The 49626-nt window shown below is 72.3% G+C and carries 48 protein-coding genes and 6 tRNA genes (1 of these 54 only partly in view); 20 read left to right on the top strand and 34 right to left on the bottom strand.

Annotated elements, in window-relative coordinates; translation table 11 throughout:
• Positions 1-76: 76 nt before the first annotated feature.
• Positions 77-148: transfer RNA gene (locus ACWEK3_RS13395), tRNA-Val, on the bottom strand.
• 81 nt (positions 149-229) lie between these two features.
• The gene (locus tag ACWEK3_RS13390; RefSeq protein ID WP_453249706.1) at positions 230-691 is read right to left on the bottom strand and encodes a TIGR02611 family protein; all 462 of its coding nucleotides are present in this window, start codon (positions 689-691) and stop codon (positions 230-232) included.
• Positions 692-883: 192 nt separating this feature from the next.
• On the opposite strand from ACWEK3_RS13390, the gene ACWEK3_RS13385 reads away from it, so the two are divergent.
• The gene (locus ACWEK3_RS13385; RefSeq protein ID WP_004002642.1) at positions 884-1297 is read left to right on the top strand and encodes an SsgA family sporulation/cell division regulator; all 414 of its coding nucleotides are present in this window, start codon (positions 884-886) and stop codon (positions 1295-1297) included.
• Positions 1298-1532: 235 nt separating this feature from the next.
• Positions 1533-2093 carry a CGNR zinc finger domain-containing protein gene (locus ACWEK3_RS13380; protein ID WP_450547696.1) on the top strand — a complete coding sequence of 187 codons (561 nt, stop codon included), beginning with the start codon at positions 1533-1535 and terminating at the stop codon, positions 2091-2093.
• A gap of 103 nt (positions 2094-2196) precedes the next feature.
• Here ACWEK3_RS13380 and ACWEK3_RS13375 read toward each other — a convergent pair whose 3' ends face one another.
• Complete coding sequence (locus ACWEK3_RS13375; RefSeq protein WP_361412767.1) at positions 2197-2349, bottom strand: hypothetical protein; 153 nt, start codon at positions 2347-2349, stop codon at positions 2197-2199.
• Positions 2350-2487: 138 nt separating this feature from the next.
• Positions 2488-2982 (bottom strand): hypothetical protein, encoded by a 495-nt coding sequence (locus ACWEK3_RS13370; protein WP_453249705.1) that lies wholly within the window; start codon positions 2980-2982, stop codon positions 2488-2490.
• A gap of 142 nt (positions 2983-3124) precedes the next feature.
• On the opposite strand from ACWEK3_RS13370, the gene ACWEK3_RS13365 reads away from it, so the two are divergent.
• Positions 3125-3655 carry a DsbA family protein gene (locus ACWEK3_RS13365; protein ID WP_450547694.1) on the top strand — a complete coding sequence of 177 codons (531 nt, stop codon included), beginning with the start codon at positions 3125-3127 and terminating at the stop codon, positions 3653-3655.
• Between the two features lie 52 nt (positions 3656-3707).
• On the opposite strand, the gene ACWEK3_RS13360 is transcribed toward ACWEK3_RS13365, so the two are convergent.
• From ACWEK3_RS13360 to ACWEK3_RS13350, 3 genes are all read right to left on the bottom strand, one after another.
• Entirely contained in the window at positions 3708-4532 is an 825-nt protein-coding gene (locus tag ACWEK3_RS13360) for a GNAT family N-acetyltransferase (protein WP_453249704.1), read from the bottom strand.
• A gap of 287 nt (positions 4533-4819) precedes the next feature.
• Complete coding sequence (locus ACWEK3_RS13355) at positions 4820-5641, bottom strand: aminotransferase class IV (protein ID WP_450547663.1); 822 nt, start codon at positions 5639-5641, stop codon at positions 4820-4822.
• Complete coding sequence (locus tag ACWEK3_RS13350; protein WP_450547664.1) at positions 5638-6690, bottom strand: chorismate-binding protein; 1053 nt, start codon at positions 6688-6690, stop codon at positions 5638-5640. Before ACWEK3_RS13350 ends, ACWEK3_RS13355 begins: the two co-directional genes overlap by 4 nt.
• A 178-nt stretch (positions 6691-6868) precedes the next feature.
• Between ACWEK3_RS13350 and ACWEK3_RS13345 the strand changes: the two genes are divergently transcribed.
• The 5 genes from ACWEK3_RS13345 (at position 6869) to ACWEK3_RS13325 (ending at position 7332) form a co-directional block, all read left to right on the top strand.
• Positions 6869-6941, top strand: a tRNA-Gly gene (locus ACWEK3_RS13345).
• A 38-nt stretch (positions 6942-6979) separates the two neighbouring features.
• Positions 6980-7053 (top strand) — tRNA-Cys (locus ACWEK3_RS13340).
• A 1-nt stretch (position 7054) separates the two neighbouring features.
• A tRNA-Val gene (locus tag ACWEK3_RS13335) sits at positions 7055-7126 on the top strand.
• Between the two features lie 25 nt (positions 7127-7151).
• Positions 7152-7223: transfer RNA gene (locus tag ACWEK3_RS13330), tRNA-Val, on the top strand.
• A 37-nt stretch (positions 7224-7260) separates the two neighbouring features.
• Positions 7261-7332, top strand: a tRNA-Val gene (locus tag ACWEK3_RS13325).
• A gap of 207 nt (positions 7333-7539) precedes the next feature.
• On the opposite strand, the gene ACWEK3_RS13320 is transcribed toward ACWEK3_RS13325, so the two are convergent.
• Complete coding sequence (locus ACWEK3_RS13320) at positions 7540-7734, bottom strand: hypothetical protein (RefSeq protein ID WP_376398979.1); 195 nt, start codon at positions 7732-7734, stop codon at positions 7540-7542.
• A 570-nt stretch (positions 7735-8304) separates the two neighbouring features.
• On the opposite strand from ACWEK3_RS13320, the gene ACWEK3_RS13315 reads away from it, so the two are divergent.
• Positions 8305-9678 (top strand): serine/threonine-protein kinase, encoded by a 1374-nt coding sequence (locus ACWEK3_RS13315; RefSeq protein ID WP_450547662.1) that lies wholly within the window; start codon positions 8305-8307, stop codon positions 9676-9678.
• Between the two features lie 804 nt (positions 9679-10482).
• Here ACWEK3_RS13315 and ACWEK3_RS13310 read toward each other — a convergent pair.
• The 8 genes from ACWEK3_RS13310 to ACWEK3_RS13275 form a co-directional block, all read right to left on the bottom strand.
• A complete protein-coding gene (locus tag ACWEK3_RS13310) occupies positions 10483-11301 on the bottom strand; it encodes a TrmH family RNA methyltransferase (RefSeq protein ID WP_384424679.1) in 819 nt (272 codons plus the stop codon).
• A gap of 53 nt (positions 11302-11354) precedes the next feature.
• Positions 11355-12587, bottom strand: coding sequence for a uroporphyrinogen-III C-methyltransferase (cobA, locus tag ACWEK3_RS13305; protein ID WP_450546524.1), 1233 nt, complete (start codon positions 12585-12587; stop codon positions 11355-11357).
• 209 nt (positions 12588-12796) lie between these two features.
• Entirely contained in the window at positions 12797-16723 is a 3927-nt protein-coding gene (cobT, locus tag ACWEK3_RS13300; protein WP_453249703.1) for a nicotinate-nucleotide--dimethylbenzimidazole phosphoribosyltransferase, read from the bottom strand.
• A 346-nt stretch (positions 16724-17069) separates the two neighbouring features.
• Positions 17070-18278, bottom strand: coding sequence for a precorrin-6y C5,15-methyltransferase (decarboxylating) subunit CbiE (gene cbiE, locus ACWEK3_RS13295; RefSeq protein WP_376544208.1), 1209 nt, complete (start codon positions 18276-18278; stop codon positions 17070-17072).
• 130 nt (positions 18279-18408) lie between these two features.
• On the bottom strand, positions 18409-19047 hold the full coding sequence (locus ACWEK3_RS13290; RefSeq protein WP_450546526.1) for a GNAT family N-acetyltransferase: 639 nt from the start codon (positions 19045-19047) through the stop codon (positions 18409-18411).
• Between the two features lie 176 nt (positions 19048-19223).
• On the bottom strand, positions 19224-20060 hold the full coding sequence (locus ACWEK3_RS13285; protein WP_453249702.1) for a MetQ/NlpA family ABC transporter substrate-binding protein: 837 nt from the start codon (positions 20058-20060) through the stop codon (positions 19224-19226).
• Positions 20061-20120: 60 nt separating this feature from the next.
• Positions 20121-20858: a methionine ABC transporter permease gene (locus ACWEK3_RS13280; protein WP_450546528.1), complete on the bottom strand. Its 738-nt coding sequence runs from the start codon at positions 20856-20858 to the stop codon at positions 20121-20123.
• Entirely contained in the window at positions 20855-21901 is a 1047-nt protein-coding gene (locus ACWEK3_RS13275) for a methionine ABC transporter ATP-binding protein (RefSeq protein WP_390724361.1), read from the bottom strand. Before ACWEK3_RS13275 ends, ACWEK3_RS13280 begins: the two co-directional genes overlap by 4 nt.
• A 615-nt stretch (positions 21902-22516) precedes the next feature.
• On the opposite strand from ACWEK3_RS13275, the gene ACWEK3_RS13270 reads away from it, so the two are divergent.
• Positions 22517-22876: a hypothetical protein gene (locus tag ACWEK3_RS13270; RefSeq protein ID WP_365774332.1), complete on the top strand. Its 360-nt coding sequence runs from the start codon at positions 22517-22519 to the stop codon at positions 22874-22876.
• 1 nt (position 22877) lies between these two features.
• Positions 22878-23309 (top strand): hypothetical protein, encoded by a 432-nt coding sequence (locus ACWEK3_RS13265; protein WP_365425180.1) that lies wholly within the window; start codon positions 22878-22880, stop codon positions 23307-23309.
• Between the two features lie 17 nt (positions 23310-23326).
• Here ACWEK3_RS13265 and ACWEK3_RS13260 read toward each other — a convergent pair whose 3' ends face one another.
• The 3 genes from ACWEK3_RS13260 to ACWEK3_RS13250 form a co-directional block, all read right to left on the bottom strand.
• The gene (locus tag ACWEK3_RS13260; RefSeq protein ID WP_453249701.1) at positions 23327-23824 is read right to left on the bottom strand and encodes a GNAT family N-acetyltransferase; all 498 of its coding nucleotides are present in this window, start codon (positions 23822-23824) and stop codon (positions 23327-23329) included.
• 273 nt (positions 23825-24097) lie between these two features.
• Positions 24098-25288: a glycerophosphodiester phosphodiesterase gene (locus ACWEK3_RS13255; protein ID WP_453249700.1), complete on the bottom strand. Its 1191-nt coding sequence runs from the start codon at positions 25286-25288 to the stop codon at positions 24098-24100.
• A gap of 191 nt (positions 25289-25479) precedes the next feature.
• Complete coding sequence (locus ACWEK3_RS13250) at positions 25480-25701, bottom strand: hypothetical protein (RefSeq protein WP_450546530.1); 222 nt, start codon at positions 25699-25701, stop codon at positions 25480-25482.
• A gap of 214 nt (positions 25702-25915) precedes the next feature.
• Here ACWEK3_RS13250 and ACWEK3_RS13245 point away from each other — a divergent pair, with 214 nt between their 5' ends.
• Positions 25916-26587 (top strand): lysophospholipid acyltransferase family protein, encoded by a 672-nt coding sequence (locus ACWEK3_RS13245; protein ID WP_361412787.1) that lies wholly within the window; start codon positions 25916-25918, stop codon positions 26585-26587.
• A gap of 115 nt (positions 26588-26702) precedes the next feature.
• Here the strand turns inward: ACWEK3_RS13245 and ACWEK3_RS13240 are convergent, their stop codons facing one another.
• The 5 genes from ACWEK3_RS13240 to ACWEK3_RS13220 form a co-directional block, all read right to left on the bottom strand.
• On the bottom strand, positions 26703-28214 hold the full coding sequence (locus ACWEK3_RS13240; protein WP_453249699.1) for an MFS transporter: 1512 nt from the start codon (positions 28212-28214) through the stop codon (positions 26703-26705).
• Positions 28211-28777, bottom strand: a complete 567-nt coding sequence (locus ACWEK3_RS13235; RefSeq protein ID WP_365425190.1) for a TetR/AcrR family transcriptional regulator — start codon at positions 28775-28777, stop codon at positions 28211-28213. Before ACWEK3_RS13235 ends, ACWEK3_RS13240 begins: the two co-directional genes overlap by 4 nt.
• 86 nt (positions 28778-28863) lie before the next feature.
• Complete coding sequence (locus ACWEK3_RS13230; RefSeq protein WP_450546532.1) at positions 28864-29835, bottom strand: aldo/keto reductase; 972 nt, start codon at positions 29833-29835, stop codon at positions 28864-28866.
• Positions 29836-29907: 72 nt separating this feature from the next.
• The gene (argH, locus tag ACWEK3_RS13225; protein WP_450546533.1) at positions 29908-31335 is read right to left on the bottom strand and encodes an argininosuccinate lyase; all 1428 of its coding nucleotides are present in this window, start codon (positions 31333-31335) and stop codon (positions 29908-29910) included.
• Positions 31336-31482: 147 nt separating this feature from the next.
• Positions 31483-32676 carry an argininosuccinate synthase gene (locus tag ACWEK3_RS13220; RefSeq protein ID WP_361412792.1) on the bottom strand — a complete coding sequence of 398 codons (1194 nt, stop codon included), beginning with the start codon at positions 32674-32676 and terminating at the stop codon, positions 31483-31485.
• Positions 32677-33025: 349 nt separating this feature from the next.
• Here ACWEK3_RS13220 and ACWEK3_RS13215 point away from each other — a divergent pair, with 349 nt between their 5' ends.
• A complete protein-coding gene (locus ACWEK3_RS13215) occupies positions 33026-33613 on the top strand; it encodes a pyridoxamine 5'-phosphate oxidase family protein (protein WP_390724371.1) in 588 nt (195 codons plus the stop codon).
• 3 nt (positions 33614-33616) lie between these two features.
• Positions 33617-34315, top strand: coding sequence for a L,D-transpeptidase family protein (locus ACWEK3_RS13210; protein ID WP_453249698.1), 699 nt, complete (start codon positions 33617-33619; stop codon positions 34313-34315).
• A 198-nt stretch (positions 34316-34513) separates the two neighbouring features.
• Here the strand turns inward: ACWEK3_RS13210 and ACWEK3_RS13205 are convergent, their stop codons facing one another.
• Together ACWEK3_RS13205 and ACWEK3_RS13200 are read right to left on the bottom strand one after the other, a co-directional pair.
• Entirely contained in the window at positions 34514-36031 is a 1518-nt protein-coding gene (locus ACWEK3_RS13205; RefSeq protein WP_453249697.1) for a sensor histidine kinase, read from the bottom strand.
• A 17-nt stretch (positions 36032-36048) separates the two neighbouring features.
• Positions 36049-36798 carry a response regulator transcription factor gene (locus ACWEK3_RS13200; protein ID WP_453249696.1) on the bottom strand — a complete coding sequence of 250 codons (750 nt, stop codon included), beginning with the start codon at positions 36796-36798 and terminating at the stop codon, positions 36049-36051.
• Positions 36799-36952: 154 nt separating this feature from the next.
• Between ACWEK3_RS13200 and ACWEK3_RS13195 the strand changes: the two genes are divergently transcribed.
• From ACWEK3_RS13195 to ACWEK3_RS13175, 5 genes are all read left to right on the top strand, one after another.
• A complete protein-coding gene (locus ACWEK3_RS13195) occupies positions 36953-38305 on the top strand; it encodes a ferredoxin reductase family protein (RefSeq protein ID WP_453249695.1) in 1353 nt (450 codons plus the stop codon).
• Positions 38306-38312: 7 nt separating this feature from the next.
• On the top strand, positions 38313-38789 hold the full coding sequence (locus tag ACWEK3_RS13190) for an FMN-binding protein (protein ID WP_453249694.1): 477 nt from the start codon (positions 38313-38315) through the stop codon (positions 38787-38789).
• Positions 38790-38883: 94 nt separating this feature from the next.
• Entirely contained in the window at positions 38884-40266 is a 1383-nt protein-coding gene (locus ACWEK3_RS13185; RefSeq protein ID WP_453249693.1) for a ferredoxin reductase family protein, read from the top strand.
• A 265-nt stretch (positions 40267-40531) separates the two neighbouring features.
• Positions 40532-41356: an FMN-binding protein gene (locus ACWEK3_RS13180; protein ID WP_450539257.1), complete on the top strand. Its 825-nt coding sequence runs from the start codon at positions 40532-40534 to the stop codon at positions 41354-41356.
• A gap of 55 nt (positions 41357-41411) precedes the next feature.
• On the top strand, positions 41412-42149 hold the full coding sequence (locus ACWEK3_RS13175; RefSeq protein ID WP_450539295.1) for an FAD:protein FMN transferase: 738 nt from the start codon (positions 41412-41414) through the stop codon (positions 42147-42149).
• A 25-nt stretch (positions 42150-42174) separates the two neighbouring features.
• Here ACWEK3_RS13175 and ACWEK3_RS13170 read toward each other — a convergent pair whose 3' ends face one another.
• The 8 genes from ACWEK3_RS13170 to ACWEK3_RS13135 all read right to left on the bottom strand — a co-directional run bounded on the left by ACWEK3_RS13170 (position 42175) and on the right by ACWEK3_RS13135 (position 48710).
• The gene (locus ACWEK3_RS13170) at positions 42175-42714 is read right to left on the bottom strand and encodes an arginine repressor (protein WP_100567805.1); all 540 of its coding nucleotides are present in this window, start codon (positions 42712-42714) and stop codon (positions 42175-42177) included.
• Between the two features lie 19 nt (positions 42715-42733).
• Positions 42734-43918, bottom strand: coding sequence for an acetylornithine transaminase (locus ACWEK3_RS13165; protein WP_361412885.1), 1185 nt, complete (start codon positions 43916-43918; stop codon positions 42734-42736).
• A gap of 41 nt (positions 43919-43959) precedes the next feature.
• Positions 43960-44868: an acetylglutamate kinase gene (gene argB / locus ACWEK3_RS13160; RefSeq protein WP_383058809.1), complete on the bottom strand. Its 909-nt coding sequence runs from the start codon at positions 44866-44868 to the stop codon at positions 43960-43962.
• Positions 44865-46016: a bifunctional glutamate N-acetyltransferase/amino-acid acetyltransferase ArgJ gene (gene argJ, locus ACWEK3_RS13155; RefSeq protein WP_453249692.1), complete on the bottom strand. Its 1152-nt coding sequence runs from the start codon at positions 46014-46016 to the stop codon at positions 44865-44867. Before argJ ends, argB begins: the two co-directional genes overlap by 4 nt.
• Positions 46013-46165: a hypothetical protein gene (locus ACWEK3_RS13150; RefSeq protein ID WP_453249691.1), complete on the bottom strand. Its 153-nt coding sequence runs from the start codon at positions 46163-46165 to the stop codon at positions 46013-46015. Before ACWEK3_RS13150 ends, argJ begins: the two co-directional genes overlap by 4 nt.
• Positions 46162-47190 (bottom strand): N-acetyl-gamma-glutamyl-phosphate reductase, encoded by a 1029-nt coding sequence (argC, locus tag ACWEK3_RS13145; RefSeq protein WP_450539254.1) that lies wholly within the window; start codon positions 47188-47190, stop codon positions 46162-46164. The genes ACWEK3_RS13150 and argC overlap by 4 nt, the downstream gene beginning before the upstream one ends.
• A 554-nt stretch (positions 47191-47744) precedes the next feature.
• On the bottom strand, positions 47745-47873 hold the full coding sequence (locus tag ACWEK3_RS13140; protein ID WP_453249690.1) for a hypothetical protein: 129 nt from the start codon (positions 47871-47873) through the stop codon (positions 47745-47747).
• Between the two features lie 282 nt (positions 47874-48155).
• Entirely contained in the window at positions 48156-48710 is a 555-nt protein-coding gene (locus ACWEK3_RS13135; RefSeq protein WP_453249689.1) for an Lrp/AsnC family transcriptional regulator, read from the bottom strand.
• Between the two features lie 416 nt (positions 48711-49126).
• Between ACWEK3_RS13135 and ACWEK3_RS13130 the strand changes: the two genes are divergently transcribed.
• Positions 49127-49626 carry the 5' portion of an SDR family NAD(P)-dependent oxidoreductase gene (locus ACWEK3_RS13130; RefSeq protein WP_450539250.1) on the top strand. The gene runs 256 nt beyond the window's last position, so the window shows 500 of its 756 coding nt (coding positions 1-500); the start codon lies at positions 49127-49129; its stop codon lies beyond the right edge, outside the window.

Here is a 49626-nt window from a genome sequence, read left to right as displayed (position 1 = left end):
CTATCGCCCCCCCGGGCGCCCCTAAAAGCCGGGGGGGCCCGGTCCGCGTGATCGCAGACGGGCCGCCGGTTCCGGGTGGGCGATACTGGGTTCGAACCAGTGACCTCTTCGGTGTGAACGAAGCGCTCTCCCACTGAGCTAATCGCCCGGGCACAGAGAGAACATTACCGCATGTCAGGGGATGCCCGGGACCACAGCCCGGCGAGCACCGGGCCGCCACCCGCCGCGCTCAGCGGCCGCCGGCGTCCCAGGGCGGCACCAGGCCGAACCTCCAGACGTACACCCCGGCCAGCACGGCGACGATCACCAGGCCGGTCAGGGTAAGCGCGATGTTGCGGCGGCGCACCTCGGGATCGAGGGCCTGCTGGGCCGCCTCGGTGACCTTGCGCTTGGTCCAGCGCAGCACGAGCTGGGCCCAGACGAACTCGGTGGCCCAGATCGCCATGCCGCCGAAGATCACCACCCAGCCCGGTCCGGGCAGCGCGAGCATGACGACGCCGGCGATCACGACCAGGAGTCCGGCGAGGAAGATCCCCACCTGCCAGCCCAGGTGCAGCACGCGGCGTGACCGGACGAACGCGGGAGCCCGCGACCCCAGCCCCCGGCCCCGCGCCTCGCCCGCCTCCGCCTCGGCCTTCGCTCGTCCCGGCGCCTCGGCCGGCTCCTCCGGTTCGTCACTCCCCGTATTCATACGGTTCAACCGTACCGGACGAGAATCCGGTCACCGGAATGGGCGTACCGTACGAACACACCCTCCGCCGGAAGAGTTACGTAAAGCCAAGCAAAACACTCAGAGGGGTTTACAACGGCACCGTAGGTGGCATGTCGATTTCGCCGACGTGCGAATCCCCGAGCGCACACTGAGCGAAAGGCCCTGGCGCTTATGAACACCACGGTCAGCTGCGAGCTGCACCTGCGCCTCGTTGTATCGAGCGAGTCCTCTCTGCCTGTCCCCGCAGGCCTGCGGTACGACACGGCCGATCCCTACGCCGTGCACGCCACCTTCCACACCGGAGCCGAGGAGACCGTCGAGTGGGTGTTCGCCCGCGACCTCCTCGCCGAAGGGCTTCACCGACCCACGGGTACCGGAGACGTCCGTGTCTGGCCCTCGCGCAGCCATGGCCAGGGCGTCGTGTGCATCGCCCTGAGCTCTCCGGAGGGCGAAGCCCTGCTGGAGGCCCCGGCGCGGGCCCTGGAGTCCTTCCTGAAGCGAACGGACGCGGCCGTGCCCCCCGGCACGGAACACCGGCACTTCGATCTGGATCAGGAGCTGTCGCACATCCTCGCGGAAAGTTAGGGGCAGACCCGTCGAAACCCTTCAAGCAGCCCGTTGCCGTCCACTCGGGGAGACGGCTCGGGCCAGGACAACCGCATACGCGAACACACCGGCACCGGTCTCCCGCGGGGGCTGGTGCCGGTGTGCTCGCGTGGCCGCGGCAGCGGCGCCGTGAGCTGCTCGGGGGCGCGTGGAGCCACTACCATCGGCCTGCATCGGCGGGCGTGTGCCCGATCCCCAGGCCAGGGAGCGAAACGTGCTGATCACCCACGACACCCGGTGCGCGCTGGACACCGTGGTGGATCTGGTGAACACCGCACCGGAGGACGACGGGGCACCGGACGGGCTGGCGAACGTCGCGGCGCTCGCGGATTTCGTGGCGAACCACAAGATGAGCGATGTGGGTGTGCTGTCGGAGTTCGATCTTTCCGCGGTGCGCAGGATCCGCGGCCGGTTCGCGGGGATCTTCGCGGCACCGGACTGCCGGACGGCCGCGGGCATGATCAACGATCTGGTGGCCGCGGCGGGCACCACGCCCCGGCTGACGGACCACGACGGGTACGACTGGCATGTCCACTACTTCGCGCCCGGTGCCTCCGTGGCCGACCATCTGGCCGCCGACTGCGGGATGGCGCTCGCGTTCTTCGTGGTGGCCGGGGAGCGGGAACGGCTGCGGCGCTGCGAGGCTCCCGACTGCCGGCGTGCCTTCGTCGATCTGTCCCGCAACCGCTCGCGGCGGTACTGCGACAGCCGTACGTGCGGCAACCGTCTGCATGTGGCCGCCTACCGGGCGCGCCGCAAGGAGGCGGCCGGCTGACTGGAAGGCCGGGTGACGGACCTGTCCGGGGCCGGCGTTCCGGTGCCGTGTCGATGGTTGTCGTGGTCCCCGGCGGGTGACGCCGAGGACCCACGGATACGGCTCACAGCAACAGCAGGTCGTGCAACGAAGCCATGAGCAGCAGACACCCGATCACCGCAAGGAAGATCATCAGCGGCGGCTGGGAAAGGGCGAAGAGACATCCGCGCGGCTCGTCCTGAGGCGGCGCGGACTCGCTCTGTGTCGTGTCCACCATCTCGGGGCGATGATGACGCAGCCGCCGCGGCTGACGCGATCAACACACCAGGATTGTGCGGGAGTCAGCAGGATTCCGTGATCTTCGGTCCGCTTCGGCGCGGACCGTGATCACTTACGGGCGCACCCATGATCACCGTCAGATGCCGTGCTTCTTCAGGATCGCCTCGATGTCGCTGAAGTCGTCCTCGCTCCCGGACGCCGCCGGCTTCGCGGCGGGCCGGCCGGAGGTGCGGGCGGCCGGTCCCAGGGACGGCGCCGACGCCGCCGGAGCCACCGCTCCCCGCTCCGCCGTCCGGGTCGTCTCCTTGCGCTCCTTGCGCGTGCCGCCGCGGCGGCGCTCCACCGCCCGGGCCGTCGCGAAGAGCAGCCAGGCGGCGCCGAGCAGGCCGAATCCCGCCCAGGCGGTCGGGCTGAAGGCGGTGTCGGCCAGCCAGCCGACGATCCCGGTCATCGCCAGGCCGACCGGGACCAGGGAGTAGGCGGCGATACGGGCCGCGGCGAGGAAGCGCCGCCGGTAGGCGGTGACGGCGGCGATGCCCAGGCCGGCCGCGGAAACGGCGGAACATACGGTCTCGGCGATCATCCGGTCCTCCAGGCAGGCTCTCCGGTCGGGGTGGTTCGTCCCTTCCATCCTGCACCGCCCACCGCCGGGGAGGCCATGTTCCGGGCGGACTTCAGGGAGATCTCCGGGTCGTCTCCTCCGCAGGTCCCGGTGGGCGTACGACGTGTGATCCCGGTTGGGGCGCCCGCGGCGGGCCTGGGAGACTGTCCCCATGAGCGACTCCTCCCCCGCGCACGTCCCCGTCCCGGTCCTCGACGTCTGGTGCGAGCTCCAGTGCCCCGACTGCCGTACCGCGCTCGACGACCTGCGTGCCCTGCGCGCCCGGTACGGCGACCGGCTGGAGCTGCGGCTGCGGCACTTCCCGCTGGAGAAGCACCAGCACTCCTTCGCCGCCGCGCAGGCCGCGGAGGAGGCCGCCGAGCAGGGGCAGGGGTGGCCGTACGTGGAGGCGGTGCTGGACCGGGTCGAGCGGCTGGCCCGCGAGGGCGAGCCCGTCCTGATCGAGGTGGCCCGTGAACTGGGCCTGGACGCCGAGGAGTTCGACACCGCGCTGATCGACGGCCGGCACATCCTGATCGTCGACGCCGACCAGGCCGAGGGCAAGGCGATCGGCGTGACCGGCACGCCGACGTACGTGGTCGGGGGCGAGCGCCTGGACGGCGGCAAGAGCCAGGAGGGGCTGCGCGAGCGCATCGAGGAGATCGTGGACCGGCTGCTGGCCGAGTCCGGGCAGGGGAACTGACCGGCCCGGCCCGTCCGTCGCCGCTGTTCTCACGGAGTGCCGAAGCGGTTCCTCAGAGCAGTTCCTTGTAGACGGCGCGCAGCACGGGCCGGTAGCCGAGGGACTCGTACAGCCGCTCGGCCGGGGTGTTGCCCGCGAAGACGTTGAGGCCCAGGACGCGTCTGCCCGCGGCCAGCGCCTGGATCTCGGCCAGCAGCATCAGGGAGCGGCCGTGGCCCCGGCCGCGGAAGCGCTCGTCGGCCTCGACGTCGTAGACGAAGGCCCGCTCCTCGGTGACCGCCACCCACAGGGTGCCGACCGGGGTGCCCTCGTGCTCCAGCACGCTGAGCACCATGCCGGGGGTGTCGGGGCCCTGGGGCAGCAGCCGGGCGTGGTCGTCCTCCGACTTGGCCCGTGCCTCGTCGGCGGGCACACCGCGGTCGATCCAGCTCTGCGCGTAACTGAGCTTGCCTTGTTCGAGCCATGGCCCGTACTCGCCCGGGGTCATGGGCCTGCCCCGGCTGCCGGCGGGCAGTTCGGGCGCGCCGGCGTCCAGCCGCTTCTCCATGGCGCGGTTGCGTTCGACGTAGCCGAGCGCCGTGACCAGCCGGACCGCGGCCTCGGCGTCGGCGGGTACGGCGGCTTCGATCCGCTTGCAGCCCCAGCCGCGCGCCACCTCCTCGGCGGCGAGCGCGGCCACCGTGCCGCGGCCCCGGCGGCGGTCCGGTTCGTCGATGTGCAGGTCGAGGACCCTGGCGACGGAGGGCCCGAAGACGGGGTGCGTGGCGAGGTGTATCCCGCCGACCGGGCGGCTGTTCACGCACACCTGGTAGCGGCGTGAACGGGTTCCGTCGGCGTTCTGCTGCAGCGGCTCGGTCGGCCGCAGGGTCGTGGTCATCAGGGATGTTCTACCCGCTGCGACAGGGTGCGGCAGCCGAATATGTCCCGCCTGAGCGGATCCGGACCGCCGGGTCCAGTGCTGTGGCCGGAAAGCTCGCGACGTCCGGTGCTGGGGGCACCTCCCACGCCCTTCAGGCAGTGGGGGAGCATCGCAAGGCGGAGTATCGCCCGCGTACTGGATGTACTCGGGTGATGCGACAACGCGGCGTGGGGGTACCCCCGGCCGAAGGCTGGGGGAGTGCCGTGCCGGGCGTCGCGAGCCGGTGAACCTTTCCGGTCGCAGCACTAGGGGTCCAGTCGGTGTGCCGAGCGTTCGTCGAAGATCCGCATGGCCTTGGCGGTCACCGGGCCCGGGGCGTCCGGCAGTTCGCGGTCGTCGACACGGTGCACGGCCTGGATGTCGCGCAGGGTGGAGGTGAGGAAGACCTCCTCGGCCCGGCTCAGGACGTCCAGCGGCAGGTCGGTCTCCTTCGCGCCCGTCCACTCGATCACGAGGGCGCGCGTGATCCCGGCGAGGCAGCCGGAGGCGAGCGGCGGGGTGTGGAGGTCCCCGTCGAGGACGACGAAGACGTTGGAGCCGGTGCCCTCGCAGAGCCGTCCGACGGTGTTGCCGAACAGGGCCTCGGTAGCGCCGTGTTGGTGAGCGCGGGCGAGCGCGACGACGTTCTCGGCGTACGAGGTGGTCTTCAGGCCGGTGAGCGCGCCGCGCTCGTTGCGGGTCCAGGGCACCGTGACGACGGCGGTGGAGTCGGGGCGGCGGGTGGTCTCGCCGAGGGCGACCAGCAGCGTCGGGCCCTGGTCCCCGCGGTCGGAGCCGAGGGGCCCGTGACCGCCGGTGTAGGTGATGCGCAGCCGGCCCAGCGGCATCGGGTTGGCCTCGATCACGGCGGCGCAGGCGCGGCGCACCTCGTCGTGGTCGGGGTCGGGCAGGCCCAGGCCGCGGGCGGACCGGGTGAGCCGGTCCAGGTGGCGGGTCAGCGCGAACGGCTTTCCGTCGAGCGCCTTCACCGTCTCGAAGATGCCGTCGCCCACGGTCAGCCCGTGGTCGAACGCGGAGACACGGGCGGACTCGAAGTCCCGCAGCGCGCCGTCGAGCCAGATCTTCACCGTTGCAGTCCCTCTCCGCTTTCCTCGTACCTGCCCGACGCTACCGCGAGCAGCCGGGCCGCCTTCAGCTCGGTCTCCCGCCACTCGCCCTCGGGGTCCGAGTCCCAGGTGATCCCGGCGCCGGCGCCGAAACGCAGGACGGGTGTGTCGGCGGCACGGTCGATCCAGAAGGTGCGTATGCCGACGGCCAGCTCGCCCGTCCCGCGGTCGGCGTCGACCCAGCCGATGCCGCCGCAGTAGGGGCCGCGGGGCGCGGTCTCCAGGACGTCGATGATCCGCAGGGCGCTCGACTTGGGGGCTCCGGTGATCGAGCCGGCCGGGAAGGCGGCGTCGAGCAGCTCGGGCCAGCCCGCGCCCTCGCACAGCTCGCCGCGGACCGTGGAGACGAGGTGGACCAGTCCGGGGTGCTTCTCGACGACGCACAGGTCGGGGACGGTGACACTGCCGGTGGCACACACGCGCCCGATGTCGTTGCGGACCAGGTCCACGATCATCACGTTCTCGGCGTAGTCCTTCGCCAGGAGCTCCGCCTCGGTGCGGGCGGTGCCCTTGATCGGGCCGGACTCGACGGTCCGGCCGTCGCGGCGCAGGAAGAGCTCGGGGGAGGCGGTGGCGATCTCCACTCCGTGCCCGGGCAGGCGAATCGTTCCCGCATACGGCGCCGGGTTGCCGCGGGCCAGTACGGCGGTCAGGGCGTCCACGTCGGCGGCGGGGGCGACCGGCGCGCCGAGCACGCGGCAGAGGTTCACCTGGTAGACCTCGCCGGTCGCGATGTGCTCGCGGATGCGTCGTACGCCGGCGGTGTACGCGGCGTGGTCGAGGGAAGAGGTCCAGTCACCGGCTCCCGGGCCGCGCCACCGGCCCGGGACGGGAGCGGGTACGGGTTCCTCCCGCACGTCACGGAAGCGGGCGCAGGTCAGCCGGCCCTCGTAGTCGGCGGCGACGGCCCAGAAACCGCTGGAGTCCAGGGCCGCGGGATCACTGGTGACATCGGTCAGGCCGGTGGCGACACGGTCGCCGAAACGGGCAAGAGGAGGCAGGTCGAGCACGCCGTCGAGTCTATGGCGGGCGCCGTCCCGGGCGGTCCGGGCGTGTCGTTCCGGGCCCCCGGCCGGGTCGCCGAGCGGACGCAGCGCAGCACGCTGCACAAACGCGTTTTTGTACTGGCCCGGGAATCCGCTAGAGTTCAACACGTCGCCGGGCCGCGCAAGCGGACCGAAACGACAGGCGGACGTAGCTCAGTTGGTAGAGCGCAACCTTGCCAAGGTTGAGGTCGCGAGTTCGAGCCTCGTCGTCCGCTCGCAGGAAGAGGGGATCTCCCGGGTCCCCTGTACTCCTGGTGGAGTGGCCGAGAGGCGAGGCAACGGCCTGCAAAGCCGTCTACACGGGTTCAAATCCCGTCTCCACCTCCAAGGACGATTAGCTCAGCGGGAGAGCGCTTCCCTGACACGGAAGAGGTCACTGGTTCAATCCCAGTATCGTCCACTGGATCTGCCGAAGATCCTTACCCGCGCGATTAGCTCAGCGGGAGAGCGCTTCCCTGACACGGAAGAGGTCACTGGTTCAATCCCAGTATCGCGCACAGGGATCGTGATCCTTACCCGTGATCATGATCTTGAGGACGATTAGCTCAGCGGGAGAGCGCTTCCCTGACACGGAAGAGGTCACTGGTTCAATCCCAGTATCGTCCACACGCCAAGAAGCCCCCCGGTCGTCTCGTACGGCCGGGGGGCTTCGTCGTTCCACGCGACGGCGGCCGGGCCGCCGGGGCACAGAACAATGCCGGCGCAGCTCCCCAGCTGCGCCGGCATTCTGCCGTCCGCCGCACCCCCGTCCCCACGGGGTTTCATGGGTGGATGTCCCCGCCCGGACCGCTCTTCCGGGCCTGGGGTCGCCGCTCAGCGCCCCAGCATCACACCCACGGACGACGCCTGTGTGGCCACTGTGTTCCAGCCGTCGAAGACGAGCAGGAGCAGGGCCGCCAGGGGAAGGGCCATCAGCGTCGCCACCAGGGGGTGGCGGCGGCCCGTTCGGCGGGAGCGCGCGAACCGCGCCTGGGTGCGGAGCAGCGTCCGCGGTGCCGTCAGGGCCATGGTCCCTCTCCTGACCGTCTCGGTTGTCGTTGGCAGCGGCGGGTGCCTGACCTCGGGGGACGAGTGCCGCACCCGCCGCTTGACCTCAAATCTAGGCGCGCGGCGTATCCGGGGCGTCATGCCCTCGTACCGATTGGAGGGCCTCCCGGAGGATGAGCCGTGAGCTGGGGACTACTCCCCTGGGTGGAGACATGACTCCGGGCCTCGGGGTCTTCCCGGAGGGGACGCCCGCGACACCGCCACCCCCACCGGTCCACCGGATGAGCCGCCCCCGCTGTGCGTGACTTCTCTCACCTGGGCCGCACCCCGGTACGGGCCCTGCTCCCCCCGGCGGCGGGGCCCGTCCGCCCCCGGCCCCCACAGCCGCCCGGCACAGGTCCAACCTCCTTCCCCCTGCGGGCGGTTGGGATCTTGAGACACCCCAAGGCGGGCTCGTCCCAAGCGCGTTGACCGTGTGTCAAATCCACTGTCTCGCGCGGACAATCGATGGGGTCGAGAGGGCGCGGCCTCTGCGCGCAGGCGGTCCCGGATACGTAAGCTGTGGCTCGTCACAGGGACCGGGCAGCGGGGATGAACATGGCGATGATGCGCCTGAGGCGCGAGGACCCGCGCGTCGTCGGCTCGTTCAGGCTTCACCGACGGCTCGGCGCGGGCGGGATGGGCGTGGTCTACCTGGGCTCCGACCGGAAGGGCCAGCGCGTGGCGCTGAAGGTCATCCGGCCGGATCTGGCGGAGGACCAGGAGTTCCGCTCGCGGTTCGCGCGCGAGGTCTCGGCGGCGCGGCGGATCCGGGGCGGGTGCACGGCGCGGCTGGTGGCCGCGGACCTGGAGGCGGACCGGCCGTGGTTCGCCACGCAGTACGTGCCCGGGCCCTCCCTGCACGACAAGGTGGCCGAAGAGGGCGCCCTGTACGCGGCGGAGACGGCGGCGATCGGGGCCGCGCTGTCCGAGGGGCTGGTCGCGGTGCACGAGGCCGGGGTGGTGCACCGGGATCTCAAGCCCTCCAACATCCTGCTGTCCCCCAAGGGGCCGCGGATCATCGACTTCGGCATCGCGTGGGCGACCGGTGCCTCCACGCTCACGCACGTCGGCACGGCGGTCGGCTCTCCGGGCTTCCTCGCCCCGGAGCAGGTGCGCGGCGCCGCGGTCACTCCGGCCACCGACGTGTTCTCGCTGGGGGCGACCCTGGCCTACGCGTCGACGGGCGACTCGCCGTTCGGGCACGGCAGTTCCGAGGTGATGCTGTACCGCGTGGTGCACGAGGAGCCGCAGCTGCACGGCGTGCCGGACGCGCTCGCTCCGCTGGTCCGGGCGTGCCTGGCGAAGGACCCCGAGGAGCGGCCCACCACGCTGCAGTTGTCGCTGCGGCTGAAGGAGATCGCCGCGCGCGAGGCGCAGGACCTGGGCGAGGCACAGGCGCCGGCGCCGCGTGCCGCGGAGGCGGACCGTTCGAGCGGTCCGCTGGTCGACAGTTACCCGGGACACCAGCGACCCGGTCAGACCGAGCAGGCGCGGGGCCGGCGGCGTCCGCCGGGCACCCCCGCCCCACAGGGCTCGGTCCCTCCGTCGCGGGGCGGCTCGTCGTCCCGCACGGGCGACTCGTCGTCCCGGGGCGGTCCCTCCCGTACGGGCGGTTCGCGGCCGGCACCGGCCTCCCGGGGCGGTTCGCGCTCGGGCAGCGGCGGCCGTCCGGTGCGGCGCGACGGCACCGGGCGGACAGGGCCGCGCGGCACGTCGAGCGGCCTGCGGCCCGCCAACCCGAGGCTGCTGCGACAGCGTTTGACCGTGTTCGTGGTGGTGACGCTGCTGGTCGCGCTCGGCATCGCGGCGGCACAGGGCTGCCAGGGGCCCGCGCGGGGGCTGGGCGACGACGGCCACGGCGTACGGGAGCAGCGGCACGCGCACGCGCAGGCGGTGGAGGCACCGTCGCCGCGGGGGACGTAGGGGCCGGCGGGAGCCGCCGGGGACGCTCTCGGGCTTCGGGTGTCGGGCGGGGCCTGCCGCTAAGGGCGGCCCGTCGCCACCGCGTAGAAGGCGACCGCAGCCTCGGCGGACGTGAGAGCCGGTGGGAGCGGCCGGGGACGAACTCGGGCGTCGGACGTCGGGCGGGTCCAACGCTTCTCGGGCCCGTCGGGCGGCGGGTTCTACGGCTCGTTGGGCGGGGCGCCGACTCGTTGAGCGGGGCCTGCGGCTGAGGACGACCCGTCGCGACCGCGTAAAAGGCGACCGCAGCCGTGGCGGACGTAAGAGCCGGCGGGAGCCGCCACGGACGATCCCGAGCACCCGGCAGTCCCACGGCTCGTCGGGCCGGACGCCGACTCGTCGGGCAAGGGCTACGGCTGAAGGCGATCCCTCGCCGCGTGAAAGGCGATCGCAACCGCAGCGGCCGTAGAGGTGCCAGAGGCAGCCGCCGCGGACGATCCCAGGCGTCCAGCGGTCCCACAGCTCGTCAGGCTCGTCGGGCTGGGCACCGTTTCGTCGGGCAAGACCTACGGCTGAAGGCGACCCGTCGCCGCATGAAAGGCGACCTCAACCGCAGCGGCCGTAGAGGCCGCCGGGAATCACCACGGACGATCCCGAGCACCCGGCAGTCCCACAGCTCGTCAAGCTCGTCGGGCAAGGCCTACGACTGAGGGCGATCCCTCGCCGCGTGAAAGGCGACCTCAACCGCAGCGGCCGTAGGGGCCAACGGCGGTCGCCGCGGACGATCTCGGGCGCCCGGCGGTCTCACGGCTTGTTGGACGGGGCCTACTCCTGAGGGCGGCCCGTTGTCACCGCGTAGAAGGCGACCGCGGCTGCGGCGCCCACGTTGAGGGAGTCGACGCCGTGTGACATGGGGATGCGGACCCACTCGTCGGCGGCCGCCAGGGCCCGGGTGGACAGGCCGGCACCCTCGGCTCCGAGCATCAGCGCGACCCGGTCCATCCGGTGCGGGGCGGCCTCGTCCAGGGTTTTGGCCTTCTCGTCGGGGGTGAGGGCGAGCAGTGTGAAACCGGCCTCACGGACCGCCTCCAGGCCCTTCGGCCAGATGTCGAGACGGGCGTACGGCACGGAGAAGACCGCGCCCATGGAGACCTTCACGCTGCGGCGGTAGAGCGGGTCGGCGCAGTCCGGGGAGAGCAGGACCGCGTCCATGCCGAGGGCGGCGGCGGACCGGAAGATGGCGCCGATGTTCGTGTGGTCGTTGACGGACTCCATGACCGCGACCCGGCGGGCCGTCCGCAGCACCTCGGCCGCGGTGGGCAGCGGCTTGCGCTGCATGGAGGCGAGGGCGCCGCGGTGGACGTGGTAGCCGGTGACCCGTTCGGCGAGTTCCGGGCTCACCACGTGGACGGGTGCGGTGAGTTCGTCGATGACGTCGCGCATCGCGTCGACCCACTTCGCGGACAGCAGCATCGAGCGCATCTCGTACCCGGCGTCCCTGGCCCGGCGGATGACCTTCTCGCCCTCGGCGATGAACAGGCCCTCGGCGGGTTCGCGCCTGCGGCGCAGCTCCACGTCGGTCAGGTCCGTGTAGTCGTGCAGGCGCGGGTCGTCGGGGTCCTCGACGGTGATGAGTTCGGCCACGGGTGATACTGCCTTGTCCTGGTGATGGTGCGGGCGGCTCGGGTGGGCGGGGGTCACTCTTGGGGGCGCGGGCCCACCGTGACGACCTCGCCGATGACGATCACGGCCGGCGGCCTCACGTCCTGCGCGCGTACGGTCTCGGCGACCGTCGCGAGGGTCGCGTCGACCCGGCGCTGGGCGGCCGTCGTGCCCTCCTGGACCAGGGCGACCGGGGTGTCCGGGGACTTGCCGTGGGCCACGAGCGTCTCGGCGATCCTGCCGATCTTGTCGACGCCCATAAGGACGACGAGCGTGCCGGTGAGCCTGGCCAGGGACGGCCAGTCGACCAGGGAACGCTCGTCGTCGGGCGCCACGTGCCCGCTGACCACGGTGAACTCGTGGGCGACCCCGCGGTGGGTGACCGGGATGCCGGCCGCGCCCGGGACCGAGATCGAGCTGGAGATGCCGGGGACGACCGTGCAGGGAACCCCGGCCTCGGCGAGTGCCTGGACCTCCTCCATGCCCCGGCCGAAGACGTACGGGTCGCCGCCCTTGAGCCGGACCACCGACTTGCCCTGCTTGGCGTGCTCGACGAGGGCGTGGTTGATCGCCTCCTGGGCCATGAAGCGGCCGTAGGGGATCTTCGCCGCGTCGATCACCTCGACGTGCGGCGGGAGTTCGGCGAGCAGATCGCGCGGGCCGAGCCGGTCGGCTATGACGACGTCGGCCTCGGCGAGCAGCCGGCGGCCGCGGACCGTGATCAGGTCCGGGTCGCCGGGGCCGCCGCCGACCAGGGCGACGCCGGGGGTACGGGTGCGGTGGTGCGGGGCGACGAGCGTGCCGTCGCGCAGGCCCTCCACGACCGCGTCGCGGATGGCCGCGGTGTGCCGGGGGTCGCGGCCGCGCGCGCTGGTGGTGAGCACGGCGACCGTGACGCCCTCGCTGTGGCCGGTGGCCGGGGTCCAGGCGGTCGCGGCGTCGGCGTCGTCGGAGCGGACGCACCACACGCGCAGGCGCTCGGCCTCGGCCGAGGCGCGCGTGTTGGCGTCGTGGTCGCTGGTGGCGATCAGGGCGTACCAGGCGTCGGCGAGGTCGCCGTCCTCGTAGGGCCGCCGCTTCCAGGTGATCTCGCCCGCGTCCGCCATCGCCTCCACGGAGGGGGTGGCCTCGGGCGACACGAGGACGACGTCCGCGCCCGCAGCGACGAGCGCCGGGAGGCGGCGCTGAGCCACCTGCCCGCCGCCGAGGACGACGACACGGCGGCCGGTCAGGCGGAGGCCTACGGGGTAGGCGGGGTGTTCGGCCATGAGGCGAGCTCCTCTTGCGGCGGCGGTGCGATAGCCCTGACGTGCGGATTTTACGCGGTCGGGGGGGTGCGCCGGCCTGGGCGTCCGGTGGCTGGGCGGCTAGGCCGGGTCCCGGCCGTGGGCACCGCCGCGGCAGGTGGGGGACGGACCGTGGGTCCGGTCCGTCCCCCAACGCGGCCGACGGTCGGGGAATCGTGGATTCCGCGCGGCTACTTCTCCGTCACTCCCGCCGAGTCGAACGTGGCCACCTCGTGCATCGCCCGGGCCGTGCTCTGCACCAGCGGCAGGGCGAGCAGCGCGCCCGTGCCCTCGCCGAGGCGCAGGTCGAGGTCGACCAGGGGGCGCAGGCCGAGCTTGTTGAGGGCGGCGACGTGGCCCGGTTCGGCGCTGCGGTGGCCGGCGATGCAGGCCGCCAGCACTTCGGGGGCGATGGCGCGGGCGACCAGGGCGGCGGCGCCGGCGCTGACGCCGTCCAGGATGACCGGTGTGCGCAGGGAGGCGCCGCCCAGCAGCAGGCCGACGATGGCCGCGTGCTCGAAGCCGCCGATCGCGGCGAGCACGCCGATGGGGTCGGCCGGGTCCGGCTGGTGCAGTTCCAGGGCGCGCCGCACCACGTCGGTCTTGCGGGCCAGGGTCTCGTCGTTGATGCCCGTGCCCCGGCCGGTGACCTCGGCGGGTTCGACACCGGTGAAGACGGAGATGAGGGCCGCGGACGCCGTGGTGTTGGCGATGCCCATCTCACCGGTGAGCAGCGCCTTGTTCCCGGCCGCCACCAGGTCGCGGGCGGTCTCGATGCCGACCTCGATGGCCTGCTTGGCCTCCTCGCGGGTCATCGCGGGACCGGCGGTCATGTCGGAGGTGCCCGCGCGGACCTTGCGGGGCAGCAGGCCCGGCGTGGCCGGGAGGTCGGCGGCGACGCCCACGTCGACGACGCAGACCTCGGCGCCCACCTGGGCGGCGAAGGCGTTGCAGACCGCTCCCCCGCCGAGGAAGTTGGCCACCATCTGGGCGGTGACCTCCTGCGGCCAGGGGGTGACGCCCTGGGCGTGCACCCCGTGGTCGCCGGCGAAGACCGCGACGGCCGCGGGCTCGGGGATCGGCGGCGGGCACTGGCGGGACAGGCCGCACAGCTGCGCGGAGATGATCTCCAGCATGCCGAGCGCGCCGGCCGGCTTGGTCATCCGCTTCTGCCGCTCCCATGCCTCGCCGAGCGCCTTGGCGTCCAGCGGGCGGATCTGCGCGACGGTCTCGGCGAGCAGGTCGTGCGGGTCCTCGCCGGGCAGGGCGCGACGGCCGTACGTCTCCTCGTGCACGACCCAGGACAGCGGGCGGCGCTTGGACCAGCCGGCCTGCATCAGCTCGGGCTCGTCCGGGAACTCGTCGACGTAGCCCACGCACAGGTAGGCGACGACCTCCAGGTGCTCGGGCAGGCCGAGGGCGCGGACCATCTCGCGCTCGTCGAAGAAGCTCACCCAGCCGACGCCGAGGCCCTCGGCGCGGGCCGCGAGCCAGAGGTTCTCGACCGCGAGAGCGGAGGAGTACGGCGCCATCTGCGGCTGGGTGTGGCGGCCCAGGGTGTGCCGGCCGCCGCGGGTCGGGTCGGCGGTGACGACGATGTTCACCGGGGTGTCGAGGATGGCCTCGACCTTCAGTTCCTTGAACTGCTTCGCCCGGCCCTTGGGCAGCGACTTGGCGTACGCCTCGCGCTGGCGCATGGCCAGCTCGTGCATCGCCTGCCTGGTTTCGGCGGAGCGGATGACGACGAAGTCCCAGGGCTGCGAGTGGCCCACGGACGGTGCCGTGTGAGCGGCCTCCAGGACGCGCAGCAGCACCTCGTGCGGGATGGGGTCGCCGCGGAAGCCGTTGCGGATGTCGCGGCGCTCGCGCATCACCTTGAGCACGGCCTCGCGCTCGGCATCGTCGTAGCCGGGCGCGGCCGGACCAATGGCCCGCGGTGCCTCCGCCTCCGCGGCCGCGTTCTCCTCCCGGGCCTCTTCCGCGTCGGCGCCGTGGGTGTCCAGGTCGTCCGCGTGCTGGACGGCCTCGGGCGCGGGCTCCTCGCTCGACACGGCGACGGCCTCGCCGTCGCGGGGTGCGGGGACCATGGCGGCGGGCTCCTCGGGGGCGAGTTGGTCCGCCGGGACGACGATGGGGTGCGGCGGGGTCGGGGCCAGGTGCGGGGTGGTGGGCACCGAGCCCTCGACGGGCACGAACTCTCCGAGGGTCTGGCCGGGCTGCGGCTGAAGGGGGACGCCGGGGCGGAGGGGCGCGCCGTGGGCGTGCTCGCCGGTGGTCCGGTCCGCGGGCGGCGTCGCCGCGTCCGGCTGGGCGGGCCGGGGCCCGGCCGTTTCGGGAGCCGCGGGGGCCGCTTCGGCGGCCTGGGTTCCGTCCGCATTCTGGACAGAGAGGTCCGCGATGTGAGCCGCGGCCGGTACGGCGGCATCGGCCGCGTCCTGCGGGCCGGGCTCCACGGCCGTGGGCACCTCCGGCGAAGTCGGCTGTTCCACGGCGGGGATGGGCGTCGCGGTGGCGTCGGCAGGAACCGCCGGGGCGGGCGTGGCCGCGGAGGCGTCGGTGGCGTCGGTGGCCTGAGCCTGCGGCCGCGTGGCCTCGGTCGGCTCATCTGCCGCGACGGTGGCCTCGGCGGTGCCGCCGATCTCCGGGGCGTGAGCGGCTGCCGGAACCCGCGCGGCCTCGGCCTGGCCGGTCTGCGGGGCGGCCCCTTCCGGACTCTGGCCCGCCTCTGGGGTGTTGACGGCGACGGGCGCGGGCTCGACCTGCACGGCCTGCACTCCCCCAGGACCGGTTCCGGTTGCACTCGTCGTCTCGGCGGCGGCCACGGCGGCGGGGACACCCGCCTGCACGACCTCGGCCGCACCTTCGGCAGCGTCACCGGTCTGGGGCGCCTGCACGCCATCCGTCACCTGCGCGGCGTCCGGGGCGTGCGCGGGCTCGGCCGGACCGCCCGGCGCGGCGCCGGCCGCCGGCACAGGGGCACCGGGAACGACGCCGGTACCCTCCGACTGCGGGCCGGCCTCGGGCACCTGCCCACCATCCGGCACCTGGCCCGCGTCCGGGGCCGCGGCACCCTCCGACCGGGGCCCGGCCTCCGGCTCCTGGCCAACCGCCGGAACCTGACCCGTGTCCGGGGCAACCCCGGCGACAGCGCCCTCCGGCCGGGACTCGGCCCCGGCCGCACCACCGGGCTCAACTCCGGCCCCGGGCACGGGCGCACCGGGAACGACACCGGCGTCCTCCGAGTCCGGACCGGCCTCGGGCACCTGACCCGCACCCGGGACAACCCCGGCCACGGCGCCCTCGGGCCGGGGTGACGCACCCTCAGCGGCACCACCGGGCTCGATCCCGGCCCCCGGCACGGCAACACCGGCACCCGCCGACCGCGGCCCCGCCTCCGGCGTCCGACCACCGGTCGGGACCTGGCCGAGCACCTGACCCCGGCCGTCCGTCGGCAGGTGGCTCGTGGCAGGGACGTACGGGACGGCGCCGGACAGGGCCGCGTCGGGGGCGACGGCGGCCTGGGCCACGCCGACGGGCTCCGGAACCGGAACGACCGTGTCCGCGGTTCCCGCCCCGGCGAGCACCGGAGGGGCCGCCACGGTGGGTTGGGCGCCCCAGGGCGTGGCGCCCTGCGGGGCCATCTCGCGCAACTGCGGGACGTCGAAGTACTCGGGGCCGGTCGTGGGCGGTCCGGGCCGGCGGACCGGCGCGTCCGCGGGGCCGCGGTCGGCCAGGGAGCGGACCGGGCTCGCGGAGGCGTCGGGGATCGGCGGACCGAGGTGCAGCGGCCGGCGCGGGGGCACCGCCGCGGCGATCCCGGCCGGCGGCGTGGCCGCCGGGTCGTGGTGCCACGCAGCGCCGAGGTCGACGGAGCCGGTGTCGCGGCCGGCCGTCTCGTGCGGGTCCTGCTCGTGGACGGCCTCGAGGACCGGCTCCGGGGCGGGCGGGGCCACCTCGTTGCCCCACGCTCCGTGGGAGCCCGGCAGGAGCAGGTCTTCGTCCTCGGCGGGAGACTCGGAGAGGTAGGCGTACGCACCGTGCGCGGGGACGCCCGGCTGCTCCACCATGCCTGCGCTCTCCGGCAGTCCCTCGCCCGGGACCTGGCCGGTGTCGGTCATGCGTACCCCTCGCCCATCGGTTTAGTGCTCCTACGACCAGCTCACCCGGAACGGCGCACCGACCGCCCCCAGTGAAGAACGAGCGTCCGCGCCGTGCGGCACGAACAACCCGCCCGGAAAAGGCGACAAAGCCATTGAGTGGCATTCTCGCGGTCGTCCGGCCGCCGCGACAGCGTGATCCGCGACGGCCCGCTGTGGACTGCGCCACGTTGCGCGTTCTCCGGGTCTGCCGTACCACACCCGCCCTGAATCGGGTGGGTTTTCCGGACATTGACGAACGAACTTCCGGACCACCCGGTGCGGTGCAACGATCGGCCAGCCTACCGCGCGCGGTACGACAACCCGATCACGGGGCACGCTCGGGCAGCACGGCACTGAGCAGGAACACGACGCTGCGCTCGGTCTCCGTCCAGGCGCGCGTGTCGAGCGCGACGGACTGGAGCAGGGCGCACTCGACTTGGTATCCGTGCTCGGTGAGGTCGCGGCCGACGAGTTCGGCGGCGTCCCGGGTGGCGGCATGGGCGACGATCCGCTGCGGGCGCCGGTCGGCGACCGCGGAGACCACGGCCACTCCCCCGCCGCCGACGCGGACGACGTCCGGTTCGGGCAGGTTCTCCAGAATGTGCGGGGCGGTGCCGTGCACCACCTGCATGCGGACGTCGAAGCGGTGCGCGGCCGACTCGGTGCGGGCGCAGGCCCGCGCGTCCCGGTCGACGGCGATGACGGCGGCGCCGCCGCGCGCGGCCTCGGTGGCGAAGGCGCCGCTGCCGCAGCCGATGTCCCACACGAGGTCGCCGACGCGCGGTCCGAGGCGGGCGAGTTGGGCGGCCCGGAGCAGATCGGTCTCCCCCTCGCCGAGCCCGCCGCCGTAGACCTCGGCGGGCTGGGTCCAGCCGCGCGGCCCGTGGGCGGGGTCGTTCCCGGCGATCCAGCCGCCGCCCTCGCCGCCGCTCCGGCCGCCGATGACGATGACGACGTTGGGGTCGCGCCAGGTGTGGTCGGCGGCCTTGTCGGAGGTGACGACGCTGACCTGCTCGCGTTCGGTGCCGAGTTCCTCGCAGATGACGAAGGTGCGGTGGACTCCGTCCAGCAGCAGGCCGAGTTCGGCGGGTCCGGCGCCGGGGGCGGTGAGCACGGCGACCTTGGCGTGGGCACGGCACACATTCACCGCGCGTCGCAGGGTGCGCTTGTGTGCGACGACCACTTGGGCGTCGTCCCAGGGCATTCCGGCGCGGGCGAAGGCGGCGGCCACGGACGAGACGGCGGGAACGACCTCGACCTCCAGGCCGAACTCCGGTGCGCGCAGGGTCCGTACGACCCCGAAGAAGCCCGGGTCGCCGTCGGCGAGCACCACCGCGGTGCCGCGGTGGCCGGCGATGCGGCGGGCGGCGAGGGCGACACTGCCGAGGCGGATGCGTTCGGCGGTGCGCGGTACCTCGGGCAGCGCCAGGTGGTGGGCCGCGCCTGCCACGAGGGTGGCGGCGCCCAGGGCGCCGCGCGCCGCGTCGGTCAGCGGCGAACCGTCCCAGCCGATCACCGTGACCCGGTCGGCCATCGTCGTCAGTCTCCAGGATTGCGCAGGTCGTCGGGGTACGGACGCCCGAGGGCGTGTCCCGCGAGCGTACCGGGTGGAGCTGTCGGGTGCGCGGCGGGGCGGGGCGGGTGTGCCTGCGGGTCCCGGCGTCTCAGTTCCATTCCGGGAAGGACGTGTAGCCGCCGGACTCGGCGAGCTGCTCGCCCGCGCCCTCCAGGTCCTCCGGCAGCAGGCTCCACACGATGAAGTCGGTGCGCATGTCGGTCCATGTGCCGTCCTCGGTGCGGACGTGGGCTATGCAGGCGTTGCGCAGCACGCCCTCGCTGATGCAGCCGATCTTCTGGGCGACCTGCTGGGATGCGGTGTTGTCGGCGGCCGTGCGCAGCTCGATGCGTTCGAACTTCTGGTCCCCGAAGAGCCATTGCGCGGTGGCGAGCGCGGCCTCGGCGGCGTATCCCTCGCCGCGTGCCCAGGGTGCGACGATGTACGACAGCTCGGCGGAGCGCACGTGCCAGTCGGCCTTGGTCAGCTGGACGATGCCGACCAGCCGCTGGGTGAGGAACTCGGTGACCGCGAGGTCCAGGCCCCGGCCGGCGGTGCGTTCGGCGGGCGCGTACCCCCTGATCCAGGTGCGGGCCCCGTCCTCGGTGAAGGGCTGGGGGACGTCGGTCCAGGCCGCGACCTGTTCGTCGTTCATCATCTCGGCCAGGGCGGGTACGTCGTCCTCCTCGAGGGGACGCAGCACCAACCGCTCCGTGCTGATGGAGATGTTGGGGAAGGTGCTGTTCATGCGCCGCTCCGTAACCTTCGGAAGAACCGTCAGGGCCTGCTGAACTGCCCAGCATGCAGCATGAAAGCAGTGAACCGCACCACGGGGTCCTCCCCCACTGCCTGAACGGCGTGGGGGGTACCCCCACCCTGTGAGGGCGCGGACCCCGTGCGTCGTGCGGATGGCGGTCGCGCGGATCAGAACGCCGGGACGACCGCGCCGTCGTACTTGTCCTCGATGAACTTCTTCACCTCGGGCGAGGTGAGGAGCTGGGCGAGCTTCTTGACCCGCGGGTCGTTCTCGTTGCCCTTCTTCACGGCGAGGAAGTTGGCGTACGGGTTGCCCTTCGCGGCTTCGGCAGCGATGGCGTCCTTGGCCGGGCTGAGCTTGGCCTCCAGTGCGTAGTTGCCGTTGATCACCGCGGCGTCGACGTCACCGAGGGAGCGCGGCAGCTGGGCCGCCTCCAGCTCCTTGAACTGCAGGTTCCTGGGGTTGGAGGTGACGTCCTTGGAGGTCGCGTCGTATCCGGCGCCGGCCTTCAGCTTGATGACGCCGTTGGCCTCCAGCAGCTTCAGGGCGCGGGCCTCGTTGGTGGTGTCGTTGGGCAGCGCGACGGTGGCGCCCTTCTTCAGGTCGCCCAGCTTCTTGACGCTCTTGGAGTACACGCCGAGCGGCTCCAGGTGCACCGTGCCGCCGGGGACCGGCACGATGTCGGTGCCGTTCTTCTTGTTGAAGTCGTCGAGGTACGGCTTGTGCTGGAAGTAGTTGGCGTCGACCTGGCCCTGCTGGACGGCCGTGTTCGGGGTCACGTAGTCGGTGAACTCCTTGACCTCCAGCTTGAGGCCGGCCTTCTTCGCCAGGTTGTCCTTGACGTAGGCGAGGATCTCGCCCTGCGGGGTGGGGGTGGCGGCGACCGTCAGCGGGGCGTTCGCGTCGGCCTTGCCGGAGCCGGATTCCGAGCCGCAGGCGGTGAGCCCGAGGGTGAGGGCTCCGGCGGCGAGGACGGCGGCGGTGATCTTGGTGGTGTTGCGCACGAAAAGTGCCTTTCCTTGGGTGGTGCGACCCCGGGTACGGGGAGATTTGGGAGGAGGTCTTCAGGCGGCCTTGCCGACGCCGGTGGCCGCGGGCTCCCCGGCCTTCAGCAGCCGCAGCTTCGGCGCGGGGCCGGAGCGGCCGGAGCGGCGGTGCAGGGAGCGGGCCGCGAGGTCGCCGGCGAACTGGATGGCCGAGATGACCACGGCGAGGATGGCCACGGTGATCCACATGAGCTGGGTGTCGAAGCGCTGGTAGCCGTAGCGGATGGCGATGTCGCCGAGGCCGCCGGCGCCGACGGTGCCGGCCATCGCGGAGTAGCCGATGAGGGCGACGATCGTGGTGGTGGTGCCGGCGATCAGCGAGGGCAGGGACTCGGGGACGAGGACCTTGCGGACGATGGTCCAGGTGTTGCCGCCCATCGCCTGGACGGCCTCGACCAGTCCGCCGTCCACTTCGCGGACGGCCGTCTCGACGAGCCGGGCGAAGAAGGGGATGGCGCCGATGGCCAGCGGCACGATGGCGGCCTCGCGGCCGATCGTCGTGCCGGTGACGAAGCGGGTGAAGCTCATCAGGGCCACCATCAGGATGATGAACGGCATCGAGCGGGTGATGTTCACGACCTGCCCGATCACCTTGTTGGCGACGACGTTCTGGAGCAGCCCGCCCCGGTCGGTGAGGACCAGCAGGACGCCGAGGGGCAGTCCTCCGACGACGGCGATGAGCGTGGACCAGCCGACCATGTAGAGGGTGTCCCAACTGGCCTGGGACAGCAGGGGCTGCATTTCGTACCAGGTCACTTGGAACCTTCCTTCACCAGTTCCGGCCGCGGGGCCGGGGCGTGGTCGACGACGTCGATCTGCAGGCCCTGCTCGCGCAGGAAGCCGATGGGCACCACGTTGTCCTCGTAGCGGCCGGGCAGTTCGATGCGCATCCGGCCGACCTGGAGGCCGCCGATGGTGTCGATGGCCGCGCCGAGGATCGAGATGTCGATGTTGTAGGTGCGGGACAGCTGCGAGATGACGGGCTGGGTGGCGCTCTCGCCGTGGAAGGTGACGTCGATGACGGTCCGGTCGTCGGCGGATGCCTCCCCGCCGACCGGGAAGAGCGCGGCGGCCAGTTCGGAGCCCGGGGTGGCGAGGAGTTCGCTCACCGTGCCGGACTCGACGATGCGGCCGTTCTCCATGAGCGCCGCCGAGTCGCAGACGGACTTCACGACGTCCATCTCGTGCGTGATGAGCAGGACGGTCAGGCCGAGCTGCCGGTTCAGGTCGCGCAGCAGTTGGAGGACGGAGCGGGTGGTCTCCGGGTCGAGGGCACTGGTGGCCTCGTCGGACAGCAGCACCTTGGGGTCGCCTGCGAGGGCGCGGGCGATGCCGACGCGCTGCTTCTGGCCGCCGGAGAGCTGAGCGGGGTAGGCCCGGGCCTTGTCGGCGAGACCGACGAGGTCGAGCAGTTCGAGCGCCCTGCGCGAACGTTCCTTCCCGGACGTGCCGAGGATCTCCAGCGGCAGCTCGACATTGTCCTGGACGGTGCGCGTGGACAGCAGGTTGAAGTGCTGGAAGACCATGCCGATCCGGCTGCGGGCCCGCCGCAGGTCCTTGCCGGCCCGGTGGCCACGGCCGGCCAGGGCGGTGAGGTCCTGTCCGGCGACGGTGACCGTGCCGGAGGTGGGCCGCTCCAGCAGGTTGACGCAGCGGATGAGCGAGGACTTGCCGGCGCCGGACTGGCCGATGACGCCGTACACCTCGCCTTCGCGGACGTGCAGGTCGACGCCGTCGAGCGCGGTGATCTCGCGACCGCGCGAACTGTAGACCTTGGTGAGGCCCGATGTGGTGATCACGTGGGTTTCCGTCACTGTCGAGTGCGCGGCGCGTCGTGGGCGCCGGGCACGGCATTCATGGTCGGGGAGCGCCAGAACGCGGCACGACTCTCGCAGTGGTGCTCAATCCGGGAGAAACGTGTGCGCGGGGGCGTGGCTCGGCCACGGGCGCCCGGACGGACCGGACGCGGGCGCGGACATGAGCGGGCTCTCGCTTCGGGGCGCGAGGCTCAGCTGGTGCAGGGGCCCTCTAGAAGGCGCACATTCGACGTACAGGACACATACAACGAGCACCGGGCGGCACAGTCGCCTCGGTCGCCGGGATGCGGTCGCTCGTCGTGGTCATGCGGTCAGTAAACCAGACCCACGGGGACGGGAGGCCATCGCTGTCCACATGCTGGACGCACGTGGACACCCGGGCGATACGGCGCGGACCTGGGGGTTTGGCGCCTGTGACCAGGGTGGACAAGGCCCGCGGGCGTCCGTCCGGACGGCCGCGGGCGGGCACGGGGGACGCCGGACTGTGGCCAACACCACGGCGCCGCACCGGGGGGAGCCGCACCGGCGGGCCCCGGGTCCGCGGGGCCGGGCCGGGCCGGGCGCGGCGGGGCGTTCGCCCCGTAATAAGGTCGCAGCATGCTTGATGCCCTGACGCTGGTGACCGGCGTCGCCGCGCTGCTGCTCGCCGCCTGGTGCGGCTGGGCGGCCTACCGTGACCAGCCGACGAAGGACTGGCACTTCATCGGGATGGCGGTGGTGTCGCTGCTCGCCCTGGTCCAACTGGTGGTCGGGGTCGTGGCGCTGGCGCGGGGCGAGAAGCCGGCGCAGGGGACGACGATCTTCGTCGCGTATCTGCTGGGAGCCTTCGCGTGCGTCCCGGCGGCCGGGCTCATGTCGCTGACCGAGCGGACGCGCTGGGGTTCGGTGACGGCCGCGGCGGGCGGAGTGGTCCTCGCCGTCCTGGAGGTGCGGCTCTATGACATCTGGGGAAGGTGAGATGAGCGCTGTGGAGGAGAAGCCGGCCGGGGCACGGCTCGTCAGCGGTCCGGGCACGCTGCTGGTCTGGCTGTACGGCGTGATGGTCGTCGGCGCGGTGTCGCGCTCGGCCTACCAGATCGCCACCGAGTTCGACCGGGCGCCGCTCGCCTACTCGCTGTCCGCGGTCGCCGGAGTCGTGTACGGCTTCATCACGTACTCGCTGGTGCGCGGCGGGGAGAAGGCGCGCAGGGCCGCGCTGGCGTGCTGCGTCGCCGAGCTGGTGGGCGTGCTGACGGTCGGCACGTGGACGCTCCTCGACAAGTCCGCGTTCCCGGACGCGACCGTGTGGTCGGCCTACGGCCGGGGTTACGTCTTCATCCCGGTGCTGCTTCCGCTGTCGGCCCTTTACTGGCTGCGCAAGGCGCGGAAGCAGCAGCCGCAAGCGGCCTGAGCCGGTCCGCAGCCGCGCTACGCGGTCGCCGCGTAGCTGCCCTCCGGCTTCTCCAGGATGATCATCGGTACGCCGTCGGCACCCTGGGAGGTGCCGACCACCTGGTAGCCCACGCGTCGGTACAGGCGCAGGTTGCCCTCGCTGCGGTGCCCCGTGTGCAGCCGGAACCTGGTGGCACCGCGCTCCGCGGCCAGCGCGCCCTCGGCCGCGCGCAGCAGCCGGGCGCCGATGCCGTGCCCCTGGAGGCGCGGGTGGACGCAGAGCTTGCTGATGAGGGCCGCGCCGTCCTCGGTCACCCGGCCGCGCACCGAGCCGACCACCTCGTCGCCGAGCCGCGCCACGAAGACGCAGTCCGCGGCGAGCTCGTGGCGGATCGAGTCGAGACTCTCGACGAGCGGGTCGATGCGGTAGTTGCCGTACAGCGCGGCCTCGCTCTGGAAGCACAGGTACTGCAACCTGAAGATCTGCTCCGCGTCCTGTTCGGCTGCCGCAGAGATGGTCACGCTCATGCCCATGTGCGCACGCCTCCCGCTCACTTGATCACCGGTCGTCCCTCACTCCTATCCCCGCGCTTCACGGGCCGCAACCTCCGGTGCGGACAATCGTCGCGGACATCTCGGACAACTGGCATGTTCCGGGCCCGTGCTGCCCTGTGAGATACCCAACTCACCCGACTTCGCACGGTGGGTGGGTCTCGCGGCGACCGCGGTGCCCGGGCGACACGACGCGGCCGTCCCGGCGCGGGCTGCCGGGACGGCCGTGGTCGGCCCTGAACGGGGCCGCGGGGTTCAGCGGCTGACGTGCGTGCCGCTCAGGAAGTCCTCGCGGGCGAGCAGTCCGGTGTCGGCGTTGTCGGTGAAGATGCCGTCGATGCCGGTGGCGAAGTAGGCCTGGAACACGCCGAAGACGTCACCGTAGGCGTCGGCGGCGGTGCCCTTGCGGAACTTGGGCGGCAGGAACGGGTTCTCGTTGCGGGCGGTGTAGGGGTGCAGGATCAGACCCGCGGCGTGCGCGTCCCGGACGAGCGTGCTCGGCTGGGTGAGGTTGCCGTCGGCGTCCTTGGGGATGACCAGGTCGACGGTCGGGCCGATGCCCTGCGCGTAGGAGGCGATCTCCTTCAGGCCCTTGGGCGTGATCAGGTCGGCGACCGTGCGCGGATCGCCCGCCTCGACGAAGTCCCAGGGGCGGCTGCGGGCGCCCGACAGCAGCACCACGAGCGGATTGCCGACGAGCCGGTCCAACCGCTGGATGCTGCTCGGCTCGAAGGACTGGAGGATCACCGGGGAGTCCTTCTTGTCCTTGCCGTACTTGCGCAGCAGCGCGGCGACCCGCTCCTCCAGGCCGAGGCCCAGCGTGCGGAAGTACGTCGGGTGCTTGGTCTCGGGGTAGATCCACACCTGCCGGCCGCGCTTGCGGGTCTGCTCGTCCTGCCACTTCAGGACCTCTTCGAAGGTGGGGATCTCCCAGCGGCCGTTGTAGAGGGTGTTGTGGGGGCGGTTGGCCGGGATGCGCTCGATCGCGCGCAGCGTCTTCAGTTCGGCGAGGGTGAAGTCCTCGGTGAACCAGCCGGTGGTGGCCACCCCGTCCAGGGTCTTGGTAGTCCTGCGGGCGGCGAACTCGGGGTGGTCGGCGACGTCCGTGGTGCCGCCGATCTCCGGCTCATGCCGGCACACGAGGTGACCGTCCTTCGTCGGCACCAGGTCACCGGCCTCGACGACATGGGCGCCGAGGTCGAGGGCCAGGTCGTAGGAGCCGAAGGTGTGTTCGGGCCGGTAGCCGCTGGCTCCCCGGTGGCCGACGATCGTCGGCACGGGCAGGCTCTTCAGCCCACCGCCCTTCCGGCCGCCGACTCCGCCCTGGTCGGCTCCGGCCACGCCGGGCAGTCCGAGGACCGCTCCGCCCGCGCCCAGCACCGCGGCCCCGAGGACGGCCCTGCGTCCGGTCCCGCGTCCCCGCTCGTCCGACTCCCGCGTACCCATGACCGCCTCCTGGTCTCGTGTCGTCCGTGCGCGCCGATCGTAGGTGGGCACCGATGACGGACGGGAGACCGCGCGGCGAACACCGGCGTGACGCCGGGTGTCGCCGGAGGCCGTACGGGACACAAGGGGCGCGGCCCGCCGAACGGGTGACGTTCCATCGGCATGTCCCGGCCCGGCCCGGGAAGACGCACTCAGTGGTGGCCGGCGCGGCCCCGTGGCGCGGCCGATCCGCCGAACGGGGCGAAGTGGCGGACGGCGCGGGCGCCGCCGCGCGCGGCGCGCGGTCCGGGCGCCACCGCCTCCGGCCGCGGCGTGCCGTGGCCCGCGGACCGGCGCCGGTCCCTGCGGACCAGAACCGCCACGGCCGCGGCCGGCACCATGAGCAGCACGACGAAGGCGACCCCGATGGACATCCCGTTCTCTCCCCCCGGACGGCGAGCGACCTCCATCACATCGGTCCGTTCGGGTTACCGGGGCGAAACGTACCTCCGCCGCAGGTAAACGTATGTCAACAGTGTGTAAGAGGCGGTGAGCCCGATGTGCATTCGGCCCCGGGCCGCGAGTATCGTCCTCACCTGCACAGACTCATGAACAATCCCTCGACATCTCCAGACACCGGAGGGCCCGTTGTCCCGCTTCGCGCTCATCAAGGCAGTGCTCGGCCCGATCATGCGCCTGATGTTCCGCCCACGGGTGGAGGGCGCGGAGCGGATTCCGGGCGACGGCCCGGTGATCCTGGCCGGCAACCACCTGACCTTCATCGACTCGATGATCCTGCCGCTGGTCTGCGACCGTCAGGTCTTCTTCATCGGCAAGGACGAGTACGTCACCGGGAAGGGCTTCAAGGGCCGGCTGATGGCCTGGTTCTTCACCGGCGTCGGCATGATCCCGGTCGACCGTGACGGCGGCCGGGGCGGTGTGGCCGCGCTGATGACCGGCCGCCGCGTGCTGGAGGAGGGCAGGATGTTCGGCATCTACCCGGAGGGCACGCGCTCCCCCGACGGCCGCCTCTACCGTGGCCGCACCGGCATCGCCCGGCTCACCCTGATGACCGGGGCGCCCGTGGTCCCGTTCGCCATGATCGGCACCGACAAGCTCCAGCCGGGCGGCTCGGGTCTGCCCCGGCCGGGCCGCGTCACGGTCCGCTTCGGCGAGCCGATGGAGTTCTCCCGGTACGAGGGTATGGACCGGGACCGGTACGTCCTGCGGGCCGTGACCGACTCGGTGATGGCGGAGGTCATGCGGCTGTCCGGGCAGGAGTACGTCGACATCTACGCGACCAAGGCGAAGGCGGCGTAGGCCTCCGGCGGTCGGGCGGGGCACGACGGCCGCGGGTCCACCGTGGCCGGTCGCGACCGCGCCACGCAGCCGTGTCCCGGAACGGCCCCCGCCCCCGTCGAACCCCGCACGGGGTTCAGAGCTTCTGGCCCTTCAGCAGGAACCACGCCGCCGGTGCCGTTGCCAGCAGTACCGCCGCCCCCGCTCCCGACGCCAGGTGCAGGCCGTGGACGAAGGACTCCCTGGCCGCGTGCAGCAGGGCCTCGGAGGTCTGCGCGGGCAGGCTCGTCGCCACCTCGACCGCGCCGCCCAGCGACTCGTGGGCGGCGGACGGTGTGCCCGTCGGGCCGGTGAAGCCCCGGTAGACGCCGGTCACGATGGAGCCCAACAGGGCGATGCCGAGGGCCGCGCCCAGTTCGTACGCCGTCTCGGAGACCGCCGAGGCGGCGCCCGCCTGCTCCTTGGGCACGCTGGAGAGGATCACGTCGGCGGTCACCGTGAAGGAGAAGCCGGCACCGACGCCGACCACCAGCAGGGACGTGCCCAGCAGCGGGTAGCCGGTGGTCCCGCTGAGCGTCGTCAGCGCGGCCAGCCCCAGGCCGATGGCGGCCAGTGAGCCGGAGACCACGGTCCGCACCGAGAAGCGCCGGGCCGCCCGCCCGGCGAGCAGTCCGGCCGCCACCGCGCCCACGGCGGCGGGCAGTTCGAACAGTCCCGCCTCGAACGGCCGCCTGCCCTGGACGAGTTGCAGGTACTGGGACAGGAAGAACACCAGACCGGACATGCCGAGCACGGTCAGCAGATCGGCGAGGACGGCGCCGGAGAATCCCCGGTTGCGGAAGAGCCGTATGTCCAGCAGCGGCTTCGGCAGCGTGAGCTGGCGGCGGACGAAGCCGTGCAGCGCGGCCGCGCCCAGCAGACCCGTGGCCAGGACCGGCCAGGTGAACCCTCGTGCCGCGGCCTCCTTGACCGCGTAGACGACGCCGACCACGCCGACCAGCGACAGCACGACGCTCGCCAGGTCCCACGGGCCCGGGTCGGGGTTGCGGGACTCGGGCAGGGTCTTGATGCCGACCAGGACGAGGACCGCCATCACGGGCAGGTTGATGAGGAAGACCGAGCCCCACCAGAAGTGCTCGAGCAGCAGGCCGCCCACGATCGGGCCGACGGCCGTGCCACCGGAGGCGGTGGCGCCCCAGATGCCGACGGCGAGGCTGCGCTCGCGCGGGTCGTGGAAGAGGTTGCGGATCAGGGCGAGCGTGGCGGGCATCAGGGTGGCGCCCGCGACACCGAGCAGCGCCCGCGCCAGGATCATCAGTTCCGGTGTGGCGGCGTAGGCGTTGAGCACGGAGACCGCGCCGAACGCGGTGGCCCCGCCGAGCAGGATGCGCTTGCGGCCGATGCGGTCGCCGAGGCTGCCCATGGAGACGAGCAGACCGGCGATGACGAAGGAGTAGACGTCGCCGATCCACAGCAGCTGGGTGCCCGAGGGCCTGAGGTCCTCACTGATGAAGGGGGTCGCGAGACCGAGGACGGTCGCGTCGACGGCCACCAGCAGCACGGCGAGCACGAGGACGGAGAGCGCGAGCCAGCGGCCCGGACGCTGCTCCACCTCCGCCACGCGAGCCGGCTGCAGGATGCTGGTCATGATTCCTCGTTCCGTGAAGTGTCCGTGCGCAGTGCGCCGCCGAGCAGCAGCTCGGTGATCATGTGGTGGAAGTCCTTGGGGGCGACCTTGCCGCTCAGCACGACGTAGGCGCCGGAGGCGATGAGGCCGACGAGGGCCTCGGTCAGCCAGGCCGGGGTGAGGTCGATACGGAACTCGCCGCTGAGCTGGCCGCGCCGGAAGACCTCGGAGATGCGCTCGTCGAGCCGGTTCCAGCCCTCGTTCTGCGCCTCGCCCTCGAACAGCTGGTTCTCCGTGTAGAGGAAGGAGAGCAGCCCGGCCACCGGTTCGATCTCGCGGACCAGGCGCCGTACGGCGTCGCCGGCCGGCCCCTCCCCCAGACGGGCCGCGTCGAGGGCGGCCTCGCACTCGGCGATGCCGAGGGCCTCCAGCGCCCTGACGAGCGAGTCGCGTCCGGCGAAGTGGCGGTGCAGCGTGGCCCGGCTGATCCCGGCCGCCTTGGCGACCTCGTCCATGGTGGCGGTGGACTTGTGGGTGAGCAGGGTGGCTGCGCTGCGCAGCACGTGATCACGATCGACAGCCATGAGACAAAGATAGCCCATGTGAGACATTCATGTCTCACATTCGGTGTACGTGTCTCACTGGATCATGCTGGAGGAGGCGTGGGCGCTCAGTGCCAGGGCAGCTGCCCGCGCCGCTCCCAGTAGGCCCGGGGTTCCTCGGCCAGCGCGTCGAGGCGGGCGAGCTGGTCCTCGTCGAGGTCGACGGCCGGGGCGTGCAGGTTGGAGGCGAGCTGGCCGGGGGTGGCGGCGCCGGAAAGGACCAGACCGGCCCACGGCCTGCGCAGGATCAGGGCGAGGGCGACCGCGTCGCAGCCCAGGCCCGTCTCCTGGGCGACCGCCTTGAGCGCCTCGGGGGCGTTCGGCTCGGCGAGCCGCCCGTTGGCCATGCCCTCCTTGACGATCACCGTCAGTCCGGCGTCGTGCGCCTCGGCGAGGGCGGGACCGGCGGAGGTCTCCAGGACGTTGTACGTCGACTGGACGGTACGGAAGAGGGGAGCGCCGTCGACCGTCACGCCGAGCGCGGCCCGGACGGTGTCGGCCTGGGCGGGTCCGCTGGTGGAGAAGCCGATCGTGAGACCGCCCGCGGCGGCCTCGGCGAGCCTGGCGTGCAGCTCCTTGTCGGTGAGCGCCGGGCTGTCCGGGGTCAGCGAGTGGATCTGGTACAGGTCGAGCCGGTCACCGAGCAGTTCGGCGGTCTCGGCGCGCTGCCGCTCGTAGGTGGCGAGGCTGTGGTCCTTGACCTCGTGCCGGTCGGCGTCGGTGGTCCAGTTCGCGGTGTAGGTGTAGCCCCACTTGCTGCCGACGACGACGTCGGCGGCGTCGGGGCGGGCCCTGAGCCAGTCGGCGAGGAACTCCTCGGCGCGGCCGTAGGAGCGGGCCGCGTCCACATAGCGGACGCCCTGCGCGTAGGCGGCGTCCAGGAGTTCGTGGGTGCGCTCGCGCAGGGCGTCCACGGTGCGGTCGGCCGGGAGGTCCTTCTCGCGGCCGAGGTTGATGTACCCCGGACGCCCGACGGCGGCCAGCCCCAGACCGATATGGCACGTGGGGGTCGTGGCCGAGGCCAGTCGGGCGAAGGGCATCGCGGGCTCCGTTCGGTCGCTTCCTTACGGCTGTGGACCAACGTAACCCGCGAGACCCCGAAGGCGGGTGAACTACTTCCGGGCGTCCGCCCACTGGTGCTGCGCCGCCACGTCCGCCTTGACCTCGGCGAGCTGGACGGCGACCGCGCTCGGGGCGGTGCCGCCGCGGCCGCTGCGGGAGGCGAGGGCGCCGGGGACGTTGAGGACGGTGCGCACCTCGGGCGTCAGATGGGCGGAGATCTTGGCGAACTGGTCGTCGGTCAGCTCGTCGAGTTCCTTGCCCTCGGCCTCGGCGGCCTTCACGCACTCGCCGGCGACCTCATGCGCCACCCGGAACGGCACGCCCTGCTTGACCAGCCACTCGGCGATGTCGGTGGCCAGTGAGAAGCCGGCCGGGGCCAGCTCCTCCATGCGCTCGCGGTGCACGGTGAGGGTGGCCATCATGCCGGTGAAGGCCGGCAGCAGGACCTCCAGCTGGTCGCAGGAGTCGAAGACGGGCTCCTTGTCCTCCTGGAGGTCGCGGTTGTACGCCAGCGGCAGGGCCTTGAGGGTGGCGAGCAGCCCGGTCAGGTTGCCGATCAGCCGGCCGGACTTGCCGCGCGCCAGCTCGGCGATGTCCGGGTTCTTCTTCTGCGGCATGATCGACGAGCCGGTGGAGAAGGCGTCGTGCAGAGTCACGAAGGAGAACTCCTTCGTGTTCCAGATGATGACCTCCTCGGCGATCCGGGAGAGGTTCACACCGATCATCGCGGTGACGAAGGCGAACTCCGCGACGAAGTCCCGGGAGGCCGTGCCGTCGATGGAGTTGCCGGCGCTGCCGCGCTCGAAGCCGAGGTCCCGCGCCACCGCCTCCGGGTCCAGGCCGAGGGAGGAACCGGCCAGGGCGCCGGAGCCGTACGGCGACACGGCCGTCCGCTCGTCCCACTGGCGCAGCCGCTCGGCGTCCCGCGACAGGGACTGGACGTGCGCGAGGACGTGGTGGGCGAACAGGACCGGCTGGGCGTGCTGGAGGTGGGTGCGGCCGGGCATGGCCACGTCCGGGTGGGCCTCGGCCAGGCCGATGAGCGCGTCCTGGAGGTCGGCGATCAGACCGCCGATGATCCGGGCGTGGTCGCGCAGGTACATGCGGAAGAGGGTGGCGACCTGGTCGTTGCGGGACCGGCCGGCGCGCAGCTTGCCGCCGAGGTCGGCGCCGAGGCGCTCCAGCAGCCCGCGCTCCAGGGCGGTGTGCACGTCCTCGTCGGCGATGGTGCCGGTGAAGGAGCCGTCGGCGACGTCCGCCTCCAGCTGGTCGAGGCCGGCCAGCATGCGCCGCAGTTCGTCGTCCGTGAGCAGCCCGGCCTTGTGCAGCACGCGCGCGTGGGCGCGGGAGCCGGCGATGTCGTAGGGCGCGAGGCGCCAGTCGAAGTGGACGGACGCGGACAGCTTCGCCAGGGCCTCGGCGGGACCGTCGGCGAAACGGCCGCCCCAGAGCCGTACGTCACCGCTGTTGCTGCTCACTTGAGTTGCTCCTCGGGATGGCGATGTGCGCGACCGCCTCCCCACCCGTGAGTGAGGAGGCGGTTGTCAGGCTAGTGCGTGCGAGGCGACCCGGCGCCGTGACGCGAGGTCCGCGCCGGGTCGGACCCGTCAGGGGCCAGTTGGCACCTAGGCCAGGTCGCGCTGTGCGGCGATCTTCGACGACAGGCTGTAGATGTCGATGAAGCCCTTGGCGGCGGACTGGTCGAAGGTGTCGCCGGTGTCGTAGGTGGCGAGGTTGAAGTCGTACAGCGACTCCTGGGAGCGCCGGCCGGTGACGACCGCGCGGCCGCCGTGCAGGGTCATGCGGACGTCGCCGGAGACGTGCTGGTTGGCCTCGTTGATGAAGCCGTCCAGGGCGCGCTTGAGCGGGGAGAACCACTGGCCGTCGTAGACCAGTTCGCCCCAGCGCTGCTCGACCTGCCGCTTGTAGCGGGCGAGTTCGCGCTCGACGGTGACGTTCTCCAGCTCCTGGTGGGCGGTGATCAGGGCGATCGCGCCGGGAGCCTCGTACACCTCGCGGGACTTGATGCCGACGAGGCGGTCCTCGACCATGTCGATCCGGCCGATGCCCTGGGCGCCGGCGCGCTCGTTGAGCTGCTGGATGGCCTGGAGGACGGAGACGGGCTTGCCGTCGATGGCGACCGGGACGCCCTCCTTGAAGGTGATGATCACCTCGTCGGCCTCACGGGCGACGGCCGGGTTCTGGGTGTACTCGTAGATGTCCTCGATCGGCGCGTTCCAGATGTCCTCGAGGAAGCCGGTCTCCACGGCGCGGCCGAAGACGTTCTGGTCGATGGAGTACGGGGACTTCTTGGTGGTCGCGATCGGGAGGTTCTTCTCCTCGCAGAACGCGATGGCCTTGTCCCGGGTCATCGCGTAGTCGCGGACCGGGGCGATGCACTTCAGGTCGGGGGCGAGGGCGACGATGCCGGCCTCGAAGCGGACCTGGTCGTTGCCCTTGCCGGTGCAGCCGTGGGCGACGATGCCGGCGCCGTGCTTCTGGGCGGCGGCGACCAGGTGCTTGACGATCGTCGGCCGCGACAGCGCGGAGACCAGCGGGTAGCGGTCCATGTAGAGGGCGTTGGCCTTGATCGCCGGGAGGCAGTACTCGTCGGCGAACTCGTCCTTGGCGTCGGCGACCTCGGCCTCGACGGCACCGCAGGCGAGCGCGCGCTTGCGGATGACGTCCAGGTCCTCGCCGCCCTGGCCGACGTCGACCGCAACGGCGATGACCTCGGCGCCCGTCTCCTCGGCGATCCAGCCGATGGCGACGGAGGTGTCCAGACCGCCCGAGTAGGCGAGTACGACGCGCTCGGTCACGGGATTCTCCTCACACTGCATTCGCTGACATGCATGAGTATGCAGAACTCTGCATGGTTCGTCAATCTCGTCCGCGGTGCGTCGTGGCACCAGGGGATTCGCAAGGTGTTTTCAGAACTCGCCCGTCACTCGTTGAACGAGCACAACCGCTTCCGCGTATCGCCGGACAAGGCGCCCCGGCCACCGGGCCCCGGGCGCCGGCCTCCCCGGCCGCCTGCGCCTCACTCCGTGGGGTGACAGGCAGCCGTGGCCGCCCCGAGGAAGCGCCGGCCGGGGCGGCCACGGTGGGCCGGGCGGAGGCCGTAATTCCTTAGACAGCCGAAAGAACTTCCCCGGATAATCGCTGGACATGGGAAAGACGTATGAGCGCATCGACGGCAGGCTGCGCACGTTCATCGAGCGGCAGCCCCTCTTCTTCACCGCGACCGCCCCGCTCTCCGGCGACGGCACGGTCAACCTCTCCCCCAAGGGCCTCAAGGGCTCCTTCACGGTGCTCGACGAGCACACCGTGGCCTACCTGGACTTCGCCGGGTCCAACGCGGAGACCATCGCCCACCTGCGTGAGAACGGCCGGATCACCCTGATGTGGTGTGCCTTCGAGGGGCCGCCCAGCATCGTGCGCGTCCACGGCCGGGGCGAGCCCGTCTTCCGCGACGACCCGCGCTTCGGCGAACTCCTCGCCCGTTTCCCCGGCATCGACCCGGCCGCGCACGGGCTGCGCGCCATCATCGTCGTGCACGCCGAACTGGTGCGGGACACCTGCGGGTACGCGGTGCCCTTCATGGCGTACGAGGCGGACCGCGATCTGCACGGCAGGCGCTTCGCGCGCGAGGACGACGCCTCGCTGAGCGACTACTTCACCCGGAAGGAGCACGTGGCCACCAGCCTGGACGGCCTGCCTGGACTGCCATTGCCGCTGCCGCCGTCTACGGTCTGAGCCATGCGCCCCGCTGTCGCCGTGATCCTCGCCGCCCTGTCCCTCCTCACGCTCGGTGCCGCGCCCGCGGGCGAGGTGCCGCTGCCTGCGCGGATGCGGGACACCGGCGGCGGCACCCAGCTGATCACCGCTCAGGCGGCCCGCACCGGCGCCACGTCGGGCACGGTCACCTGGTGGAACCTGCGCGGCGGGCGCTGGGCGCGGGCCGGTTCGGCACCGGCCCGGTTCGGCGCGAAGGGCCTCGTCGAGGGCACGGTGCGACAGCAGGGCACGTACACGACCCCGACCGGGCTGTACCACCTGCCGTTCGCCTTCGGCGTCACGTCCGCACCGGACGGGACCCGGCTGCGGTACCGGCGGGTGGGCCCGGACTCCTGGTGGTGCCAGGACAACGGCTCGCGCTCCTACAACCGCTGGACCCAGCCACGCCCCGCGGACTGCCGGGCCACCGAGTCCGAGCACCTGGTGGCGTACCCGAGGCAGTACGCGCACGCTCTCGTCATCGGCTTCAACTACTCCCGTCCGGTGCGCGGCCGGGGAGCCGGGATCTTCCTGCACGTCAACGGGCCCGGGGCGACAGCCGGCTGTGTGTCGGTGCCGCGGGAGGCCATGCGGCGGATCCTGGCGTGGGCGGATCCCGGGCGCCGGCCGCACATCGCGATCGGCACGGCGGGCGGGGCAACCGCGATCAGCCGTTACTGACCTAGCTAGTGCTGCGACCGGAAAGGTTCACCGGCTCGCGACGCCCGGCACGGCACTCCCCCAGCCTTCGGCCGGGGGTACCCCCACGCCGCGTTGTCGCATCACCCGAGTACATCCAGCACGCGGTGCGATGCTCCGCCTTGCGATGCACCGCACCGGACGCCGCGAGCTTTCCGGCAAACCTTTCCGGTCACAGCACTAGGCGCCACCCGCCGGCAGCCGGACGGTGAAGGCCGTGGAGCCGGGGTGGCTGTCCAGGCCGACACCGCCGCCGTGGGCCTCCGTCACGGCCGCCACGATCGACAGGCCCAGGCCGGCCCCGGCGCCGCCGAAGGAGTCGGTGCGGCGGCGGTCGGCCCGGGTGAAGCGCTCGAAGACACCGGGCTGGACCTCCTCGGGGACGCCGGGCCCGTCGTCGTGCACCCGCAGCACGGCCGTGGCGGCACTCCCCGGGTCCGCCTCCCGGTCGCACTCCAGGTCCAGGGACACCGTCACCTTGGTGCCCGCGGGCGTGTGCGCACGCGCGTTGGCCATCAGGTTGGCGAGCACCTGCTGGAGCCGGTGGGCGTCACCAGTGACCGTCACCGGTTCCTCCGGCAGCTCCAGCGTCCAGCGGTGCTCCGGACCCGCGGCCCGGGCGTCCGTCACCGCGTCCAGGACCAGGCGGGTCAGGTCGACCGGTCGGCGGTCCAGGGGACGCCCGGCGTCCAGCCGGGCCAGGAGCAGCATCTCGTCGACCATCTCGCCCATGCGCGCGGACTCGGCGGCGATGCGTTCCAGGGCGCGGGTGACCTCGGGCGGCACCGGTCCGGGGTGCAGCAGGGCGAGCTCGGCGTGGCCGCGCACGGTGGCGACCGGGGTGCGCAGCTCGTGGCTGGCGTCGGCGGCGAAGCCGCGCAGCCGCTCCTCACTGGCGTGCCGTTTGGTCAGCGCGTCCTCGACATGGTGGAGCATCCGGTTGAAGGCGGCGCCGACCCGCCCGACCTCACTGCGCGGGTCGGCGCGCGGCGCGCGGGGCGGCAGCGCCACCTCGCCGCTGGCGAGCGGCAGCTCGCTGACCCGGGCGGCGGTTTCCGCGACCCGTGTCAGCGGCCGCAGCGACCAGCGCACCCACAGGGCACCGGCGACCCCGGCGACGGCCAGGGCCAGGGCGGAGACGGTCCCCGCGACCAGTTCGAGGCGATGGACGGCGGCCCGCACCGGCGCCATCGGCAGCCCGGTGACCAGCACGTCGCCGTCCCGGCCCGGCCAGGCGGCCAGCCGGTACTCGCCCAGGTCGGACAGGCGCACCGTGTGCCCGCCGTGGTCCGCCGGGAGCGCGGCCAGTGCCCTGCGGTCGGCACCGGTGAGGGTGACGTCGAAGCCGGGACGGGACGGGGAGGGGACCATGGCCGCGTGGGTCACCGTGCCGCCGAGGAGCCGGGCACCGAAGGTGGCGGCGGCCTGGCGGCGGGTGTCGCCGCGCTCGTCGCCGTCGTGGTCGGAGGGCTTGGCGGGCGTGGCGGGCGTGGCGGTGCCGTGCTCCAGGCTCTCCGGGAAGCCGGGACCTGCCTGCTGGAGCTGCTGGTCGATCCGGCCGGTGAGGAAGCCGTCCAGTTCGAGGACCGCGGCCACGCCGACGGCGGCGCAGCCGACGGCCAGCAGCACCACGAGGCCGAAGGTGAGCCGGGCCCGCAGGGTGCGCGGCCGGGGCAGCCGGCGTATCCGCGGTGTCATCGCCCGCCGCGGCGCGGTCACCGTACCGCCGGCTTCAGCACGTACCCGGCTCCGCGCACCGTGTGGATCATGGGTTCGCGTCCGGCGTCCACCTTCTTGCGCAGATACGAGATGTACAGCTCCACCACATGGGCCTGGCCGCCGAAGTCGTAGGACCACACACGGTCGAGGATCTGCGCCTTGCTCAGCACCCGGCGCGGGTTGTGCATCAGGAAGCGCAGCAGCTCGAACTCGGTCGGGGACAGCTCGATCAGCTCTCCCGCCCGGGTGACCTCGCGGGCGTCCTCGTCCATGACCAGATCGCCCACGGTCAGCCGCGGGCCGTCCGCCGGCTGCCGGGCCATGCCGGCGCGGCGCAGCAGTCCGCGCAACCGGGCGACCACCTCCTCCAGGCTGAACGGCTTGGTCACGTAGTCGTCGCCGCCCGCGGTGATCCCCGCGACACGGTCCTCCACCGCGTCCCGCGCCGTGAGGAAGAGCACACAGATGTCCGGCTGCGCGGCGTGCAGCTCGCGCAGCACGGCGAATCCGTCGGTGTCCGGGAGCATCACGTCGAGGACGACGGCGTCGGGTCGCACCTCGCGCGCCGCGGCGATGGCCGAGGCCCCGTCGCCCGCGGCGCGCACCTCCCAGCCCTGGTAGCTCAGGGCTCCGCAGAGCACTTCGGCGAGGTCGGGGTCGTCGTCGACGACGAGGACGCGCACGGGGGTGCCGTCGAGGCGGGTGAGGGCGGGCAGGCCGGTAGGGCTCGGGCGGAAGGTGTCCATGGCCCCTCCAGCATCGCCGGTCCCCGGCCCGGACGGCGAGGGGGGACCCTCTGAGTTTTCTGTGAGTGGGCCCACGCGGCCCACGGCTCAGAGCTTCCTCAGAGGTTCGCCCCGCACAGTTGTGTCCTGGACCGGCGAAGGGACGGGAGAGCGGATGACCACGGTGTACGAGCGGCGGGCGGCACCGCCCGTGCCACTGGCGCCCCGGCGCTCCCCGGCGGGCGCGATGCTGGCGCTGCTGTGGGCGGGGGCCGCCGCGGTGGTCCTCCTGCGGTGGTACGACACCGCCTCCGTCGTGGGCGCGGCGGGCTGGCTGACCGGCGCCGGGCGGATCGCGGGCCTGCTGTGCGGGTACGCCTGCGCGGTGCTGGTGGGCCTGATGGCGCGGGTGCCGCTGCTGGAGCGCCGGATCGGCTCGGACCGGGTGGCGCGCTGGCATGCGATGGCCGGCCGCTACACGGTGTGCCTGCTGGTCGTGCACGTGGTGCTCATCCTCGCCGGATACGCCGCGCAGGACGGCTCCTCCGTCCTGCGCGAGGCGGTCACGGTGGTGCTGGACTACCCGGAGATGCTGAAGGCCACCGCCGGGACCGTGATCCTCTTCGCGGTCGGCGTCACCTCGGCGCGCGCGGTGCGCGGCCGGACCGGTCACGAGTTCTGGTACTACACGCACCTGCTCACCTACGCCGCCGTCTTCCTGGTCTTCGGCCACCAGGTGGCACTGGGGGGCGAGTTCACCGGTCACGCCCTGGCCACGGCCGCCTGGTACGCGCTGTACCTGGGCGTCGCGGCCCTGGTGGTGTGGTTCCGGATCCTGGTCCCGGTGCGGCTCAACCTGCGCCACCGGATGCGGGTCGAGGCGGTGTACAAGGAGGCGCCGGGTGTGTACTCCGTCGTCGTGCGCGGCCACCGGCTGGACGAACTGGGCGCGCGGCCGGGGCAGTTCTTCCGCTGGCGGTTCCTCGCCGAGGGCATGGGCTGGACGTCGACGCCGTACTCCCTGTCGGCGCCGCCCCGTCCGGACCTGCTGCGCATCACGGTGAAGGCGCTCGGCGACCACAGCGCGGCCGTGCCGCTGCTGCGGCCGGGCACCCGGGTGTGGGCGGAGGGCCCCTACGGGTCGATGACCGCCGACCGGCGCACCTCGCACAAGTCCCTGCTGATCGCGGCCGGGGTCGGCATCACGCCGCTGCGGGCGCTGTTCGAGACGCTGCCCGGTGACGTCACCCTGCTGTACCGGGCGCGTACGGCCGAAGACCTCGCCCTGGGCGGCGAGTTGGAGGCCATAGCGCGCGGGCGCGGGGCGCGGGTGCTGTACGCGCTCAACGGCCCGCGCGGCGAACGCCCCCGCCTCACCGTGGAGTCCCTGCGCGTGGCCGTCTCCGACCTGGCCGGGCACGACGTGTACCTCTGCGGCCCGCACGCCTTCGCCCGGGACGTGTACGAGGTGCTGCGCGCCGCCGGGGTGCCGGACCGTCGTATCCACCACGAGTCGTTCGAGCTGTGAGGCCCTGTTGCACGCGTTGAGGAAGAACCGTCCGCTGCGCCGCGTCGTGCTGGCGAGCGCCGCCACCGTCTCCGGGCTGGTGATGCTGCTGTCGCTCAAGCCGCACACGCCGCCGCAGATCGCCGCGGATCCGGCGCCGGCCCCGTCCAGCGGTTCGAGCACGTCCGGCGGATCGGGTGCGGCCGGCGGGGCCGGCCGGTCCACCGGTACCAGGGCCGTCACCGGTGAGACGGTGCAGACCCGCTGGGGCCCGGTGCGGGTGCGGGTCACGCTCGCCGGCGGCCGGATCACCGACGTGACCGCGCTCGCCCAGCCCTCCGGCAACCCGCGGGACCGGGAGATCAGCGGCTACGCCATCCCCCAGCTGCGCAGGGAGGCGCTGGCCGCGCAGAGCGCGAACATCGACACCGTCTCGGGGGCGACGTACACCAGTGACGGATACCGCCGCTCGCTCCAGTCCGCGCTGGACGCGGCCCGGCGCTGAACCTCGGCCGGACACTGAACGCGGGGCCGCCGTGGCACGTATTCCAGGGCCAAGGGACCACGCCGCCCCCCTTGACCCCGTCCGCGGAGGAACCGTGACCAGCACGCTCGCAGGAGGCCGCGCCGCCCGGCGCCAGACGATGCGCCGCATCCGGCCGCGCCGTTCCCCCGCCGTCCCACTGCTGACCGCCGTCTGGGCGGGCGCGGCGGGCGTCGTCTGGCTGTGGTGGATGAACACCCCGTCCATCGACGGCACCGCCGGGAAGGTCCTGAACGCGGGCCGGATCACCGGCCTGCTCGCCGGCTATCTCATGGCGCTGGTCGTGCTCCAGATGGCGCGGGTGCCGGCCCTGGAACGGCGGGTGGGCTCCGACCGGGTCGCGCGCTGGCACGCCATGACCGGCCGGTACACGCTGTGCCTGGTCCTCGCGCACGTCTTCCTCACCATGTGGGGCTACGCGCTGCTGGGCGGCAGGTCGCTCGGCGACATCGTGGCGCAGACCGTCGAGTCCGTCGAGCAGCTGCCCGACATGGGCAAGGCCGCGATCGGCACCGGTCTGCTGGTGGTCGTCGGACTGGTCTCGATCGGCCCGGTGCGCCGCCGGATGCCGTACGACACCTGGTACCACGTGCACCTGTTCACCTATGCCGCGGTGTTCCTGACGTTCTGGCACCAGATCACCACCGGCAACGACTTCGCCGTGGAACCGGCCGCCAGGACCTTCTGGTACGGCCTGTACGGCGCGGTGACCGCGCTGGTGATCTGGTACCGGATCCTCACCCCGATCCGGCTGAACCTGCGCCACCGCATGCGGGTGGAGGCGGTGATCGAGGAGACGCCGGGCATCGTGTCGGTGCTGATCGGCGGCAAGAAGCTGCACCGGATGGGCGCGGAGGCCGGGCAGTTCTTCCGCTGGCGGTTCCTGGCGCCGGGCATGCGGTTCTCCTCCCACCCGTACTCCCTGTCGGCGGCGCCCCGTCCTGACCTGCTGCGCATCACGGTCAAGGCGATCGGCGACCACAGCGCCGGGCTGCGCGACCTCACCCCCGGCACCCGGGTGTGGGCGGAGGGGCCGTACGGCGCGCTGACCGCGTCCCGGCGCAGCCGCGGCAAGGTGCTGCTGGTGGCGGGCGGGGTGGGCATCACGCCGATGCGGGCGCTGTTCGAGACACTGCCCGGCGCGGCCGGTGACATCACACTGCTGTACCGGGCCAACAGCACGCAGGACCTGGCCCTGTGGGACGAGCTGGCGAAGATCGCCGACGAGCGCGGCGCCCGCCTGATGTACGCGGTGAACAGCCCGGACGGGGAACGCCCCGACATCTCCGCCGAGTCGCTGCGCCGCAAGATCGCCGACATCGACCGCCACGACGTCTTCATGTGCGGCCCGCCCGGCTTCGCGCAGTCGGCGTACGAGGCACTGCGCGGCGCGGGAGTCCCCGCTCGCCGTATCCATCACGAGTCGTTCGAGATTTGAACCCTCCCCCAGCAGAAGCAGGAGGATTCCTGGCTCAAGCAGCTCATTCGCTCGGCGAGCGAACGAGTCTGACGCTCTCGGCACCAGCCGGGACGGAACCTGCCCGGTTGCCCGTCAAGACAAAGCAGTTGCGCGTGTTTGGCTCTCGCAACGCACGACAGTCGGCTCAGCCGACCGTCTGGGGGTCTTTCGGCAAGAACGTCCAGAAAGACCACCGGACTGACCGGACCCACGAGACTCACCGGAATCAAGGAGCTCATCGGCGATGAGGAAGAGCCACCCCATCCGACGTGCCGTGCTGGCCGGCGCCGCGACCGTGTCCGGCATCGTGCTGCTGCTGTCGCTGAAGCCGGCCTCCGACCCCGCCTCCGCCTCGGCGGCCGGCGCGGCGCCGCAGCGGACCGCGGCGGCGCAGGAGTCGCCGCAGGGCGGCAGCGGTGCGCAGCGGACGGGCACGCGGTCCGTGACCGGCGACGCGGCCCGGACCCAGTACGGCGACGTGCAGGTCCGGCTGACCGTCAGCGACGGCAGGATCACCGCGGCGGAGGCGGTGCGGGCGCCGCAGGGCGGGGTCAGCGGCCAGAAGAGCGAACTGGCCGTACCCAAACTCAACCAGGAGGCCGTGACCGCGCAGGGCGCCAACATCGACACCGTCTCCGGAGCGACCTACACCAGCGGCGGCTACAAGAAGTCGCTCCAGTCGGCACTGGACAAGGCGAAGGCGGGCGGTTCGGCGTCGGGACCGGCCTCCGGTTCGTCCTCCGGCGCGCCGTCCGGTTCGTCCTCCTCGGGAGCCGCCGGATCGGGAGCCGCCCAGGCCCGCACCGTCACGGGTGAGGCCGCCCAGACCGACTACGGCCCGGTGCAGGTCCGGATCACGGTCAGCAACGGCAGGATCACCAAGGCCGAGGCCGTGCGGGCGCCGCAGGGCGGGCTCAGCGGCCAGAAGAGCGAACTGGCCGTACCCAAACTCAACCAGGAGGCCGTGACCGCGCAGGGCGCCAACATCGACACCGTCTCCGGAGCGACCTACACCAGCGGCGGCTACAAGAAGTCGCTCCAGTCGGCTCTGGACAAGGCCGGTGGTTGAGGCCGTGTCCGGGTCGGCCGAGGGTCCCGCCGCGGTGCGGCACGCGGAGGAGGTCATGGGGACCGTCTTCTCCTTCGACGTCCGCGGCGGTCGGTCCGACGCGGTGGCGGCGGCCCTGGGCGAGGCGATCGCCGGGCTGCACCGGGTCGACGAGCTGTTCAGCACCTACCGCGACGACAGTCAGCTCTCCCGCCTGGCACGCGGTGAGCTGACCGTGGCGGAGTGCGACCCCGAGGTCGCCGAGGTGCTCGAACTGGGCGCCGAGGCCGAACGGGTCAGCGAGGGCTGGTTCAGCCTGCGCTACCAGGGGAGCCTGGATCCGACCGGGATCGTCAAGGGCTGGGCCGCCGAACGGGCCGCCCGGCGGATCGCGGCGGCGCAGGTGAACGGGGTCAGCGTGAACGGCGGCGGAGACGTGCAGTTGCTCGGCTCCCCCGACGCGCAGCGGCCCTGGCGCGTGGGTGTGTCGGACCCCCTGCGCCCCGGCGGACTCGCGGCGGTGGTCTCCACTGCGGGTACGAGCGAGCTGGCGGTGGCGACGTCGGGCACGGCCGAGCGCGGCGCCCACATCGCCGACCCGAGCACCGGCAGGTCGGCGGTCACCGACCTGGTCGCGGTCACCGTGGTCGCCCCCAGCCTGACCTGGGCGGACTGCTGGGCGACGGCCGCGTTCGCCATGGGCTCCCGCGCGGGCCTGGCCTGGCTGGAGTCGTTGCCGGACGTGGAGGCGCTGCTGATCACGGCGGGCGACGAGGTCAGGTGCACGCACGGGCTCGCCGCCCGGCTGGGCTGAGGTCCGGCCGGGCCCGCGCCAGGGGTCACTGGCCGTTCTGCGCCAGCCTCAGCAGGTGGTCCGCCAGTGCCTGTCCCCCGGTGGGGTCCCGGCTGATCAGCAGCAGCGTGTCGTCGCCTGCGATGGTCCCCAGGATGTCGTGCAGTTCGGCCTGGTCGATGGCCGAGGCGAGGAACTGCGCCGCCCCCGGAGGCGTCCGCAGGACCACGAGGTTGGCGGAGGCCTCCGCGGAGATCAGCAGCTCCTGCGAGAGCCGCCGCATCCGCTCCTCCTTCACCGACTCCCCCAGCGGTGCGCGCGGGGTGCGGAAACCGCCCTCGCTGGGCACCGCGTAGATGAGGTCGCCGTCGGTGTTGCGGATCTTCACCGCGTTCAGCTCGTCCAGGTCGCGGGAGAGCGTCGCCTGGGTGACGCTCAGCCCGTCGTCGGCCAGCAGCTTCGCCAACTGACTCTGGGAGCGCACCGGTTGCCGGTTGAGGATGTCCACGATCCGGCGGTGACGGGCGGTGCGGGTCTGCGGCACCGCCGGCCCGGCCTCGGTCTGACCGTTCTGCGCCTGACTCATCGTCGTCTCAATCTCCGGATCATCCGTCCCCGTTTGCCACGTCCAGGACGCCGGGCAGCGCTCCGAGGAAGGCGTCCACCTCGTCGTCGCCGAGGTTCAGCGGCGGCATCAGCCGTACGACGTCGGGGGCGGGCGCGTTCACCAGGAAACCGGCCTCCTGAGCCGCCTGCTGCACCTGGGGCGCGCGCGGCTCGGTGAGCACGATACCCAGCAGCAGGCCCGCGCCCCTGACGTGGGCGACCAGCGGGTGGTCCAGTGACTCGATTCCCTCGCGCAGCTTCTCGCTCTGCCGCTTGACGTTCTCCAGCAGTCCCTCGCCCGCGATCGTGTCCAGGACGGCGAGTCCGGCGGCGCAGGCGACCGGGTTGCCGCCGAAGGTCGTACCGTGCTGACCGGGCTGGAGCAGGTCGGCGGCGCGCCCGAAGGCGACGGTGGCGCCGAGCGGCAGTCCGCCGCCCAGGCCCTTGGCGAGCGTGACGATGTCCGGCAGGACGCCCTCGTGGGCCTGGTACTCGAACCAGTGCCCGGTGCGCCCGACCCCGGTCTGCACCTCGTCGAGGACCAGCAGCGAACCGGTGGCCGCCGTGATCGCCCTGGCCGCCTTCAGATAGCCGGGCGGGGGCACCACGACCCCGTTCTCGCCCTGGACGGGCTCGATGACGACGAGGGCCGTCTCCTCGGTGACCGCGGCGGCCAGGGCCCGCGCGTCGCCGTACGGCACGTGGGTGACCTCGCCGGGCAGCGGCAGGAACGGCTCCTGCTTGCCGGGCTGGCCGGTGAGCGCGAGGGCGCCCATCGTACGGCCGTGGAAGCCGCCCTCGGTGGCGACCATGTGCGGCCGCCCGGTCAGCCGGCCGATTTTGAAGGCGCCCTCGTTGGCCTCGGCACCGGAGTTGCAGAAGAACACCTTGCCGTCCCGGCCGAAGAGCTGGAGCAGCCGTTCGGCCAGGGCGACGGGCGGTTCGGCGATGAACAGATTGGAGACGTGGCCGAGGGAGGCGATCTGCCGTCCGACCGCCTCGACGACGGCGGGGTGGGCGTGGCCGAGCGCGTTGACCGCGATACCGCCGACGAAGTCGACGTACTCCCGGCCGTCGGCGTCCCACAGCTTCGCGCCCGCGCCACGGACGAGGGCCAGCCGCGGGGTGCCGTAGTTGTTCATGAGCGCGCCCTGCCAGCGCGCGGCCAGTGCCTGGTTGCCCACGTCCTGATTGCTCGGGTCCTGGTGGCTCACGTCCTGGTTGCTCACGACTCCCCCTGTTCGTCCGGCACGACCATCGTGCCGATGCCCTCGTCGGTGAAGATCTCCAGCAGGATCGAGTGCTGGACCCGGCCGTCGATGACGCGGGCGGTGGTCACGCCGCCGCGCACCGCGTGCAGGCAGCCCCGCATCTTCGGCACCATGCCGGAGGACAGCTCCGGCAGCAGCTTCTCCAGCTCGCTCGCGGTCAGGCGGCTGATCACCTCGTCGGAGTTCGGCCAGTCCTCGTAAAGGCCCTCGACGTCGGTGAGGACCATGAGGGTCTCGGCGCCCAGTGCCGCGGCGAGTGCCGCGGCCGCCGTATCGGCATTGACGTTGTAGACGTGCCCGTCGTCCTCGGAGCGGGCGATCGAGGAGACGACCGGGATACGGCCGTCGGCGAGCAGCGCCTCGATCGCGCCGGTGTCGATCGCGGTGATCTCGCCCACCCGCCCGATGTCGACCGGCTCGCCGTCGATCTCGGGGGTGTGCTTGGTGGCGGTGATGGTGTGCGCGTCCTCGCCGGTGAGGCCGACCGCGAACGGCCCGTGCTGGTTGAGCAGGCCCACCAGCTCCCGCTGCACCTGCCCGGCCAGCACCATCCGCACGACGTCCATGGCCTCCTCGGTGGTGACCCGCAGGCCCGCCTTGAACTCGCTGACGATGCCGTGCCGGTCGAGCGCCCGGCTGATCTGGGGGCCGCCGCCGTGCACGACGACGGGCCTGAGGCCGGCGTGCCGCAGGAAGACGACGTCCTGGGCGAAGGCGGCCTTCAGCTCCTCGTCCACCATGGCGTTGCCGCCGAACTTGATGACGACGATCTTGCCGTGGTGCCGGGTCAGCCAGGGCAGCGCCTCGACGAGGATCTTCGCCTTGGGGAGCGCGGTGTGTTTGCGAGTGGTTCCGGAGCTCATGAGGAGTACGCGCTGTTCTCGTGGACGTAGTCGGCGGTGAGGTCGTTGGTCCAGATGGTGGCGGTCTGGGCGCCGGCGGCGAGGTCCGCCACGATGTGGACCTCGCGGTAGCGCATGTCGACCTTGGCGCGGTCCTCGCCGACGCCGCCGTTCTTGCAGACCCAGACGCCGTTGATGGCGACGTTCAGCCGGTCGGGCTCGAAGGCGGCCCCGGTGGTGCCGATGGCGGACAGGACGCGGCCCCAGTTGGGGTCCTCGCCGTGGATGGCGCACTTGAGGAGGTTGTTGCGGGCGATGGAGCGGCCCACCTCCACGGCGTCCTCCTCGGTCGCGGCGCCCACCACCTCGACCTTGATGTCCTTGCTGGCGCCCTCGGCGTCCCGGATGAGCTGCTGCCCGAGGTCGTCGCACACCGCCCGTACGGCCTCGGCGAACTCCGCGTACCCCGGGGTGACCCCGGAAGCGCCGGAGGCGAGCAGCAGCACGGTGTCGTTGGTGGACATGCAGCCGTCGGAGTCGACCCGGTCGAAGGTGACCCTGGTGGCGGCGCGCAGCGCCTGGTCGAGCGCGTCGGCCTCGAGGTCGGCGTCCGTGGTGAGGACCACGAGCATGGTGGCCAGGCCCGGGGCGAGCATGCCGGCGCCTTTGGCCATGCCGCCGACGGTCCAGCCGTCCTTGGTCACCACGGACGTCTTGTGGACGGTGTCGGTTGTCTTGATGGCGATGGCGGCCTTCTCGCCGCCGTGCTCCGAGAGCTGGGCGGCGGCCGTCTCGACGCCCGGCAGCAGCTTGTCCATGGGCAGCAGGACGCCGATCAGTCCGGTGGAGCAGACCGCGACCTCGATGGCGCCGACACCGAGCACGCCGGCGGCCTTCTCGGCGGTGGCGTGGGTGTCCTGGAAGCCCTTGGAGCCGGTGCAGGCGTTGGCGCCGCCGGAGTTGAGGACGACCGCGGAGAGCCTGCCGTCCTTGAGGACCTGCTCGGACCACTGCACCGGGGCGGCCTTGACGCGGTTGGAGGTGAAGACGCCCGCGGCGGCGCGGCGGGGCCCGGTGTTGACCACGAGGGCCAGGTCCGGGTTTCCGCGCTCCTTGATCCCTGCGGCGATACCCGCCGCCTGGAACCCCTTGGCTGCCGTGACACTCACTGCATCTCCTTGTTCGCCCCGCCGCGGTAGCGGCTGATGTCACTGCCGCCCGTGCAGCGCAGCGGTGCGGCCATCTCCCCCAGTACCTTGACGGCCTGGGAGGTACCCCCAGTCGTCTGCGGCCCGGTGGCTGCTCGTGCGTCGCTCACGGGGCGACTCCGATCGTGGAAAGTCCGAGCTCCTCGGGAAGTCCGAGGGCGATGTTCATGCTCTGCACCGCGCCGCCCGCGGTGCCCTTGGTCAGGTTGTCGATGGCGCTGATCGCGAGGACGCGGTGCGCGGCGGGGTCGTACGCCACCTGGATCTGCACGGCGTTGGAGCCGTACACGGAGGCGGTGGCGGGCCAGCGCCCCTCGGGGAGGAGGCGGACGAAGGGCTCGTCGGCGTAGGCCTTCTCGTACGCGGCGCGCACGGAGTCGGCGGTGACCCCGGGCCGGGCCTTGGCGCTGCACGTGGCGAGGATGCCGCGGGGCATCGGCGCGAGGGTGGGCGTGAAGGACACGGTGACGCGCTCCCCCGCCGCGGCGCTGAGGTTCTGGATCATCTCCGGGGTGTGCCGGTGCAGGCCACCCACCCCGTAGGGGGACATGGATCCCATGACCTCGGAGCCCAGCAGGTGCGGCTTGGCCGCCTTGCCGGCGCCGGAGGTGCCGGAGGCGGCGACGATCACGGCCTCGTTCTCGGCGAGTCCGGCCGCGTAGGCCGGGAAGAGGGCGAGGGAGGCGGCCGTCGGGTAGCAGCCGGGCACCGCGATGCGCCTGGCCCCCGCCAGCGCGGCGCGGCCGCCGGGGAGTTCGGGGAGGCCGTAGGGCCAGGTGCCGGCGTGCGGGGAGCCGTAGAAGCGCTCCCAGTCGACGGGGTCCTTCAGCCGGAAGTCGGCGCCCATGTCGATGACGAGGACGTCGGGGCCCAGTCGCTCGGCGACGGCGGCGGACCGGCCGTGCGGCAGGGCGAGGAAGACGACGTCGTGCCCGGCAAGAACTTCGGGGGTGGTCTCCTCCAGGACGCGGTCGGCGAGGGGCGGCAGGTGCGGCTGCAAGGCGCCGAGCCGCTCTCCGGCGTTGGAGTTCCCGGTCAGGGCGCCGATCTCGGCCTCGGGGTGCGCCAGGAGCAGGCGCAGCGCTTCTCCGCCCGCATATCCACTCGCTCCGGCGACCGCCACACGTACAGCCATGGACCCTCCTCCTCGATGGCATGACTATACGTATTCCTGCACGTTTATGCAACGGAATCGAGACCGGTCGCCATATGGTGAGCGACCGAGATTTTCAGTTGGCACACGAGCACGCTAGTTGGGCGAATCTTGATCCCGTAACGCTGTGTTGCGATCAGCTCCGAAGAGTGGCCCCCGTTGCCGGTCGGGTGGTGCTGCTGTGGGTGTGTGGGCGAGACAGCGAGCGTCCGTCCGATGCGGCTGGCCAAGGAGGTGGACGCGCTGAAGTTCGCGGCGGCCAGGGAGGTGGCGCCGGCATGCGGCTGGCGGTACTCGGTGGTCGCGGGCCGGCACCCGCATGTCTGGAGCGTCCTTGATCATTTGTCCTCGCACCGGCGGCCGGGGACGGATCTGCTGGGCATGCGGGACCAGTTACTCACCGCTGTCGGCGGCCGGGAGGAGCGGGTGATGACGTTCTCCGAGCCGGCGGACTCAACCAGCGCGCCTTCCGTGGGCCGGGCGAACATCGTCCGGCTACTCTGGCAGCGCGAGCTCGGCGTTGAGTTGGGACGGGCTCAGTGTGCGTCCGGGTCGTTCTCGCTGCTGGAAAGCAACTCGCGCCCGCGGACCGTCTCCCAGGTCGTGAGGTGCCGCCTGCCTCGGTCGCCGAGCTTGTGCAGCACCTCCAGGGCGAGCAGTTCCAATGAGGATGATGCCGGCGCTGAACGTGACGAACGGCGCCGGGGAGGTGACGCTGACGGGAAGGACCACCTGTGCGTCGCCCGCGGCAGGCGAAAGCTGCACGTCGGTCACGAGGATGATCGTCGAGCCGCGCCGGCGGACCTGCTTGGCGAGGTCGACGGTCGACTGCCGGTAGCGGCCTGGGCCTCGACAGCGCGGGAGAACCGGGCTGTCGGCCGGCGTCCGAGAGTCGGATGAGCCGACCGTTGGGCTTTCAGCTTGGAAGGCTCTGGCCGCCTGGCTGTTCAGCCCGCCGTCTCGGTACCCGTCTCTGCGTCCGAGGATTTCACCGAATCGGCCTGCATCTGGCTGATCAGGTTCGTGAGCATGGCCTTCGGTGGCATCTCTGCCACGCCGAGCATGGTCTCGGTTCCCTGCATGCCGGCGATCTGCCAGATGCGGTTGAGCAAGACGCTGCGCAGGTGGGTGTCGTCGCGTACGCGGAGCCGGACGACCAGATCGAGGCTTCCGGTCACGAGGGTGACGTCGTCCACCTCGGTGATCTCCCAGAGGCTGCGCATCATCTCCGCGACGTCGTAGCCCCTGGCGGCCTTGACCGACAGGTACACCGGGACGCCGAAGCCGAGCGCTTCCCAATCGACCTGCACGGAGTATCCCCGGATGACCCCCAAGCGCTCCAGGCGGTTCATGCGCTCGCCCACCGTCGGCGGCGAGATGCCCAGCTTGACGGCGAGTTGCCGTTGGGACGTGCGCGCGTCGGCGGCCAGCAGCCGCAGTAGGGACAGGTCGGTCTCGTCGAGGGGAACCGCCGGCCGGGGGGCGGGCACGACCTCGCTCACCCCGGACAGAGCGGCATCGCGTCGCGACATCTCCAAGACATCCTCTCGCTCGAACCCGGCGATCCGATCAGGGACCGTGTCAGGTACTCAACGCCGCCGGTACTAGATCCCGAGGGTATCCCGCGTGCGTACCGCGCTGCCGCACACCGGCGACCGGACCGAAGTCCGCGCCGGGACGGCGCATACGGCCCGCCCACACCACCAGCACCGAGGAAGCGTTTGCAACGCCGACAGCTTGCGGCGTCTTTCGATCGTAAGCCTCAAGGCCTCCATTCTCACCCTTGTACGCAACTCAACGCTCATTTACTCTTACACATGAGAGATAGCCGCCTGGGTTCGTCTTGCGGTTGGCAGGACGGGGCGCCAGGGCGCCTTACATCTCGTTGCCTCCCCCTTCTTCCTGAGAGGAACCAGACATGATCGATCTCACCGGTCGTGTAGTCCTGATCACCGGTGCCGGCGGCGGCATCGGCCAGGCCACCGCTCGTACACTTGCCCGTGCCGGCGCCACCGTCCTGCTGCACGACGTCTCGCTGGAGGCCATCAAGGGCCTGGGCGAGGAGATCGGTGAGCGTGCGCACGCGTTCGCGGCAGATCTGAGCGATCCCGCCGCCACGCAGGGTCTGTGGGACGAGGCGCTCGCCGTGTCCGGGCGTATCGACGTGCTGGTCAACAATGCGGGCATCTACCCGCCGGCTCCGCTTGAGGACTCGCTGGAGCGGTGGACCGAGGTCTGGGGCCTGTCCCTCGGTGTCAACCTCGTCGCTCCTGCGGTGCTGTGCCGGGCCGCGGTGGCCACGTTCTCCGCGCAGGACGACGGAGGGATCATCGTGAACCTGGCCAGCCGGGCCGCCTTCCGCGGCGAGGACCCGGAGTACTGGCACTACGCCGCCGCCAAGGCCGGTGTCGTGGCCAT

This window comes from Streptomyces sp. NPDC004721 (genome assembly GCF_053601495.1).
Note: the sequence above shows the minus strand (reverse complement) of the source record. Positions and strands in the feature narration are given on the sequence as shown.

What these genes read in the sequence shown, in the direction of transcription:
- ACWEK3_RS13390 (WP_453249706.1), bottom strand. Translation starts at nt 691, where the DNA reads ATGAATACGGGGAGTGACGAACCGGAGGAGCCGGCCGAGGCGCCGGGA.
- ACWEK3_RS13385 (WP_004002642.1), top strand. Translation starts at nt 884, where the DNA reads ATGAACACCACGGTCAGCTGCGAGCTGCACCTGCGCCTCGTTGTATCG.
- ACWEK3_RS13375 (WP_361412767.1), bottom strand. Translation starts at nt 2,349, where the DNA reads ATGGTGGACACGACACAGAGCGAGTCCGCGCCGCCTCAGGACGAGCCG.
- ACWEK3_RS13370 (WP_453249705.1), bottom strand. Translation starts at nt 2,982, where the DNA reads ATGGAAGGGACGAACCACCCCGACCGGAGAGCCTGCCTGGAGGACCGG.
- ACWEK3_RS13365 (WP_450547694.1), top strand. Translation starts at nt 3,125, where the DNA reads ATGAGCGACTCCTCCCCCGCGCACGTCCCCGTCCCGGTCCTCGACGTC.
- ACWEK3_RS13360 (WP_453249704.1), bottom strand. Translation starts at nt 4,532, where the DNA reads ATGACCACGACCCTGCGGCCGACCGAGCCGCTGCAGCAGAACGCCGAC.
- ACWEK3_RS13320 (WP_376398979.1), bottom strand. Translation starts at nt 7,734, where the DNA reads ATGGCCCTGACGGCACCGCGGACGCTGCTCCGCACCCAGGCGCGGTTC.
- ACWEK3_RS13315 (WP_450547662.1), top strand. Translation starts at nt 8,305, where the DNA reads ATGAACATGGCGATGATGCGCCTGAGGCGCGAGGACCCGCGCGTCGTC.
- cobA (WP_450546524.1), bottom strand. Translation starts at nt 12,587, where the DNA reads ATGGCCGAACACCCCGCCTACCCCGTAGGCCTCCGCCTGACCGGCCGC.
- cobT (WP_453249703.1), bottom strand. Translation starts at nt 16,723, where the DNA reads ATGACCGACACCGGCCAGGTCCCGGGCGAGGGACTGCCGGAGAGCGCA.
- cbiE (WP_376544208.1), bottom strand. Translation starts at nt 18,278, where the DNA reads ATGGCCGACCGGGTCACGGTGATCGGCTGGGACGGTTCGCCGCTGACC.
- ACWEK3_RS13290 (WP_450546526.1), bottom strand. Translation starts at nt 19,047, where the DNA reads ATGAACAGCACCTTCCCCAACATCTCCATCAGCACGGAGCGGTTGGTG.
- ACWEK3_RS13270 (WP_365774332.1), top strand. Translation starts at nt 22,517, where the DNA reads ATGCTTGATGCCCTGACGCTGGTGACCGGCGTCGCCGCGCTGCTGCTC.
- ACWEK3_RS13265 (WP_365425180.1), top strand. Translation starts at nt 22,878, where the DNA reads ATGAGCGCTGTGGAGGAGAAGCCGGCCGGGGCACGGCTCGTCAGCGGT.
- ACWEK3_RS13260 (WP_453249701.1), bottom strand. Translation starts at nt 23,824, where the DNA reads ATGGGCATGAGCGTGACCATCTCTGCGGCAGCCGAACAGGACGCGGAG.
- ACWEK3_RS13255 (WP_453249700.1), bottom strand. Translation starts at nt 25,288, where the DNA reads ATGGGTACGCGGGAGTCGGACGAGCGGGGACGCGGGACCGGACGCAGG.
- ACWEK3_RS13250 (WP_450546530.1), bottom strand. Translation starts at nt 25,701, where the DNA reads ATGTCCATCGGGGTCGCCTTCGTCGTGCTGCTCATGGTGCCGGCCGCG.
- ACWEK3_RS13240 (WP_453249699.1), bottom strand. Translation starts at nt 28,214, where the DNA reads ATGACCAGCATCCTGCAGCCGGCTCGCGTGGCGGAGGTGGAGCAGCGT.
- ACWEK3_RS13235 (WP_365425190.1), bottom strand. Translation starts at nt 28,777, where the DNA reads ATGGCTGTCGATCGTGATCACGTGCTGCGCAGCGCAGCCACCCTGCTC.
- ACWEK3_RS13230 (WP_450546532.1), bottom strand. Translation starts at nt 29,835, where the DNA reads ATGCCCTTCGCCCGACTGGCCTCGGCCACGACCCCCACGTGCCATATC.
- ACWEK3_RS13215 (WP_390724371.1), top strand. Translation starts at nt 33,026, where the DNA reads ATGGGAAAGACGTATGAGCGCATCGACGGCAGGCTGCGCACGTTCATC.
- ACWEK3_RS13210 (WP_453249698.1), top strand. Translation starts at nt 33,617, where the DNA reads ATGCGCCCCGCTGTCGCCGTGATCCTCGCCGCCCTGTCCCTCCTCACG.
- ACWEK3_RS13205 (WP_453249697.1), bottom strand. Translation starts at nt 36,031, where the DNA reads ATGACACCGCGGATACGCCGGCTGCCCCGGCCGCGCACCCTGCGGGCC.
- ACWEK3_RS13200 (WP_453249696.1), bottom strand. Translation starts at nt 36,798, where the DNA reads ATGGACACCTTCCGCCCGAGCCCTACCGGCCTGCCCGCCCTCACCCGC.
- ACWEK3_RS13195 (WP_453249695.1), top strand. Translation starts at nt 36,953, where the DNA reads ATGACCACGGTGTACGAGCGGCGGGCGGCACCGCCCGTGCCACTGGCG.
- ACWEK3_RS13180 (WP_450539257.1), top strand. Translation starts at nt 40,532, where the DNA reads ATGAGGAAGAGCCACCCCATCCGACGTGCCGTGCTGGCCGGCGCCGCG.
- ACWEK3_RS13175 (WP_450539295.1), top strand. Translation starts at nt 41,412, where the DNA reads ATGGGGACCGTCTTCTCCTTCGACGTCCGCGGCGGTCGGTCCGACGCG.
- ACWEK3_RS13170 (WP_100567805.1), bottom strand. Translation starts at nt 42,714, where the DNA reads ATGAGTCAGGCGCAGAACGGTCAGACCGAGGCCGGGCCGGCGGTGCCG.
- argB (WP_383058809.1), bottom strand. Translation starts at nt 44,868, where the DNA reads ATGAGCTCCGGAACCACTCGCAAACACACCGCGCTCCCCAAGGCGAAG.
- argC (WP_450539254.1), bottom strand. Translation starts at nt 47,190, where the DNA reads ATGGCTGTACGTGTGGCGGTCGCCGGAGCGAGTGGATATGCGGGCGGA.